The sequence below is a fragment of the Micromonospora rubida genome (assembly GCF_009908295.1).
GTDB lineage: Bacteria > Actinomycetota > Actinomycetes > Mycobacteriales > Micromonosporaceae > Micromonospora > Micromonospora rubida.
Genome location: NZ_JAAALO010000002.1, coordinates 500,588 through 557,991 on the forward strand (window position 1 = coordinate 500,588; position 57,404 = coordinate 557,991).

49 protein-coding genes (2 of these 49 running past the window's edge) are annotated in these 57,404 nt (G+C 72.5%); 25 read left to right on the plus strand and 24 right to left on the minus strand.

From position 1 onward, the window contains the following. The 3 genes in view from ychF to GVV04_RS06690 are tightly spaced (at most 39 nt apart) and all read right to left on the minus strand, a layout consistent with a single transcriptional unit that may run on beyond the window. Positions 1-296, minus strand: partial view of a redox-regulated ATPase YchF gene (gene ychF / locus GVV04_RS06680; protein ID WP_161685646.1) — the beginning only. 790 nt of this gene lie to the left of the window's left edge; the window shows 296 of its 1,086 coding nt (coding positions 1-296); it begins with the start codon at positions 294-296; its stop codon lies beyond the left edge, outside the window. Positions 297-335: 39 nt separating this feature from the next. Beyond that, positions 336-1,094, minus strand: a complete 759-nt coding sequence (locus GVV04_RS06685; protein WP_161685648.1) for a Type 1 glutamine amidotransferase-like domain-containing protein — start codon at positions 1,092-1,094, stop codon at positions 336-338. Between the two features lie 22 nt (positions 1,095-1,116). Beyond that, entirely contained in the window at positions 1,117-1,602 is a 486-nt protein-coding gene (locus GVV04_RS06690; protein WP_235965723.1) for a hypothetical protein, read from the minus strand. A gap of 222 nt (positions 1,603-1,824) precedes the next feature. Between GVV04_RS06690 and GVV04_RS06695 the strand changes: the two genes are divergently transcribed. The 6 genes from GVV04_RS06695 to valS all read left to right on the plus strand — a co-directional run bounded on the left by GVV04_RS06695 (position 1,825) and on the right by valS (position 11,914). Continuing rightward, entirely contained in the window at positions 1,825-3,303 is a 1,479-nt protein-coding gene (locus GVV04_RS06695; protein ID WP_161685650.1) for an AlkA N-terminal domain-containing protein, read from the plus strand. Then, a complete protein-coding gene (locus tag GVV04_RS06700; protein WP_161685652.1) occupies positions 3,300-3,812 on the plus strand; it encodes a methylated-DNA--[protein]-cysteine S-methyltransferase in 513 nt (170 codons plus the stop codon). Before GVV04_RS06695 ends, GVV04_RS06700 begins: the two co-directional genes overlap by 4 nt. 87 nt (positions 3,813-3,899) lie before the next feature. Then, positions 3,900-5,699: an ABC transporter ATP-binding protein gene (locus GVV04_RS06705; protein WP_161685654.1), complete on the plus strand. Its 1,800-nt coding sequence runs from the start codon at positions 3,900-3,902 to the stop codon at positions 5,697-5,699. An 86-nt stretch (positions 5,700-5,785) separates the two neighbouring features. Beyond that, the gene (locus tag GVV04_RS06710) at positions 5,786-7,657 is read left to right on the plus strand and encodes an ABC transporter ATP-binding protein (RefSeq protein WP_161686738.1); all 1,872 of its coding nucleotides are present in this window, start codon (positions 5,786-5,788) and stop codon (positions 7,655-7,657) included. 119 nt (positions 7,658-7,776) lie between these two features. Then, positions 7,777-9,201 carry a trypsin-like serine protease gene (locus tag GVV04_RS06715; RefSeq protein ID WP_161685656.1) on the plus strand — a complete coding sequence of 475 codons (1,425 nt, stop codon included), beginning with the start codon at positions 7,777-7,779 and terminating at the stop codon, positions 9,199-9,201. Positions 9,202-9,256: 55 nt separating this feature from the next. Next, positions 9,257-11,914, plus strand: coding sequence for a valine--tRNA ligase (valS, locus tag GVV04_RS06720; protein ID WP_161685659.1), 2,658 nt, complete (start codon positions 9,257-9,259; stop codon positions 11,912-11,914). Positions 11,915-11,927: 13 nt separating this feature from the next. Here the strand turns inward: valS and GVV04_RS06725 are convergent, their stop codons facing one another. From GVV04_RS06725 to GVV04_RS06740, 4 genes are all read right to left on the minus strand, one after another. Beyond that, on the minus strand, positions 11,928-12,575 hold the full coding sequence (locus GVV04_RS06725) for a hypothetical protein (protein ID WP_161685662.1): 648 nt from the start codon (positions 12,573-12,575) through the stop codon (positions 11,928-11,930). Positions 12,576-12,757: 182 nt separating this feature from the next. Further along, positions 12,758-14,437, minus strand: coding sequence for a CotH kinase family protein (locus GVV04_RS06730; protein WP_161685665.1), 1,680 nt, complete (start codon positions 14,435-14,437; stop codon positions 12,758-12,760). Then, positions 14,437-15,114, minus strand: coding sequence for a DUF4956 domain-containing protein (locus GVV04_RS06735; protein ID WP_161685668.1), 678 nt, complete (start codon positions 15,112-15,114; stop codon positions 14,437-14,439). Before GVV04_RS06735 ends, GVV04_RS06730 begins: the two co-directional genes overlap by 1 nt. A 6-nt stretch (positions 15,115-15,120) precedes the next feature. Beyond that, complete coding sequence (locus GVV04_RS06740; protein ID WP_161685671.1) at positions 15,121-16,044, minus strand: polyphosphate polymerase domain-containing protein; 924 nt, start codon at positions 16,042-16,044, stop codon at positions 15,121-15,123. 300 nt (positions 16,045-16,344) lie between these two features. On the opposite strand from GVV04_RS06740, the gene cysC reads away from it, so the two are divergent. Both cysC and galT read left to right on the plus strand, forming a co-directional pair. Beyond that, positions 16,345-17,874 (plus strand): adenylyl-sulfate kinase, encoded by a 1,530-nt coding sequence (cysC, locus tag GVV04_RS06745; RefSeq protein ID WP_161685674.1) that lies wholly within the window; start codon positions 16,345-16,347, stop codon positions 17,872-17,874. Positions 17,875-17,910: 36 nt separating this feature from the next. Next, entirely contained in the window at positions 17,911-18,987 is a 1,077-nt protein-coding gene (gene galT / locus GVV04_RS06750) for a galactose-1-phosphate uridylyltransferase (protein ID WP_161685677.1), read from the plus strand. A 189-nt stretch (positions 18,988-19,176) separates the two neighbouring features. Here galT and GVV04_RS06755 read toward each other — a convergent pair whose 3' ends face one another. Continuing rightward, complete coding sequence (locus GVV04_RS06755) at positions 19,177-20,394, minus strand: NADP-dependent isocitrate dehydrogenase (protein ID WP_161685679.1); 1,218 nt, start codon at positions 20,392-20,394, stop codon at positions 19,177-19,179. A 137-nt stretch (positions 20,395-20,531) separates the two neighbouring features. On the opposite strand from GVV04_RS06755, the gene GVV04_RS06760 reads away from it, so the two are divergent. Next, positions 20,532-21,350, plus strand: a complete 819-nt coding sequence (locus GVV04_RS06760; RefSeq protein WP_161685681.1) for an MBL fold metallo-hydrolase — start codon at positions 20,532-20,534, stop codon at positions 21,348-21,350. 30 nt (positions 21,351-21,380) lie between these two features. Here the strand turns inward: GVV04_RS06760 and mdh are convergent, their stop codons facing one another. Together mdh and GVV04_RS06770 are read right to left on the minus strand one after the other, a co-directional pair. Continuing rightward, complete coding sequence (gene mdh, locus GVV04_RS06765) at positions 21,381-22,331, minus strand: malate dehydrogenase (RefSeq protein WP_161685683.1); 951 nt, start codon at positions 22,329-22,331, stop codon at positions 21,381-21,383. 142 nt (positions 22,332-22,473) lie between these two features. Then, a complete protein-coding gene (locus tag GVV04_RS06770; RefSeq protein ID WP_161685685.1) occupies positions 22,474-23,334 on the minus strand; it encodes a bifunctional methylenetetrahydrofolate dehydrogenase/methenyltetrahydrofolate cyclohydrolase in 861 nt (286 codons plus the stop codon). A 466-nt stretch (positions 23,335-23,800) separates the two neighbouring features. On the opposite strand from GVV04_RS06770, the gene GVV04_RS06775 reads away from it, so the two are divergent. The 5 genes from GVV04_RS06775 (at position 23,801) to GVV04_RS06795 (ending at position 29,478) form a co-directional block, all read left to right on the plus strand. After that, positions 23,801-25,405 (plus strand): peptide ABC transporter substrate-binding protein, encoded by a 1,605-nt coding sequence (locus GVV04_RS06775; RefSeq protein ID WP_161685687.1) that lies wholly within the window; start codon positions 23,801-23,803, stop codon positions 25,403-25,405. An 81-nt stretch (positions 25,406-25,486) separates the two neighbouring features. Further along, positions 25,487-26,425 carry an ABC transporter permease gene (locus GVV04_RS06780; protein WP_161685689.1) on the plus strand — a complete coding sequence of 313 codons (939 nt, stop codon included), beginning with the start codon at positions 25,487-25,489 and terminating at the stop codon, positions 26,423-26,425. Between the two features lie 36 nt (positions 26,426-26,461). Further along, a complete protein-coding gene (locus GVV04_RS06785) occupies positions 26,462-27,418 on the plus strand; it encodes an ABC transporter permease (protein ID WP_161685691.1) in 957 nt (318 codons plus the stop codon). A gap of 7 nt (positions 27,419-27,425) precedes the next feature. Then, positions 27,426-28,463 carry an ABC transporter ATP-binding protein gene (locus GVV04_RS06790; RefSeq protein WP_161685693.1) on the plus strand — a complete coding sequence of 346 codons (1,038 nt, stop codon included), beginning with the start codon at positions 27,426-27,428 and terminating at the stop codon, positions 28,461-28,463. After that, positions 28,447-29,478, plus strand: a complete 1,032-nt coding sequence (locus GVV04_RS06795) for an ABC transporter ATP-binding protein (RefSeq protein ID WP_161685695.1) — start codon at positions 28,447-28,449, stop codon at positions 29,476-29,478. Before GVV04_RS06790 ends, GVV04_RS06795 begins: the two co-directional genes overlap by 17 nt. Positions 29,479-29,517: 39 nt before the next feature. Here the strand turns inward: GVV04_RS06795 and purH are convergent, their stop codons facing one another. Both purH and purN read right to left on the minus strand, forming a co-directional pair. Next, entirely contained in the window at positions 29,518-31,089 is a 1,572-nt protein-coding gene (gene purH, locus GVV04_RS06800; RefSeq protein ID WP_161685697.1) for a bifunctional phosphoribosylaminoimidazolecarboxamide formyltransferase/IMP cyclohydrolase, read from the minus strand. Continuing rightward, positions 31,086-31,706 (minus strand): phosphoribosylglycinamide formyltransferase, encoded by a 621-nt coding sequence (gene purN, locus GVV04_RS06805; RefSeq protein WP_161685699.1) that lies wholly within the window; start codon positions 31,704-31,706, stop codon positions 31,086-31,088. The genes purH and purN overlap by 4 nt, the downstream gene beginning before the upstream one ends. Before the next feature lie 273 nt (positions 31,707-31,979). On the opposite strand from purN, the gene GVV04_RS06810 reads away from it, so the two are divergent. Then, on the plus strand, positions 31,980-32,234 hold the full coding sequence (locus tag GVV04_RS06810; protein WP_235965724.1) for a CD225/dispanin family protein: 255 nt from the start codon (positions 31,980-31,982) through the stop codon (positions 32,232-32,234). Between the two features lie 29 nt (positions 32,235-32,263). Continuing rightward, positions 32,264-32,914, plus strand: coding sequence for a DUF4190 domain-containing protein (locus tag GVV04_RS06815; protein ID WP_161685703.1), 651 nt, complete (start codon positions 32,264-32,266; stop codon positions 32,912-32,914). Positions 32,915-32,975: 61 nt separating this feature from the next. On the opposite strand, the gene GVV04_RS06820 is transcribed toward GVV04_RS06815, so the two are convergent. After that, positions 32,976-34,268: a cell division protein PerM gene (locus GVV04_RS06820; protein ID WP_161685705.1), complete on the minus strand. Its 1,293-nt coding sequence runs from the start codon at positions 34,266-34,268 to the stop codon at positions 32,976-32,978. 203 nt (positions 34,269-34,471) lie between these two features. Here GVV04_RS06820 and GVV04_RS06825 point away from each other — a divergent pair, with 203 nt between their 5' ends. Next, on the plus strand, positions 34,472-34,738 hold the full coding sequence (locus GVV04_RS06825; RefSeq protein WP_161685707.1) for a DUF4190 domain-containing protein: 267 nt from the start codon (positions 34,472-34,474) through the stop codon (positions 34,736-34,738). Between the two features lie 60 nt (positions 34,739-34,798). On the opposite strand, the gene sucD is transcribed toward GVV04_RS06825, so the two are convergent. The 3 genes from sucD to GVV04_RS06840 all read right to left on the minus strand — a co-directional run bounded on the left by sucD (position 34,799) and on the right by GVV04_RS06840 (position 37,724). Then, positions 34,799-35,686 (minus strand): succinate--CoA ligase subunit alpha, encoded by an 888-nt coding sequence (gene sucD, locus GVV04_RS06830; RefSeq protein WP_161685709.1) that lies wholly within the window; start codon positions 35,684-35,686, stop codon positions 34,799-34,801. Between the two features lie 2 nt (positions 35,687-35,688). Further along, positions 35,689-36,867 carry an ADP-forming succinate--CoA ligase subunit beta gene (sucC, locus tag GVV04_RS06835; RefSeq protein ID WP_161685711.1) on the minus strand — a complete coding sequence of 393 codons (1,179 nt, stop codon included), beginning with the start codon at positions 36,865-36,867 and terminating at the stop codon, positions 35,689-35,691. A gap of 452 nt (positions 36,868-37,319) precedes the next feature. Further along, a complete protein-coding gene (locus GVV04_RS06840) occupies positions 37,320-37,724 on the minus strand; it encodes a cobalamin B12-binding domain-containing protein (RefSeq protein ID WP_161685713.1) in 405 nt (134 codons plus the stop codon). 388 nt (positions 37,725-38,112) lie between these two features. On the opposite strand from GVV04_RS06840, the gene GVV04_RS06845 reads away from it, so the two are divergent. Both GVV04_RS06845 and GVV04_RS06850 read left to right on the plus strand, forming a co-directional pair. Continuing rightward, positions 38,113-38,826, plus strand: coding sequence for a M23 family metallopeptidase (locus GVV04_RS06845; RefSeq protein WP_161685715.1), 714 nt, complete (start codon positions 38,113-38,115; stop codon positions 38,824-38,826). Positions 38,827-39,099: 273 nt separating this feature from the next. Further along, positions 39,100-39,879 carry a M23 family metallopeptidase gene (locus GVV04_RS06850; protein ID WP_161685717.1) on the plus strand — a complete coding sequence of 260 codons (780 nt, stop codon included), beginning with the start codon at positions 39,100-39,102 and terminating at the stop codon, positions 39,877-39,879. Between the two features lie 72 nt (positions 39,880-39,951). Here GVV04_RS06850 and pcrA read toward each other — a convergent pair whose 3' ends face one another. Then, positions 39,952-42,342: a DNA helicase PcrA gene (gene pcrA, locus GVV04_RS06855; RefSeq protein WP_161685719.1), complete on the minus strand. Its 2,391-nt coding sequence runs from the start codon at positions 42,340-42,342 to the stop codon at positions 39,952-39,954. Positions 42,343-42,535: 193 nt separating this feature from the next. Here pcrA and GVV04_RS06860 point away from each other — a divergent pair, with 193 nt between their 5' ends. Both GVV04_RS06860 and GVV04_RS06865 read left to right on the plus strand, forming a co-directional pair. Further along, entirely contained in the window at positions 42,536-44,386 is a 1,851-nt protein-coding gene (locus tag GVV04_RS06860; RefSeq protein ID WP_161685721.1) for a bifunctional metallophosphatase/5'-nucleotidase, read from the plus strand. Positions 44,387-44,677: 291 nt separating this feature from the next. Next, a complete protein-coding gene (locus tag GVV04_RS06865) occupies positions 44,678-45,067 on the plus strand; it encodes a chorismate mutase (RefSeq protein ID WP_407938766.1) in 390 nt (129 codons plus the stop codon). 194 nt (positions 45,068-45,261) lie between these two features. On the opposite strand, the gene GVV04_RS06870 is transcribed toward GVV04_RS06865, so the two are convergent. The 5 genes from GVV04_RS06870 to GVV04_RS06890 form a co-directional block, all read right to left on the minus strand. Next, positions 45,262-46,275: an ABC transporter ATP-binding protein gene (locus GVV04_RS06870; RefSeq protein WP_161685724.1), complete on the minus strand. Its 1,014-nt coding sequence runs from the start codon at positions 46,273-46,275 to the stop codon at positions 45,262-45,264. Beyond that, positions 46,268-47,296 (minus strand): ABC transporter ATP-binding protein, encoded by a 1,029-nt coding sequence (locus GVV04_RS06875; RefSeq protein WP_161686740.1) that lies wholly within the window; start codon positions 47,294-47,296, stop codon positions 46,268-46,270. The genes GVV04_RS06870 and GVV04_RS06875 overlap by 8 nt, the downstream gene beginning before the upstream one ends. Before the next feature lie 26 nt (positions 47,297-47,322). Beyond that, complete coding sequence (locus tag GVV04_RS06880; protein WP_161685726.1) at positions 47,323-48,294, minus strand: ABC transporter permease; 972 nt, start codon at positions 48,292-48,294, stop codon at positions 47,323-47,325. Between the two features lie 75 nt (positions 48,295-48,369). After that, positions 48,370-49,296 (minus strand): ABC transporter permease, encoded by a 927-nt coding sequence (locus GVV04_RS06885; protein ID WP_161685728.1) that lies wholly within the window; start codon positions 49,294-49,296, stop codon positions 48,370-48,372. Positions 49,297-49,445: 149 nt separating this feature from the next. Next, positions 49,446-51,086 carry a peptide ABC transporter substrate-binding protein gene (locus tag GVV04_RS06890; protein ID WP_161685730.1) on the minus strand — a complete coding sequence of 547 codons (1,641 nt, stop codon included), beginning with the start codon at positions 51,084-51,086 and terminating at the stop codon, positions 49,446-49,448. A 434-nt stretch (positions 51,087-51,520) separates the two neighbouring features. Between GVV04_RS06890 and GVV04_RS06895 the strand changes: the two genes are divergently transcribed. Continuing rightward, positions 51,521-51,844, plus strand: coding sequence for a PIG-L deacetylase family protein (locus GVV04_RS06895; RefSeq protein WP_328822243.1), 324 nt, complete (start codon positions 51,521-51,523; stop codon positions 51,842-51,844). Here the strand turns inward: GVV04_RS06895 and GVV04_RS06900 are convergent. Continuing rightward, on the minus strand, positions 51,744-52,424 hold the full coding sequence (locus tag GVV04_RS06900; RefSeq protein ID WP_161685732.1) for a response regulator: 681 nt from the start codon (positions 52,422-52,424) through the stop codon (positions 51,744-51,746). The genes GVV04_RS06895 and GVV04_RS06900 overlap by 101 nt on opposite strands. Positions 52,425-52,426: 2 nt before the next feature. Next, positions 52,427-53,665, minus strand: a complete 1,239-nt coding sequence (locus tag GVV04_RS06905) for a PspC domain-containing protein (protein ID WP_407938767.1) — start codon at positions 53,663-53,665, stop codon at positions 52,427-52,429. A gap of 193 nt (positions 53,666-53,858) precedes the next feature. On the opposite strand from GVV04_RS06905, the gene GVV04_RS06910 reads away from it, so the two are divergent. From GVV04_RS06910 to GVV04_RS06920, 3 genes are all read left to right on the plus strand, one after another. Further along, on the plus strand, positions 53,859-55,703 hold the full coding sequence (locus GVV04_RS06910) for a PspC domain-containing protein (protein ID WP_161685734.1): 1,845 nt from the start codon (positions 53,859-53,861) through the stop codon (positions 55,701-55,703). Next, positions 55,700-56,314, plus strand: coding sequence for a hypothetical protein (locus tag GVV04_RS32130; RefSeq protein ID WP_201753268.1), 615 nt, complete (start codon positions 55,700-55,702; stop codon positions 56,312-56,314). The genes GVV04_RS06910 and GVV04_RS32130 overlap by 4 nt, the downstream gene beginning before the upstream one ends. Positions 56,315-56,509: 195 nt before the next feature. After that, on the plus strand, positions 56,510-57,404 hold the 5' portion of the coding sequence (locus GVV04_RS06920) for a phosphatidylserine decarboxylase (protein WP_161685736.1). Its footprint extends 359 nt past the window's final position; only the first 895 of its 1,254 coding nucleotides appear in the window; the start codon lies at positions 56,510-56,512; the stop codon falls past the right edge of the window.

Consider the following 57,404-nt stretch of genomic DNA (forward strand, 5'->3'; position numbering starts at 1 on the left):
GCGGACGCGTCGCGGATGTTCGCCAGGAACGCGTTGCCCCGGCCCTGCCCCTTCGACGCGCCCCGGACCAGGCCGGCGATGTCGACGAACGACACCGGCGCCGGCAGCACCTTCTGCGAGGAGAAGATCTCGGCCAGCTTGTTCAGCCGCTCGTCCGGCAGCCCGACGACGCCGACGTTGGGCTCGATCGTGGCGAACGGGTAGTTCGCCGCGAGCACGTCGTTCTTGGTCAGCGCATTGAACAGGGTGCTCTTGCCGACGTTGGGCAGGCCGACGATCCCGATGGTGAGGCTCACGGGCGGCCAGTCTACGCGGCCGGCACCGGCCGTCTACGGTCAGCTCAGCAGACGCGGCTCGATCCGGGTCTCCCGCACCCCGCCGTCCCCCGACCGGGCGACCTCGTACGCCGCGACGCCCTCGCGGTCGGCGACCGCCTCGACCAGCCGGGTGCCCCGGTAGACCAGCCCGACCCCGTCGTCGGTGCAGTGGCTGGTCGGGAGCGTGCCGTCGGCGACCAGCGCGTGCATCAGCGGTCGCCGCTGGTCCTCGCTGTCGTAGTGCACCCCGTTGCCGTACGGCAGCCAGCCCAGGCCGTCGGTGAAGCCGCGCAGCCGGGGGCCGAAGCTGTCGGTGGCGCCGCCGAGGTGCCAGCAGATCGAGCCGGCCGAGACTCCGGCCAGCACCACCCCGGCCTGCCAACACTCGTGCAGGATCTCGTCGAGGCCGTGCGCCCGCCACACCGCGCACAGGTTGGCCACGCTGCCGCCGCCGACCCAGATCACGTCCTGGGCGAGCAGGTGGGCCCGGACGTCGTCGACGTTCGGCATCGGGAACAGCGCCAGGTGCGACGCCCGGAACCGGGTGAGGTGCAACGACCGGAATTGGGTGCCGGCGAACGCCGCGTAGACGGCGGCGATCGAGGCGTCCCGGTCGCCGACGGCCTGGCCGAGGTAGCACAGTCGCGGCTCGGGGCCGGCCTGGGCCAGCTCGGCGGCCAGCTCGAACACCGGCCCGGGGCGCAGATCGTTCGGGCCGCGACGGCGGCTGAAGAAGCCCATGCTGGTGGCGACGATGGTCGGCTCGCTGGCGGCCACGGCGGTCCTCTCCTCGGGGTCCTTATTCCGGCATTGTGCCCCGCCTCGCACCGGCGCGGTTCGCTCGGCTCGGCCGTGCCGGGTCGTGGGCCGTGAACTCACCGCGGGCCGGCTGCGGCAGCTCGCGGGCCGCCGCGGCCGGCAGCGTGAACCGGTACGCGGCGGACGGGCCGGCCGCCGTGGACTCGCCGAGCATCCAGCGCACCTCGTCGGCCGTCCAGCCCAGCCCGGAGCAGCCGGCGATCTCCCGGACCAGGCGCAGCCCCACCCGGGTGTCGTCGTCGTAGAAGCGCATGCACCAGTGGTGCGCCCACATGCCGAGGGCGCGCAGGCCCGCGGCGTCGAGCGACGCGGCGAGCCGGCCGCAGGCCGTGTCCCGGAACGCCCGCCCCGGGTCGCCGGCCCGGTCCCGCTCCATCGCGCCGTACGCCGCCGGGGCGACCGCCCGCATCCGGTCGTAGAAGCCCTGGACCACCGTGCGGTCGAGCCGCGCCTGCCCCGACCGCATCAGCGGACACCTCGCCCGGCCACGCTCGCCATCGCCGCACCCTTCTTGAGTTGGTGGCGGGGACCGTACCGGCACCGACCGACACTTTCGGCCCGGATATCCGTTCCCGGGCCGGGATGGGCGGCTGAGGTGAAGGGATGTCGCGAGTAGCCCTGATCACCCCCACGGCGAGGTCCGATTTCCGCGAGCCGAAGGGTCGGGCGGCGGGGCAGTATCGGTGTCGTGGACTTGGACTTCGAGCGGTGCTACCGGGCAGTCGACAGCCGTGACCAGCGATTCGACGGCTGGTTCTACACGGGCGTGACGTCGACCGGGATCTACTGCCGGCCGTCCTGCCCGGCGATGACGCCCAAGCGGCGCAACGTCCGGTTCTTCCCGTCGGCCGCCGCCGCGCAGGGAGCCGGGCTGCGGGCCTGCCGCCGCTGCCGCCCGGACGCCGCCCCGGGCTCGCCCCAGTGGGACGTCCGGGCGGACGTGGTGGGGCGGGCCATGCGGCTGATCGCCGACGGGGTGGTCGACCGGGACGGCGTGCCGGGCCTGGCCGCCCGGCTCGGCTACACCGAACGTCACCTGCACCGGATGCTGCGCGCCGAGCTGGGCGCCGGGCCCCTGGCGCTGGCCCGGGCGCAGCGCGCGCAGACCGCCCGGATCCTGATCGAGACGACCGGGCTCGGGATGGCCGAGGTCGCGTTCGCGGCCGGGTTCGGCAGCGTCCGGCAGTTCAACGACACGGTCCGCGAGGTCTATGCCGCCGCCCCGTCGGAGCTGCGCGACGCCCGGGGACGGGCACCGGTGGTCGGCGGGCCGGGCACGATCGCGCTGCGGTTGGCGTACCGGCCGCCGTTGCACGCGGCGGCGCTGCTGGACTTCCTCGCGCTGCGGGCCCTGCCCGGGGTGGAGGAGGTGCGCGACGGGACGTACCGCCGGGGGTTGCGGCTGCCGCACGGCGGCGCGGAGGTGGCGCTGACCCCGGCGGCCGGGCACGTGGCGGCCACGCTGCGGCTGGCCGACATGCGCGACCTGGCCCCGGCGGTGGCCCGCTGCCGCCGGCTGCTCGACCTCGACGCCGACCCGGCCGCCGTGGACGGCACGCTCGCCGCCGACCCGGCCCTCGCCCCGCTGGTGGCGGCGGAGCCCGGGATCCGCGTCCCGCGCGCCGTCGACGGCTTCGAGATGCTGGTCCGCGCGATCGTCGGCCAACAGGTCTCGGTCGCCTCGGCCCGAACCACCCTCACCCGCCTCCTCCCCCCACCCCCTCCCCCCGCCGCTCCTCCGGGACACGAACTTCTTGATCACCCCGGGGAGCCTGGTCGGGGGCGGTTGGGGTGGGGATTTCCTGCGGCGGAGGAGGTGTTGAGGATCGCCGACAGCGGGTTCCGGATGCCGGTGGGGCGGCGGGAGACGATCCGGGCGGCGGCGCGGGCCGTCGTCGACGGCGAGCTGGACCTCGATCCGGGCGGGGACCGGGAGGAGGCCGCGCGGCGGCTGCTCAGGGTGCCCGGGATCGGCGCGTGGACGGCCGGCTACGTGGCCATGCGCGCCCTCGGCGACCCCGACGTCCTGCTCCACACCGATGTGGCCGTGCGGCGCGGTGCCGCCGCGCTCGGCCTCCCCGACGCCCCGTTGACCCTCGACGCGTACGCGGAACGCTGGCGCCCCTGGCGCTCGTACGCGGTGATCAGACTCTGGAGAGCAGCATGAACGTCACCCTCGACGGCACGGCCATGGACACCCCCACCGGCCCGCTGAGCATCCTGACCGGCCCCGACGGCGCGGTCCGGGCCGCCGGCTTCACCCCCGAACCGGAGACGCTGCTGCCGCTGGTGCACTCCGGCCTGCGCGGGCCGCTGCGGCGGCGGGCGGAACTCGGCCCGGTCACCGCGGCGGTCACCGCGTACCTCGACGGAGACCTGACCGCGATCGACACGGTGCCGGTGGAGCAGCACACCGGCGGCGAGTTCATGGCGCACGCGTGGCGGGTGCTGCGCGAGGTCGGGCCCGGCCGGCCGGTCACCTACACCGGGTACGCCGGGCTGGCCGGTCGGCCGGCGGCGGTCCGCGCCGCGGCGGCTGCCTGCGCGCGCAACGCCGCCGCCCTGTTCGTCCCGTGTCACCGGGTGCTGCGCACCGACGGCGGCCTCGGCGGCTACCGCTGGGGGCTGGACGTGAAGCGGTGGCTGCTCGCCCACGAGGCATCCGCCGGGCGGTGAGCGGCCGGCGGACTGGCCGGGGGCCGGGGTTCGGACGTGCTGAAAGCTGACAGCGGCGACAGTCCCGTTTGACGCTACCGTCGGTTGGTGCCTGCCGAGAGCGACGGCGACCCGGCACGGGCGGCCGACCGCGCTCGCCCGCTGCGCAACCTCTGGCGGTTGCGCCCCTACCTGCGCCCGTACGCCGTCCAGTTCTGCTGGCTGCTGGCGGCGGCGCTGGCTGCCACCGGCGCGAGCCTCGCCGTGCCGCTCGTGGTGCAGCGGGTGGTCGACGGCCCGATCGCCCGGCACGACCCGGCCGGCCTGGTCCGGCTCGGTGGCCTGGCCCTGCTGCTCGGCCTGGCCGAGGCACTGCTGATCTTCATCCGCCGGTGGACGCAGTCCTCGTCGTCGGTGGGCATGGAGGCGGCGATCCGCGCCGACGTCTACGCCCACCTGCAACGGCTGCCGCCCGGCTTCCACGACCGGTGGCAGACCGGGCAGTTGCTCTCGCGGGTCACCAGCGACCTGTCGGTGATCCGCCGGTTCCTCTCCTTCGGCCTGCTGTTCCTGGTGCTCAACCTGGTGACGTACGCCGCCGTGGTGGTGCTGCTGATCCGGCTGCACCCCGCGCTGGGTGCGCTGGTCGCGGCCAGCGCCGTGCCGCTGTTCCTGATCAGCCGCCGGTTCGGGCGGTACTACCACAGCGCGTCGCGCCGGATGCAGGACCAGCAGGGCGACGTGGCCACGCTGGTCGAGGAGACCGCGCAGGGGCTGCGCACCATGAAGGCGTACGGCCGGGGGCCCGAGCTGGCCAGCCGGTTCGCGGCCGGCGCCCGGGCGCTGCACGACACCGGGGTGGCCAAGGGGCGGCTGCTGGCCCGCACCTCCGCGCTGTTCGACCTGGTGCCGAACCTGACCCTCGGCGTGGTGCTGGTCGCCGGGGCGGTCGCCGCCGCCCGGGGTGTGCTCACCATCGGCGAGCTGGTCGCCTTCGTCAGCCTGCAACTGATGCTGATCTGGCCGGTGCAGTCGCTCGGCTGGATCATCGCCAACGGGCAGGAGGCGGCGACCGCCGCCGACCGCATCCAGGAGGTGCTGGACACCCGGCCCTCCATCGTCGACGCGCCGGGCGCGGTCACGCTGGCCCGGCCGGCGGTCCACGGCCGGCTGGTCTTCGACCGGGTGTCGTTCCACTACCCGGGCACCCCCGCTCCGGTGCTGCGGGAGATCGACCTGACCGTCGAGCCGGGCGAGACCCTGGCCCTGGTCGGCGCGACCGGCACCGGCAAGAGCACCCTGCTCTCCCTGGTCCCCCGGCTGCACGAGGTGACCGGCGGGCGGATCACCCTGGACGGCCACGACCTGCGCGAGTTGCGGCTGGCCTCGCTGCGCCGGCTGGTCGGGGTGGCCTTCGAGGAGCCGACGCTGTTCTCCATGTCGGTGTGGGAGAACCTCACCCTGGGCCGCCCGGACGCCGGCGAGGACGACGTCCGGGCGGCGCTCGCGCTGGCCCAGGCCGACTTCGTGTACGAGCTGCCGTGGGGACTGGCCACCCGGGTCGGTGAGCAGGGGCTCACCCTCTCCGGCGGGCAGCGGCAGCGGCTGGCGCTGGCCCGGGCGGTGCTCGGCCGGCCCGCGCTGCTGGTGCTCGACGACCCGCTGTCCGCCCTCGACGTGCACACCGAGGCACTGGTGGAGACGGCGCTGCGGCGGGTGCTGCGGGACACCACCGCGCTGCTCGTGGTGCACCGGCCGTCGACCGTGGCGCTGGCCGACCGGGTCGCGCTGCTGGAGCGGGGCCGGATCACGGCGATCGGCACCCACTCGCGGCTGCTGGCCGAGGTGCCGGCGTACCGGGCGGTCCTCTCCGCCGCCCCGGACGAACGGGGGCTGGTGCTGTCGTGACCGCCGTCGACCCCACGGTCCGCCACCCCGAGGACGAGCCCGTCGACGGGCCGGGCAGTCCGCCGGGCGCGACCGGCCGGCGGGGGCTGGGCGCACCGGAACAGCAGGCCCGGAGCGCGCCGGACCTGGACCGGTGGCGGGGGCGGGCCACCGACCCGGAGGCGGACCGCAGCCGGGCGGAGGAGGCGACGCCCGAGGCGCTCGCCCGGCTGCGCGCCCGCAGCCGCGCCCTGCTGCGGGACCTGCTGCGCCCGCACCGGCGCCGGCTCGGGGCGGCCGTCGGGCTGCTGCTGGCGCAGAACGCCGCCGCCATGTCCGGGCCGTACCTGGTGATGCTCGGCATCGACCGGGCGATCGGTCCGCTGCGAGCCGGGGACAGCGGGCCGCTCGTCGCGATCGCCGGGGCCTTCGCCGCCGCCGCGCTGACCGAGTACGCGGCCCGGCGCGGCTTCCTCGCCCTCTCCACCCGGATCGGCCAGGCCGTCCTGCTGGAGCTGCGGCAGCGGGTGTACGGCCACTTCCTGCGGCTGTCCGTCGGCTTCCACGAGCGCTACACCTCGGGCCGGATGATCTCCCGGCTCACCAGCGACCTGGACTCCATCGCCGAACTGGTCGACGGCGGCGTGGACAGCCTCGTCCTAGCCGCCCTGTCCATCCTGTCCGTGGCCGGCATCCTGCTCTGGCTGGACGCGCCACTGGCCGCGGTGACCCTGCTGGCGTTCCCGTTCCTGTTCTGGCTGTCCCGCTGGTTCGCCCGCGCGTCGGCCGGGGCGTACCGGCGGACCCGGGAGGCGGTGGCGCTGCTGATCGTCCACTTCGTCGAGTCGCTGCGCGGCATCCGCGCGGTGCAGGCGTACCGGCGGGAGCCGCGCAACCAGCGGATCTTCGCCGCCGTCAACGACGACTACCGGCGGACCAGCCTGCACGCGTTCCGGCTGATCGCCACGTACTCGCCGGGGATCAAGGTGATCGGCAACGTGACGGTGGCGGTGGTGCTCGGCTACGGCGGGACCCGGGTGCTCGGCGGCGGGATGGAGGTGGGGGTGCTCGCCGCGTTCCTGCTGTACCTGCGCCGGTTCTTCGAGCCGATGCAGGAGCTGAGCCAGTTCTACAACTCGCTCCAGTCGGCGACGGCGGCGCTGGAGAAGCTGGCCGGGGTGCTCGACGAGCGGCCTGCGGTGGCCGAGCCGGCCCGCCCGACGCCGCTGCCCGACGGCCCGGGGCGGGGGGCGGTGGAGTTCCGGTCGGTCTCGTTCGGGTACCGGGCCGACGCGCCGATCCTGACCGGCCTGGACCTGACCGTGCCGGCCGGGCAGACCGTCGCGCTGGTCGGCCCGACGGGCGCGGGCAAGTCGACGATCGCCAAGCTGCTGGCCCGCTTCCACGACCCGGACGCCGGCACGGTCCACCTGGACCGGGTCGACCTGCGGGACCTGGCCGACGCCGAGCTGCGCCGGGCGGTCGTGCTGGTCACCCAGGAGAACCACCTGTTCAGCGGCTCCGTGGCGGAGAACATCCGGTTCGGCCGGCCGGGCGCGGACGACGCGGCGGTGCGGGCCGCCGCACGGGCGATCGGCGCGCACGACTTCATCGCCGCACTGCCCGACGGGTACGACACGCAGGTGCGGCGGCGCGGCGGCCGGCTCTCGGCCGGGCAACGTCAGCTCGTGGCGTTCGCCCGGGCGTTCCTCGCCGACCCCCGGGTGCTGGTCCTGGACGAGGCGACGTCGTCGCTCGACGTGCCCACGGAGCGGCTGGTGCAGCGGGCGCTCGCCACCGTGCTGCGGGACCGGACCGCGCTGGTGATCGCGCACCGCCTGTCCACCGTGGAGACCGCCGACCGGGTGTTGGTCCTCGACGACGGCCGGATCGTGGAGGACGGCCCACCGGACCGGCTGGCCGGCACCGACGGCCGGTACGCGGCGCTGCACCGGCAGTGGCGCGACTCCCTGGTCTGAGCGCCGGACGCGCCGCCCGGCCCGCGCGGGACAGCCCTGGCCGACGGAAGGCGCCTAGAATTACGTCCGATCGGGCACCGCCGACCACACGGGGAGGACACGGGGTGCGTACACGACGCATGATCATTTTTGGGGTCGCCGCCGCCTGCGCGGTCGGGACGACCGCCTACGGGCTGACGCCGGCCGACGGGGCGGCGGCGAGGCCGGTGGCGGCCGGGCGACCCGCCGCCGAGGTCGCCGCCGCCGCGCCCGCGTCCGTCGCCTACCTGCGCGACCGGTACGGGATTTCCGCGACCGAGGCGGCCCGGCGGCTCACCCTCCAGGAACTCGCCCAGCCGCTGGCCGCGACGCTCACCGACCGCCTTCCGGGCGAGTACGGCGGGATGTGGCTCGACCAGTCGGCCGGCGGGGTGCTCACCGTCGCCGCCACCCGGCCCGAGTCCGTACGGGCCGCCGTGGCCGCCGTGCCGGACGCGACCCACGTCCGGGTGGTGCCGGTGCGGCACTCGCTGCGGCAGCTCGACGCCTCGGCGGCCCGGGTCGCCAAGGCGCTGGGCGCGACCGTCGGCACCGACGTGGTGGTGGACCAGGCGGCCAACGAGGTCGTGGTGCTCACCGGTGGCCGGGTCGCCGCAGGCGACCGGCGACTGCCGGCGGCGCTGGCCGACGCCGGGGTGTCCACCCGGTCCCGTGCCCGGGTGGCTCGGGTCTCCGTGCCGAAGGCGTGCGACCCGCTCGACTGCGACAAGGCGCCGATGCGCGGCGGCATCCGGCTGGACGTCCCGCGCGACGACGGCACGGTCGGCGGCTGCACCAGCGGCTTCAACGTGCTGGACCGGCACGGGGCGGCCTACGTGCTGACCGCCGGGCACTGCGTGGCCGGCAGCAGACACACCCGGCGCGACGACACCTGGCACAAGTTCCTCGGGCCCAAGAGCCCGGTCACGATCGAGTCCGGCAACGCCGCGCTGACCGAGAGCACCTACCCGAACGACTACGCGGTCATGCCGTACCAGGCGGGGGCCCTGAAGCGGTGGGCGTACCCGACCACGGCGACCAGCCGGCCGAGCCTGGTCAACTACTGGTGCGTCGCCGACAACCCGCGCTGCACGACCAGCCGGGACGTGGCGATCACCGGGTACGTGTCGTGGAGCGGCATCCAGACCGGCTGGGTGGTCTGCGCGACGGGCTCCGCCTACACCCCCAAGGCCGGCGAGCCCTACGTCGACTCCGGTGCCGGGTCGGGTTACCTGCCCGGCACCCGGTGCGGGGAGATCACCGGTAAGTCCGGTGGCGGCATCGACGTGCGGATCTGCGCCCGGCCCGGGGACAGTGGCGGCCCGCTTTTCACCGAGTCCGACGGCAAGGCGCTGGGCATCCTGTCCAGCGGCGATCCCGGCCAGGGGCGGTGCGTCAACGCCGACGAGCACAACAGGTACGCCCCGGTCTCGACCATCCTCGACCGGGCCAACGCCCGCACCAACGGCCGCTTCGGATTCCGGCTGGCCACCACCGGCCCGGTCTTCGGCCCGATCAAGCGCTGACCGTCGGCCGGTTAAAGCCGTGGTTGGACGCACCGCCGCTGCCTAGGATCGACGGATGACTGATACGGCGAGGACGGCCCGTGCCGGCGTCCCCGAGCGGCCCACGTTGGACGGGCTCGAGGAGACCTGGGCCCGCCGCTGGCAGGAGGAGGGCACGTACGCGTTCGACCGTTCCAAGGCGACCGTTCCGGTGCCCGACGCGCCGAGCCGGAATGGTCGTAGGGCCGACGTGTTCTCCATCGACACCCCGCCGCCGACCGTGTCGGGCGAGCTGCACATGGGGCACGTCTTCTCGTACACGCACACCGACACGGTGGCCCGCTTCCAGCGGATGCGCGGCCGGACGGTGTTCTACCCGATGGGCTGGGACGACAACGGCCTGCCCACCGAGCGCCGGGTGCAGAACGTGTACGGGGTGCGCTGCGACCCGACGCTGCCGTACGACCCGGACTGGCAGCCGCCGGCCGCCCCGGTCGACGACGCGGCCCGCAAGGACCCGACGCCGATCTCCCGGCGCAACTTCGTCGAGCTGTGCGGGGTGCTGACCGCCGCCGACGAGCAGGTGTTCGAGGCGCTGTGGCGGCGGCTCGGGCTGTCGGTGGACTGGTCGCTGACGTACACCACGATCGGGCGGGTGGCCCGGGCAACGTCGCAGCGGGCGTTCCTGCGCAACCTGGCCCGGGGCGAGGCGTACCAGGCGGAGGCGCCGACGCTGTGGGACGTCGGGTTCGCCACCGCCGTGGCGCAGGCGGAGCTGGAGGACCGGGAGCGGCCGGGGGCGTACCACCGGCTGCGGTTCGCCGGGCCGGGCGGGCGGGAGGTGCTGATCGACACCACCCGGCCGGAGCTGCTGCCGGCCTGCGTGGCGCTGGTCTGCCACCCCGACGACGAGCGGTACGCGGACCTGGTCGGCTCGTCGGTGCGTACCCCCGTCTTCGGGGTCGAGGTGCCGGTGCGCGCGCATCCGCTGGCGGACCCGGCGAAGGGCACGGGCGCCGCGATGGTCTGCACGTTCGGCGACCTGGCCGACGTGACCTGGTGGCGGGACCTGGACCTGGACACCCGGGTGGTGATCGGCCGGGACGGGCGGCTGCTGCCGGAGCCGCCGGCCGGCGTGCCGGCGGAGCCGTACGCGGCGCTGGCCGGGCAGACCGTGAACGGCGCCCGGCGGACGCTGGTGGGGCTGCTGGCCGACGCGGGCGACCTGGTCGGCGAGCCGCGCCCGATCACGCATCCGGTGAAGTTCTACGAGCGGGGCGACCGGCCGTTGGAGATCGTGTCCACCCGGCAGTGGTACCTGCGCAACGGCGGGCGGGACACCGGCCTGCGCGCGGAGCTGCTGGCCCGGGGCGGGGAGCTGCGCTGGGTGCCGGAGCACATGAAGCACCGCTACGACCACTGGGTGGGCGGCCTGACCGGTGACTGGCTGGTCAGCCGGCAGCGCTTCTTCGGCGTGCCGGTGCCGGTGTGGTACCGGCTCGACGACACTGGCGAGCCGGACCTTTCCCACCCTCTCACACCAAACGAGTCGGCGCTGCCGGTCGACCCGTCCAGCGAGCCGCCGCCCGGCTACGACGAGTCCCGGCGCGGCCTGCCCGGTGGTTTCGTCGGCGACCCGGACGTGCTGGACACCTGGGCCACCTCGTCACTGACCCCGCAGATCGTCGGCGGTTGGGAGACCGACCCGGAGCTGTTCCGGCAGGTCTTCCCGATGGACCTGCGCCCGCAGGGGCAGGAGATCATCCGCACCTGGCTGTTCTCCACGATCGTCCGGGCGCACCTGGAGCACGGCGTGCTGCCCTGGCGGGACACGGTGCTCTCCGGCTGGATCCTCGACCCTGACCGGAAGAAGATGTCCAAGTCCAAGGGGAATGTCACCACCCCGATGGCGCTGCTGGAGCAGTACGGCTCCGACGCGGTCCGGTACTGGGCGGCCAGCGGCCGGCCCGGCATGGACCTGGCCTTCGACCCGGCGCAGATCAAGGTGGGCCGGCGGCTGGCCACCAAGCTGCTCAACGCGTCGAGGTTCGCCCTCGGGCTGGGCGCGGCCGACGCGCTGCGCGCCCCGTACGACAACTCCAGCTCGGCGCGTCTGACGCCGCGCCGCGACCTGGAGCTGTCGGCCACCGAGCCGCTGGACACCGCCATGCTCGCCGAGCTGTCCGGCGTGGTCGCCGCCGCGACGGCCGCCTTCGACGGGTACGACCACACGGCCGCCCTCCAGGCGGCGGAGGGATTCTTCTGGCGGTTCTGCGACGACTACATCGAGCTGGTGAAGGAGCGCGCCTACGGCACCGGGCCGGGGGCCGACTCGGCCCGCGCGGCGCTGGCGACCGCCCTGTCGGTGCAGTTGCGGCTGTTCGCGCCGGTGCTGCCGTTCGCCACCGAGGAGGTCTGGTCCTGGTGGCGGTACGGGTCGGTGCACCGCGCCACCTGGCCGACGACGCACGAGGTCGGGCGGGCGATCCAGGGCGACGGCGACCCGGAGCTGCTGCGGCTGGCCGGGGACGCCCTGAGCCAGGTGCGCCGGGCCAAGTCCGAGCGGAAGCTGTCGATGCGGGCGGAGGTGCCGCTGGCCGAGGCGCTCGGCCCGGCCGCCCTGCTCGACCGGCTGACGCTGATCGCCGACGACCTGCGGGCCGCCGGCCGGATCGACCGGCTCGACCTGCTGCCGGACCGCGCCCCGGAGCTGGTCGTCGCCTGCGCCTTCTGAGCCGCGCGGGGCCTCACCAGCCGCGCAGCATGCGGACGCCGAGCAGGGCGGCGACCACGGCCGGCCCGACCAGCAGGGTGACCGCCTGGAGCCGGTACGGCATCCGGTGCCGGGCCAGCTCGACCGCGTTGCCGCAGACCACCACCCCGGCGAGCAGCACGAACCCGCCCCACCAGTGGGTCTGCCCCGGGTCCACGAGCCGGGCGCGGATGAGGAACAGGGTCACCCCGACCAGGGCGCCGGCCAGGGCGAGCAGGGCGACCGTCCGGTGCAGCCCCCGGGCCAGCGGGTCGGCGGACCGCCACAGGTAGGTTCCGGCGACCGCCAGGCAGGGCAGCGTGACCAGGGCCGGCCAGCCCCGGCCGGTCGTGCCGGTCATCAGCAGCGCCCCGACCGTGAAGATCAGCACGCCGACGCAGGCCACGACGTACCCGACGAACGCCCGCCCGCCGCCGCGGGCCAGCAGCACCCCGCCGCCCGCCGCGGTCAGCGCCCCGGGGACCAGGACGAAGCCGGCCCACCAGTGGTAGTCGCCGATCGACTGGGCCACCGTGGTGGTCGCCGCCGCGGCCGTCCCGGCGATCGCCAGGCTGGTCGCCCAGTGCCGGGTGCTCCTCGGGTACGACCGCCGGGGCGTCGCCCGGCTTGTGTCCGCCACCATGGCACCCAGCCTTCCGTAGCGGGCCCGGCCCGGTCCATCCGGCCAGCCCTACCATTCTCCGACCAGTCCTACCATTCCGGCCGTCCCGGGGAATGCCGACGGGCGGGGTAGGAAGGGGCGCGGCCGGGACACGACGAGGGGCGGGGCCGGCGTGCTGCCCGCCCGGCCCCGCCCCGCCGGGTTCAGCCGCGGGTGATCACCTCGTTGCCCCGGAGGCTCTCCGTCCGCTGCTTCACGAGGGTGCGCAGCCGGTCCGCGTCGGTGTCCACGGCCGTCGCGTCGGCCCCGTCCACCGCCTTGAGGACCGCGGTGATCGCGTCGAGCGAGCCGGCGGCCCGCCCGTCGGCGTACACCTGCTGGTAGAGCGCGCGGTACGCGTCCTCGTAGACGCCCTTGAAGGCGTCGCTGGCCAGGAAGCGCTCCTTGAGCTTGTGGCCCGACATCATGCCGCCGGGCCGGCCTCGCTCGGCGGCTCCGTCCTCCCGCCCGGCGTCCGCGCCGCCCGGCGGCTGGGCGCCATCGGGGAACCCCGCCCCACCGGGCGGCCCCGCCCCCTCGGGAGCCTGCTCGCCCTCGGTGGGCCGCATCCCGCCCGGCATGCCGAGGCCGCCGCTGTCGTGCGGTCCCTGGGCGGCGTTGCCACTGAAGGTGAGGTTGTGGTCCCAGCTGATCACGCTGAACTTCTTCGTCTCCAGGTCGTACCAGAGGTAGTAGTTCTTCCCCGGTCCGGACATGTCGTCGAAGTTGAGCAGCAGGTTCTGGAGTGCGACGTAGCGGGCGAACGACTCCACGTCGACCCGGTCGGTGAGGTGTGCGTCGAACTCCTCGTCGCTCGCCGAGTTCACCCACTTGATCAGGTTGATCACGGGTTGCAGGTCCTGGCTGCCCTGCATGGTGATCTGCTTGAAGTCGTCCTGGTAGTCGGTCTGGTCGTCGCCCTGATCGGTGAAGCTGCTGCTGGCCAGGGACTTGTAGAGCACACCGGTGCCGTCCATCTGGTCGGCGAAGTGCTCGTCGGGGTGCTCGACCAGCAGCCGGGCCGTGGTCGGCCGGCCGTTCACCGTGAACGAGGAGTACGCGTACCGCTGGGCCGCCTCGCCGACGCCGGCGAGCAGGGACAGCGACAGCGCCTCGTTCAGCACGGTGGAGCCGCCGCCCATGCCGGAGACCCGGACGGCCACCTCGCTGTGCCCCTGGTACCGGCGGCCGTCGACGAACTCGTCGAAGCTGATCAGCCAGGGCAGCGTCTCCGGCTCCTCGGCCTTCAGCGAGGTCCGGGCCATCCCCCCACCGGGAAACCCGCCCCGACCCGGCTGCTGGCCCTGGCCCTGGCCCGGCTGCTGGCCCTGGCCCGGCTGCTGGCCGGCGCCGGGGGCGGGGCGCCCGCCGCCGGGGGCGGCACCCCCGCCGGGGAAACCGCCGCCGCCCTGTCGCGGCTTGCTCTCGCCCTTCCAGGTCAGCCCGCCCAGCGTCGAGTTGCCCTTGAGCCGGATGCCGACGCTGGGGACCGTGGTGCCGTCGATGGTCAGGTCCGCCTCGACGTAGTCCTTCTCCCCCTCCTTCCAGTAGGTGTCGAGCATCCGCTCGTAGTCCGCGTCCCGGAAGGTGAGCCGGATCGAGTGGGCGGTGGTCGCGTCGAAGAGGTCCGTCGTGCCGGCGATGTCCACGGTCACCGCGTCCGCCCCGGTGTCGCTGGCGCTCGTGACGTACGGGTGGATCCGCTCCGTGCCCAGCACCAGGGTGAGGACGGCGACGAACGCCACGCAGGTGGTCAGCAGCTTCCAGTTCTGCCGCACCCGCACCGGTAGGCGTCGCCGCAGTTTGCGGGGCAGCAGGGACCGGGTGCGCAGCGGCTCGGACATCACAGGTCCGTCTGGTCGTAGCCGGTCAGCACCGTCACCCGCTGGCCGGAGGTCCGCTCGCCGAGCGCCGAGATCAGCTCGCCCGGCTCGCTGCCCTTCTTGAGCCGGACCGTGTACATCAGCTCGGTGAGCGCGCCGGCCCGGATCGTCTCCAGGCTGACCAGCTCGAACTCCGTGGTGTAGCGGACCAGCACGTCCTGGATGTCGGCGGTGTGGTTGCCGCCGGCCGGGACCTGGACCTTGACCACCTGGCGCTGCACGTTCAGGGCGAACCAGTTGAACCGGTGCATCACCACGATGATCAGGCTGATCGCGACGGCGGCGGCGATGGCCAGGGTGTAGAACCGGGTGCCGCAGGCCATGCCGACGCCCATCACCAGGAAGATGAACCCGACGTCCCGGGTCTCCTTGATCGCGTTACGGAACCGCACCACCGACAGCGCCCCGACCAGGGCGAACGCCCGCGCGATGTTGGAGCCCACCACCAGCATGATCAGCGAGATCAGCATGCCGAGGATGATCAACGTCTGCACGTACGACTGGCTGTACGACACGTTGCGGTGGGTGGCCCGGTAGATCCAGCCGATCATGGCGCTCAGCAGGAAGGACAGCGACAGCACGATGGCGATGTCGCCGACGCTGAACGTGCCGGACAGATCCTGGAAGGTGATGTCCATCGGTGCTCAGGCCTCACTTCTGGTAGGGGTGGCCGCCGCCAGGCCGGCGGCGGGGTCGTCGTCCTGGACGTGGAAGACCGAACGCGGCGCCCGGCCGAACGCCTCGACGCTCTGGCAGTACTTGGAGACCCGCACCACCTGAAGCTCGGCGCGGGCGGCGAGGTCGGTGAGCCAGTACGGGACCCGCTCGTTGGCCTTGATCTCGACGACCGACAGCCCGGCCGGGACGATCAGCCGGTTCTCGGCCTCGGCCCCGAGGTGGAAGTCGCGGTCCCGGCCCCGGATCCGGTGGTCGAGGGTGACCCGCAGCCCGAGGTCGGCGTCCTGACCGACGAACGCCTCGCGCTGGTAGCCGGTCATCGCCACCGGGCGCAGGTCGAGGCCGGCGACGAGTTCGAGCACCTCATCGACGAACGCCCCCTGGGCGAGGTCGTGCTCGACCGCCACCCGCTCGTCGCAGAGCCGCCGGGCCAGCCGGTACGGCAGGGCGATCCGGCGCTTCTGGGTGACCCGGTTGACCCGCTGCTTGATCTCGACGTACACGGTGGTGTCGTCGTCGATGGTGGAGCGGTCGCCGTAGTGGCGTATCCGCAGCTTGCGGCGGAACCGCAGCCCCTCGATCTTCTCCCAGTAGAACCGCAGGTCGGTGGTGTCGTAGTAGACGCTCCACACCCCGTACCCGTCGTCGCCGCCGTGGCTGTCCGGGGCGAGCCGGCCGGCCAGCTCACGCCGGAGCGCCGGCACCTTCGTGGTCGCGACCAGGTACTTGATCTCGTACCGGTTGAACGCGTGCAGTTTGCTCGGCGCCCGCAGGGCGTGACCCGCGTGGTCCGGGCCGGCCGTCGCGGGGCCGGGATCCGGTGTCGGGTCGCCTCGATGGTCAGCAGCCGGGTCTGGGGGACGGGCTCGGCGGTGCAACCGTAGACGCATGGACACGTTTCCTCCGGTCGGGTTCCTCGGCTGACGGAACGGCTGGGGGCCAAGGAAAGCGATCGGTCATGGAAACGGCGTATGAACAAGCTGTGGATGAGCTTTGGACCGCAGGTGAACGGCGGCAGAGAAACGCCGCCCCGCCCGCCTCGCGCCGTCCGTGACCGGCGACACGTCGGCGCTTCACCGAGGGCCGCCGGCTGACCGACCCCGGCAACTCCACCCGGTAGGGGGAATGGCGCTCTCGACCGATCGCCGGTCGACTGAGAAACTGTGTGCCGGCCAGTAGTGGGGGATGCGATGAGTAACGGGTGGGTGCTGCCCGAAGAGGTGCTGCGGGACGCTCCGGCGTACACACCGCGGCCCGGGGAGCTGGCCGATCTGGAGTTGCTGCTGACCGGGGCGTACGCGCCGCTCGCCGGCTTCATGACCAGGGCGGACCTGGTCGGCGTCGCCCGGCGGGGCCGGCTCGCCGACGGCACGTCCTGGCAGGTGCCGGTGACCCTCCAGGTGCCGGCGGCGCTCGCCGACGGCCTGGACCCGGCCGACCCGCAGCGCCGGGCGCTGGTGCTGACCGACGGTGAGGGCGCCCCGGTCGCCGCGCTGGAGGTCACCGACGTCTGGCCGGCCCGGGACGGCGTCGCCGGAATCGCCGGCCCGGTACGGCGCCTCGGCGACGGCGGCCACGGCCCGTTCCAGCGGCTGCGCCGCAGCCCGGAGGAGATCCGGGCGTTGCTGCCCCCGGGCCGGGTGCTCGGCGTCCTCGCCGACCGGCCCCTGCACCGCCCGCAGCTCGCCCAGATCGCCCACGCGGCCCGCACCCTGGGGGCGCACCTGCTGGTGATGATTCCGGTCGGCGAGGGAACGACCAACGGGCTGCCCTCCGAGGCGCTGGTCCGGGCGGTCTTCGCCGGCCGGGACCGGATGCCCCCGGCGACCCTGGTCGCGGTGCCGCTGTCCCGCCGCCGCGACGAGATCAGCGACGCGCTGCTCCAGGCCCGGGTGGCCGCCGCGTACGGGGTGACCCACCTGCTCTCCACCGGCGAGATGCTCTCCGGCGCGGGCCTGCGGGTGCTGGTCCCCCGCGATCTGGCCTACGACAACCGGGACGGGCAGTGGCGCTGGCGGGAGGACATCCCGCCGCGCAACCGGCGGCTGGCGCTCAGCCAGGCGGAGATCGACGACCTGCTCGACCGGGGTTTCCCGCTGCCGGAGTGGCACACCCCGCCGGCGGTGGCCAAGGAACTCACCCGGGCCCGCCCGGCCCGGCGGCACCGGGGGCTCGTGGTGTTCCTGACCGGCTTCTCCGGCTCCGGCAAGTCGACCATCGCCCGGGGCCTGGCGGACGCGCTGCGCGAGGGTGGGGACCGGACGGTGACCCTGCTCGACGGCGACGTGGTGCGCCGGGAACTCTCCGCCGGGCTGACCTTCAGCAAGGCGGACCGGGACCTCAACGTCCGGCGGATCGGCTGGGTGGCCGCCGAGGTCGCCCGGCACCGGGGCGTCGGCATCTGCTGCCCGATCGCCCCGTACGCGGCGGCGCGGGCGACCGCCCGGGAGATGGCCCACGCCGCCGGGGCGGGCTTCGTGCTGGTGCACGTGGCGACCCCGATCGAGGTCTGCGAACAGCGCGACCGCAAGGGCCTGTACGCCCGGGCCCGGGCCGGCCTGCTCACCGGGATGACCGGCATCGACGACCCGTACGAGGTGCCGGCGGACGCCGACGTGGTGGTCGACACCACCGACCTGTCGATCGACGAGGCGGTGCACGCGGTGATGCATCACCTGACCGAGATCGGGTGGGTGGAGCCCCGTCTCCAGTCCACCTGACGCCGGCCGCGCCGACCAGGAAGAGGAAACGGCGGAGTGAAGCGTACGACGATCGAGTTGGCCGACGGCCGGGAGCTGATCTACTTCGACGAGCGGGACGACGCGGTCCGCGACCAGCCGGACCGGCGGGAGCTGCCGCCGCCCCCGCCCGCGTCCCAGCTCCGGTACGACCCGCTGACCGACGAGTGGGTGGCCGTCGCCGTGCACCGGCAGATCCGCACCTTCCTGCCCCCGGCCGACCAGTGCCCGCTCTGCCCGTCCCGGGGCGACCGGCTCAGCGAGATCCCGGCGCCGGACTACGACGTCGCCGTGTTCGAGAACCGGTTCCCGTCGCTGAGCCAGCGGATCGGCGAGGAACCCTCGGAGATCACCCCGTTCACCCCGGTCCGGCCCGGCCAGGGGCGGTGCGAGGTGGTGTGCTTCACCGACGACCACAACGCTTCGTTCGCCGGCCTCCCGCCGCGCCGGGTCCGCACCGTGCTGGACGCCCTCGCCGACCGCACGGCGGCGCTGGCCGAGCTGCCCGGGGTGGAGCAGGTGTTCTGCTTCGAGAACCGGGGCGTGGAGATCGGGGTGACCCTGCACCACCCGCACGGCCAGATCTACGCGTACCCGTTCGTCACGCCGCGCACCCGGGCGATGCTCGGCGCGGCCCGTCGGCACGCGGGGCGCACCGGCGGCGGCAACCTCTACGCCGACGTCCTCGCCGCCGAGCGCGCCGCCGGGACGCGCGTGGTCACGAGCAACGAGCACTGGACGGCGTACGTGCCGGCGGCGGCCCGATGGCCGTTCGAGGTGCACGTCGCCCCGCACCGGCCGGTGCCGGACATCCCCGCCCTGACCGACGAGGAGCGGGACGCCTTCGGCCCGCTCCACCTGGACGTGTTGCGCCGCTTCGACGGGCTGTTCGACCTGCCGATGCCCTACATCGCCGCCTGGCACCAGGCCCCGGTACGGGTCGACCGCGAGCTGGGGCACCTGCACCTTGAGCTGTTCAGCATCCGGCGTGCCGGGGACAAGCTGAAGTACCTGGCCGGCTCGGAGTCCGGCATGGGGGTGTTCATCAACGACATCGCCCCGGAACGCGCCGCCGAGCTGCTCCGCGCCGCCTGACCGGAGATCCGGGCCGGGATGTCAACGAGCGGTCTGACCCCCCGGTGACGGCAGGCGCACCGGAAGGCCCTCAGCCCGGACACGACGAGCCGGGACAGTAGGGATCCCGGACACGACGGAGCCCGCCGGCGCGGGGCCGGCGGGCTCGGTCGGTGGCGCATCCCCCGCGCAGGGGGGGTGGACGGTAGGTCAGGCGGCGAACCGACGCGCCAGGTTCTCGTCCAGCGCGTTCATGAACTCGTCGGTGGTCAGCCACGGGGCGTCCCGCGAGATGAGCAGCGAGAGGTCCTTGGTCATCTGGCCGCCCTCGACGGTGTCGACGATGACCTGCTCCAGGGTATTGGCGAACTCGGTGACCGCCGGGGTGCCGTCCAGCTTGCCCCGGTGGGCCAGGCCCCGGGTCCAGGCGTAGATGGAGGCGATCGGGTTGGTCGAGGTCTTCTCGCCCTTCTGGTACTGCCGGTAGTGCCGGGTGACGGTGCCGTGCGCGGCCTCCGCCTCGACGGTGCGGCCGTCCGGGGAGAGCAGCACGGAGGTCATCAGGCCGAGCGAGCCGAAGCCCTGCGCGACGGTGTCGGACTGCACGTCACCGTCGTAGTTCTTGCAGGCCCAGACGTAGCCGCCCTCCCACTTGAGGGCGGCGGCGACCATGTCGTCGATCAGCCGGTGCTCGTAGGTGATGCCGGCGGCCGCGAACTCCGCCTTGAACTCGTTCTCGAACACCTCGGCGAAGAGGTCCTTGAAGCGGCCGTCGTACGCCTTGAGGATGGTGTTCTTGGTCGACAGGTAGACCGGGTAGTTGCGGTCCAGGCCGTACCGGAACGAGGCGCGGGCGAAGTCCCGGATCGACTCGTCGTAGTTGTACATGCCCATGGCGATGCCGCCGCCGGGGAACTTGGCGACCTCCATCTCCACCGGCGCGGAGCCGTCCGCCGGGGTGTAGGTGATGGTCACCGTGCCCGGGCCGGGGACGACGAAGTCGGTCGCCTTGTACTGGTCACCGTGGGCGTGCCGGCCGATGATGATCGGCTTGGTCCAGCCCGGGACCAGCCGCGGCACGTTGGACATGATGATCGGCTCGCGGAAGACGACGCCGCCGAGGATGTTGCGGATGGTGCCGTTCGGCGACCGCCACATCTTCTTCAGGCCGAACTCCTCCACCCGGGCCTCGTCCGGGGTGATGGTGGCGCACTTGACGCCGACGCCGTGCTCCTTGATGGCGTTGGCGGCGTCGACGGTGACCTGGTCGTCGGTCTCGTCGCGGTGCTGGATCGAGAGGTCGTAGTAGTGCAGGTCGACGTCGAGGTAGGGCAGGATCAGCTGCTCCCGGATCTGCTTCCAGATGATCCGGGTCATCTCGTCGCCGTCGATCTCCACGACCGGGTTGTTTACCTTGATCTTCGCCATCGACCGGCGCTCCTCTCGGGGGACACATGCTCTAGCAGTACGAGCGTACTGGAAACTGGCCGGCAGTCCCCAGCCGGCCTCGGTGGGCCGGTGGAAACGGGGTGCACGGCACGGGAGATCGCTGGCATCATCACCGGATGCCGCCGCGCCGCACCCTCGGGTCTATCACGGTCACCGCTCTGGCCGACGGGGAGGGCCCCTTCTTCCAGCCCCGCGAGGAGGCGTTCCCGGGCGCCACGGCCGAGCACTGGCGCGCGGCCGACGAGCGGGACCCGGCCGCGGTCACCGACGACGGGCGGTGGTGGCTGCAGTTCCGCTGCTTCGCCCTGCGCGTCGGGGACGGCCCGGTCACCCTGGTCGACGCCGGCATCGGCCCGGCCGACTCCCCCGCCGCGAGCTGGGCCCCGGTGCCCGGGCGGCTACCGGCCGAGCTGGCGGCCGCCGACATCGACCCCGCCGACGTCCGCACGGTGGTGCTGACCCACCTGCACACCGATCACATCGGCTGGGCGATCACCGGCACGGCCGGCACACCCTGGTTCGGCAACGCCGACTACCTGGTGCAACGCGCCGAGCTGGACACCCTGGGGTCGATCAATCCGGGGTTGGGCGCCGGGCTGGTCGCGCCGTTGCGCGCCGCCGGCCAGCTCCGGGTCCTCGACGGCGACACCCCGCTGACCCCGGGGGTACGCGTGCTGAGCACGCCGGGGCACACCCCCGGTCACCAGTCGGTGCTGGTGGACGCAGGCGACGAGCGGTTACTGGTCACCGGCGACCTGCTGGTGCACGCGGTCCAGCTCGTCGACCCCGGCCTGGCGTACGCCCACGACGAGCAGCCCGCAACGGCGCGCGACACCCGCACGGCCCTGCTGCGAACCCTGCTCGCCCACCCCGCAGCCACCCTGGCCACCCCCCACCTGGGCCACCCCTTCGTGTCGCTGCCCCAGCCCTCCTGACCACCGGGGAGAAACAGGGGTGGGGTGGGGTTACATGTCACTTATGTCGGATTGTTTGGCGCGGACGGATTCGGCGGCGGCCTTCAGGCTGGCCAGTTCGTCGGGGTCCAGGCTGGTCTCGATGATTCGCCGGACGCCCTCCGCGCCGATCTCGGCCTCGACGCCGAGGTAGACGCCGGAGATGCCGTACTCGCCGTCGACCCAGGCGCAGACCGGCATCACCTCCCCGGAGTCCTCCGCGACGGCCCTGGCCATCCGGGCGGCGGCGGCCGACGGGGCGTAGTACGCCGAGCCGGTCTTCAGCAGCGCGACCACCTCGGCGCCGCCGTTGCGGGTCTTCACGACCAGTTCCTCGATCTGTTCGGCCGGCATCGCCTCGCGCAGCGGCCTGCCGTCGACGGTGCTCATCGACGGGACCGGCACCATGGTGTCGCCGTGCGAGCCGAGGGTCAGGGTCTTCACCGACCGGACCGGCACGGACAGGGCCTCGGCGACGAAGTTGGTGAACCGGGCGGAGTCGAGCATGCCGGCCTGGCCGAGCACCCGGTTCTTCGGGAACCCGGTGGCGAGCTGGGCCAGCGCGGTCATCTCGTCCAGCGGGTTGGACACGACGATGACCACGGCGTCCGGGGCGTGCCGGGCCACGCTCTCGGCGACCTGGCGGACGATCTTGGCGTTGGTCTCCAGCAGGTCCATCCGGCTCATGCCCGGCTTGCGCGGCAGGCCGGCGGTGACCACCACGACGTCCGAGCCCGCGATGGCCTCGTATCCCTCGCCGTCCGGGCCGGTGGTGACGCCGACGACGGTGGTCTCGAAGCCCTCGACGGGGCGCGACTGGTTGAGGTCCAGGGCGAGGCCGGCCGGCTTGCCCTCCACGATGTCGGTGATCACCACGGTGTCGAAGACGTCGTACTCGGCCAGGCGCTGCGCGGTGGTGGAGCCGTAGAAGCCCGCCCCGACGACAGTGACCTTCTTACCCATGGTCGTCCCACTCCCTGATACCCGACGGATTACCGGACCGTATCAGTCATCCTGGCACCGATCGGGGCATAACCGGCGGCCTTTCGGCAGGATGGGTCGAGGCTCCGCCGCGCCCGGACGGCAGCCACGGAGGGACGGTGGCTCAGTTGCCCTCGGCGCGCTCGACGACGTTGGTGAGCAGCATGGCGCGGGTCATCGGGCCGACGCCGCCGGGCATCGGGACCAGCTTCCCGGCCACCTCGGCGACCTCGGGGGCGACGTCGCCGGTGTAGCGGCCCTTGCCGTCCGCGCCGACCACCCGGGTGATGCCGACGTCGACCACCGTCGCGCCGGGGGTGACCATGTCCGCGGTGAGCAGCCCCGGCACCCCGGCCGCGACGATGACGACGTCCGCCGCCCGGGTGTGCGAGGCCAGGTCGAGGGTGCCCGTGTGGCACAGGGTCACCGTGGCGTTCTCGCTGCGCCGGGTGAGCAGCAGGCCGAGCGGGCGGCCCACGGTGTTGCCCCGGCCGACGACGGCGACATTGGCGCCGCGCAGCGCCACGTCGTGCCGGCGGAGCAGCTCGACGATGCCGCGCGGGGTGCAGGGCAGCGGGCCGGGGTAGCCGAGGACCAGCCGGCCGAGGTTGACCGGATGCAGCCCGTCGGCGTCCTTGTCCGGGTCGATCATCTCCAGCGCGCGCTGGGTGTCGAGGTGGCCCGGCAGCGGAAGCTGGACGATGTACCCGTGGCAGGCCGGGTCGGCGTTCAGCTCGGCCAGCACGTCGTCGACCTGCTGCTGGGTCGCGTCGGCGGGCAGCTCGCGACGGATCGAGGCGATGCCCACCTCGGCGCAGTCGCGGTGCTTGCCGTTGACATACGCCTGGGAACCGGGGTCCGCCCCGACCAGGACGGTGCCCAGTCCCGGGACGATGCCGCGTTCCGCCAGCGCCTTGGCCCGCGTCCGCAGCTCGTCCTTGATCTCCGCCGCGGTTACCTTGCCGTCCAGGATCGTCGCCGTCACGCCCAGATCGTCTCACGCCCCGGGCACGCCGATCCGGCGACCCGCGCGCCCGCCGCGGCGGGCTGCCGGCCCGACCGAGGAGCCGGGGCCCACCACAGCCCGTCACCATGGACCCACGTGGGCATTGTCACTGATTGTAACGATCTGTGGATCGGGTCACGGGTCGATCCGGACGACCTGCCCGCCGGGGGCGTAAACCGGACGGTCGGCCGTCGACGGGGCGGCCGTCGCTTAGTGGCATCACGTCGGCCCGAACCGCGCCTCCGAGGGCTGGTGACAGCCCATTTGTCCGACAGGACTTAGCAGACCGAGCGGCCGTCGGCAAGGCCGGAGACACCGCTCCATTACCGGTTCACAACGGCTCCGTTGCCGACCACCCCCGCGTGACCTAACGTTGCCGAACGTTGCGCAGCGTTACCCCAGCGCCGGGCCTTGACCGCGCAGCGTATGGAGACGAGGAGACCGAATGCGTGTTCGTAGGCTTGCCGCCTGGACCGCCCTCCCGCTCGCGGTGACCCTGGGCCTGGTGGCCTGCGGCTCGGGCGGCGACGGCGGATCCGGCGAGAGCGACCCCAACGCGGCCGTGCGGATCGAGATCGCCGAGCCGCAGCACCTGGTGCCGACCAACACCAACGAGACCAGCGGCTCACAGGTGCTCAGCGCCCTGTTCAGCCCGCTCGTCGACTACGACGAGGCGAACAAGCCGTACGAGGTGGCCGCCGAGTCCGTGACGTCGTCGGACAACAAGGTCTGGACGGTCAAGCTCAAGGACGGCTACACCTTCCACAACGGCGAGAAGGTCACGGCCGAGAACTACATCGACGCCTGGAACTACGGCGCGTACGCCCCCAACGGGCAGAACTCCAGCTACTTCTTCGAGAAGGTCGCCGGCTACGACGACCTTCAGGGCGAGCAGCCGAAGGCGAAGACGCTGACCGGCCTGAAGAAGGTCGACGACCTGACCTTCACCGTGACGCTGTCCCAGCCGTACAGCGAGTTCCGGACCATGCTCGGCTACACGGCGTTCTACCCGCTGCCGAAGGCGGCGTTCTCCGCCCCCGGCGTGCTCGCCGAGGGGTACGAGCAGGCCCCGATCGGCCAGGGCCCGTTCCGGATGAAGGGCTCGTGGCAGCACGACGCCAAGGTCGAGGTGGAGAAGTACGACGCCTTCCCCGGCCAGCAGCCGAAGGTGGCCGGCGTCGAGTTCCGGATCTACCAGCAGCCGACCGCCGCGTACGCGGACGTGCTGTCGGACAACCTCGACGTGATCAAGACGATCCCGACCGAGAACCTGTCGACCGCCGGCACCGACCTCGGCGACCGGTTCCTGCAGAGCTCCGCCTCGTCGCTCCAGGTGCTGGCCATCCCGACCTTCCAGAAGGAGTTCAGCAACCCCGAGGTGCGCAAGGCGATCTCCATGGCGATCGACCGGGACGAGATCACCAGGTCGATCTTCAAGGACTCGCAGCAGCCGGCCCGCTCGTTCGTCTCGCCGGTCGTCGCGGGCTACCGGGAGAACACCGTCGGCGCCGCCGGCGAGTTCGACCCGGCCAAGGCCAAGGCCATGTACGAGGCCGCGGGCGGCCCGAAGAAGATCGAGATGTCGTACAACGGCGACGGCGGCCACAAGGACTGGATCGACGCGACCTGCAACCAGCTCAAGGCCAACCTGGGCGTGGAGTGCGTGGGCACCGCCGAGCCGAAGTTCGCGGACCTGCTGACCAAGGTCAAGGCCAAGCAGCCGGTCGGGCTGTTCCGGATGGGCTGGGTCATGGACTACCCGTCCATGGAGAACTACCTGGGCCCGCTGTACAGCACCAACGGCTCGTCGAACTACTACGGCTACAGCAACCCGGAGTTCGACAAGCTGCTCGCCGAGGGCGCCAAGGCCCCGAACGAGGAGGAGGCCGTCAAGAAGTACCAGGCGGCGGAGGACCTGCTCGCCGAGGACATGCCGGTGATCCCGCTCCGGTACGGCCAGAACAACTTCGGCCACTCGACCAAGGTCAAGAACGTGGAGATGGACCTCTTCGACCGCATCGACCTGCTGAAGATCGAAGCCGTCAAGTAACTCCCCCGGAAAGCGGGTCGGGTCACCGCGAGGTGACCCGACCCGCCACCGCTTTGCCCCTTTTCAGGAAGACTGCTCAGTATGCTCCGCTTCATTCTGCGGCGACTGCTCCAGATGGTTCTCGCCTTCTTCGGGACCACGCTGATCGTCTACGCGCTGATGTTCGCCGGTCAGGGCGACCCGATCCAGGCACTCGCGGGGGAACGTCCGGTCACCGCCGCCCAGCGGGCATACCTGACGGAGAAGTACCACCTCGACGCCACGGGCGTCGGCGGCTTCTTCTACCGCTACTTCGACTACCTGAAGAACCTGCTCCAGGGCGACCTGGGGCAGTCGCTGACCGGGCGGCAGATCGGCGACATCCTCGCCGCTGCCTGGCCGGTCACCGTCAAGCTCGCCCTGATCGCCATGGCGGTGACGATCGTCATCGGGGTCACCGCCGGCGTGATCGCCGGCATCCGGCGGGGCAGCATCTTCGACAACGCGACGCTGGTGCTCACCCTGCTGGTGCTCGGCATCCCCACGATCGTGCTGGCCCCGCTCGCCCAGTACCTCCTCGGCGTCAAGTGGCAGCTCTTCCCGCCCACCGCCGGCGCCAATCCCGACCTGTACGCGCTGCTGCTGCCCGGCATCGTGCTCGGCTCGCTGTCGCTGGCCACCGCGCTGCGGCTGACCCGGACCTCGGTCGCGGAGAACCTGCGCGCCGACTACGTCCGCACCGCCCGGTCGAAGGGCCTGGTCAAGCGGCGGATCGTGGGCGTGCACGTACTACGCAACTCGCTCATCCCGGTGATCACCTTCCTCGGCGTCGAGATGGGCAACCTGATGAGCGGCGCGATCATCACCGAGGGTGTGTTCAACATCCCCGGCATCGGGTTCAACCTGTTCCGCGGCATCCGCACCGAGGACGGCCCGCTGGTGGTGGGCATCGTCAGCGTGCTCGTCGTGGTCTACCTCGTCTCCAACCTGGTGGTGGACGTCCTGTACGCCGTACTCGATCCGAGGATCCGCTATGAGTGAAGCAGCGTGCACAAGTGAGCGCAGCGAGGTGGCGGCATGAGTGACTTCGAGACCGTGGCGGCCACCGAGAACCAGGCCGCGCGACGGGGGCCGTCGGGCGAGCCCGGGGCACCCAACCAGGTCGGCGTGCCGCGGAAGCCGCGCAGCCTCGCCGGCGACGCCTGGCGCGACCTGCGCCGCAAACCGATCTTCTGGATCAGTCTGTTCCTGGTCGTCCTGGTCGCCGCGATGGCGGTCGTCCCGGCGCTGTTCACCGCCAACGACCCGCGCGACTGCGTGCTCTCCCGGCAGCACGCCGGGCCGTCCGGCGGGGCCATCTTCGGGTACGACTTCCAGGGCTGCGACACGTACTCCCGAGCGGTGTACGGCGCCCGCGCGTCGCTGCTGGTCGGCGCGCTCTCGGCGCTGTTCACCGGGCTGATCGCGGTGGTCGTCGGGATGCTCGCCGGGTACTTCGGCCGGTGGGTCGACGCGGTGCTCTCCCGGGTGATCGACATCGTGCTCGGCATCCCGCTGCTGCTCGCCGCGATCGTGCTGCTCAAGCGGGTGAGCGCCAGCAGCGACAACGTACGGCTGTTCGCGGTGATCTTCGTGCTGGCGGCGCTCGGCTGGACCACGGCGGCCCGGGTGATCCGCTCCTCGGTGATCACCGCCAAGGAGCAGGACTACGTCGCCGCCGCCCGGATGCTCGGGGCCGGCAACGGCCGGATCATGTGGCGGCACATCCTGCCGAACGCGCTCGCCCCGGCGATCGTGGTGCTCACCATCGCGCTCGGCTCGTTCATCTCCGCCGAGGCGACGCTGAGCTTCCTCGGCATCGGCCTCAAGTCGCCGACCATCTCCTGGGGCATCGACATCGATGCCGGCCGGGTGCACATGCGGGAGTCCGCCACCCCGCTGGTGGTGCCCTCGACCTTCCTCGCGCTGACCGTGCTGGCCTTCATCATGCTCGGCGACGCGATCCGTGACGCCTTCGACCCGAAGCTGCGGTGATCCCCTCATGAGCCACTCCGCCGTCAAGCCGACGCCGGCCTCTCCGACGCCCGAGGGCGGCCACCTCCTGGAGGTCCGGGACCTGCACGTCGAGTTCCGCACCGGCGAGGGGGTGGCCCGGGTGATCAACGGCGTCTCGTACCACCTGGACGCCGGCGAGACCCTGGCCGTACTCGGCGAGTCCGGGTCCGGCAAGTCCGTCACCGCGCAGGCGATCATGGGCATCCTGGACACTCCCCCGGCGAACGTCCGCTCCGGGCAGATCCTCTACCGGGGCCGGGACCTGCTGGGCCAGTCGGAGGAGCAGCGTCGCCAGGTGCGCGGCAAGGAGATCGCGATGATCTTCCAGGACGCCCTGTCCGCGCTGAATCCGGTCTTCCCGGTCGGCTGGCAGATCGGCGAGACGCTGCGCCACCGGGAGGGGATGTCCCGGGGCGACGCCAGGGCCCGGACCGTCGAGCTGATGGACCTGGTGCGGATCCCGGCGGCGGCCAGCCGGCTCGGCGACTACCCGCACCAGTTCTCCGGCGGGATGCGGCAGCGCGTCATGATCGCGATGGCGCTGGCGCTGAACCCGAAGGTGCTGATCGCCGACGAGCCGACCACCGCGCTGGACGTCACCGTGCAGGCCCAGATCATGGACCTGCTCGCCGACCTGCGCCGGGACCTGGACATGGCGATGATCCTGATCACCCACGACCTCGGCGTGGTGGCCGGCGTCGCGGACCGGATCGCCGTCATGTACGCGGGCCGGATCGTCGAGCACGCCGACGTCCACTCGCTGTACCGGGCGCCGGCCCACCCGTACACGAAGGGGTTGCTGGAGTCGATCCCGCGCCTGGACGTGCGCGGCCAGGCCCTGTCGACGATCAGAGGGCTGCCGCCGAACCTGATGCGGATCCCCTCCGGCTGCCCCTTCCACCCCCGGTGCCCGTACGTGCAGCAGGTCTGCGTCGACGTGGTGCCGCACGACCTGGTCCTCGGCGACGGCCGGACCAGCGCGTGCCACTTCGCGCAGGAGGTCTGTGATGACAGCGCCCGCTAGCCCGGCCAAGGTGCGGGGCGAAACCATCCTCGCCGTCGACAACCTGGTCAAGCACTTCCCGATCACCCAGGGGGTGCTGTTCCAGCGCCAGGTCGGCGCGGTGCGTGCCGTCGACGGGGTCAGCTTCGAGCTGCGCCGGGGCGAGACCCTCGGCGTGGTCGGCGAGTCCGGCTGCGGCAAGTCCACCCTGGCCCGGCTGCTGATGCGGCTGGAGACGCCCACCTCCGGCCGGGCCACCCTGGAGGGGAACGACCTGTTCCGGTCCTCCGGGGCGGAGCTGCGCCGGCTGCGACGCAACATGCAGATGGTGATGCAGGACCCGTACACCTCGTTGAACCCGCGGATGACGGTCGGCGCGATCATCGGGGAGCCGTTCGACATCCACCCGGACGCCGCGCCGAAGGGCAGCAAGCGCAAGCGGGTGCAGGAGCTGCTGGACGTGGTCGGGTTGAACCCGGAGCACATCAACCGGTACCCGCACCAGTTCTCCGGCGGCCAGCGCCAGCGCATCGGCATCGCCCGCGCGCTCGCCCTGCGCCCGGAGATCATCGTCTGCGACGAGCCGGTGTCGGCCCTGGACGTCTCCATCCAGGCCCAGGTCATCAACCTGCTGGAACAGCTCCAGGACGAGTTCGGCCTGTCCTACATCTTCATCGCCCACGATTTGTCCGTGGTGCGGCACATCGCCGACCGGGTCGCCGTGATGTACCTCGGCAAGATCGTGGAGATCGGCACCGAGGACGAGATCTACGAGCGGGCCACCCACCCGTACACCCAGGCGCTGCTGTCGGCGGTGCCGGTGCCCGACCCGGACGCCCGCGACGACCGGACCATGATCCGGCTCACCGGCGACGTGCCCAGCCCGGCGGATCCGCCGAGCGGCTGCCGGTTCCGCACCCGCTGCTGGAAGGCCCAGGAGGTCTGCGCCCGCGAGGAACCCCACCCGGTCCCCCGCGCCGCCGACCCCCACCCGTCGGCCTGCCACTTCGCCGAGCTCCGGCCCACCACCACCTGACCCGCCGCCGCCGACGTGGGCGGCGGCGGGTGGCGGCGATCAGTGGAAGAAGTGGCGGGTGGCCGTCAGGTACATGGTGACGCCGGCCTCCTTGCAGGCGGCGATCACCTCCTCGTCGCGGATCGAGCCGCCCGGCTGGACGATCGCCTTCACCCCGGCCTCGATCAGGATCTTCGCGCCGTCGGCGAAGGGGAAGAACGCGTCCGAGGCGGCGACCGAGCCCTCGGCCCGCTCGACGCCGGCCCGGGTGACCGCGAGCTTCGCCGAGTCGACCCGGTTGACCTGACCCATGCCGACCCCGACGGTCGCGCCGCCCTTGGCCAGCAGGATCGCGTTGCTCTTCACGGCGCGCACCGCCCGCCAGGCGAACGCCAGGTCGCGCAGCGTCGCCTCGTCGGCCGCCTCGCCGGTGGCGAGCCGCCAGTTGGCCGGGTCGTCGCCGTCGGCGTCGATCCGGTCGGCCAACTGGACCAGAATGCCGCCGGTGACCTGCCGCCACTCCGCCGGCAGCGGGGCGTACGCCGGGGCGCGCAGCAGCCGGATGTTCTTCTTGCCCTGGAGGACCTCCGCCGCGCCGGGCTCGAACTCCGGCGCGACCAGCACCTCGGTGAAGATGTCGGCGACCTGCCGGGCCAGCTCCACGGAGACGGGCCGGTTGACCGCGATCACCCCGCCGTACGCCGACACCGGGTCGCAGGCGTGCGCCCGGCGGTGCGCCTCGGCGACGTCGCCGCCGACCGCGATCCCGCACGGGTTGGCGTGCTTGATGATCGCCACGGCCGGCTGGTCGGCGAAGTCGTTCGCCGCCCGCCACGCGGCGTCCGCGTCGACGTAGTTGTTGTACGACATCTCCTTGCCGTGCAGCTGCTCGGCCTGGGCCAGACCGGCGGGGCTGCTCGGGTCGGCGTAGAGCGCGGCGGCCTGGTGCGGGTTCTCGCCGTAGCGCAGCACCGGCCCGCGGCGCAGCGCCAGCCCGGCGAACTCCGGCCACCCCCCGGCGTCCGGGGCCAGGGTGACGGCGCACCACTCGGCCACGGCCACGTCGTACTCGGCGATGGCGGCGAACGCGCGGGCGGCCAGCGCCCGGCGCTGGGCCAGGGTGAACCCGCCCTCGCCGAGGGCCGCCAGCAGGGCCGGGTACCCGGCCGGGTCGGTGACCACGGCCACCGAGGCGTGGTTCTTGGCGGCGGCGCGGACCATCGCCGGGCCGCCGATGTCGATCTGCTCCACGCACTCCTCGACGCCGGCTCCCGAGGCGACCGTGGCCTGGAACGGGTAGAGGTTGGACACCAGCAGGTCGATCCCGGCGATGCCGTGCTCGTCGAGCTGGGCGGCGTGCGAGTCCTTGCGCAGGTCGGCCAGGAGGCCGCCGTGGATCGCCGGGTGCAGGGTCTTCACCCGGCCGTCGAGGATCTCGGGGAAGCCGGTCACCGACTCGACCGGGGTCACCGGCACCCCGGCGTCGGCGATCGTCGACGCGGTGCTGCCGGTCGAGACGAGCTCCACGCCGGCCGCGTGCAGGGCCCGGGCCAGCTCGACCAGGCCGCTCTTGTCGTAGACGCTGACCAGCGCCCGCCGGATCGGGCGGCGCTCGTCCTCAGTGGCACTCACGGAAAGGTGACCTTTCTTCCGGTGATCGTCCAACCTTCGCGGACCAGCCGACCGACCTGCTCGACGAGCTGGCGCCGCTCGGCGGACTTGATGCGCTCGGTGAGCGCATCCTCGTCGTCGTCGTCGAGCACCGGCACGGCGACCTGGGCGACGATCGGGCCGGTGTCCATCCCGGCGTCGACGAAGAAGAGGGTGGCCCCGGTGATCTTCACGCCGTAGGCGAGGGCGTCCCGGGGGCCGTGGATGCCGGGGAACGCCGGCAGCAGGGTGTTGTGCGTGTTGAGGTAGCGGTCGCCGAACGCGGCGAGGAAGTCGGGGCCGACCAGCTTGAGGAAGCCGGCGGAGACCACCAGGTCGGGGCGGTGCGCGGCGACCTGCGCGGTGAGCGCGGCGTCCCAGTCCGCCCGGGTCGGGTGGTCGGAGACCCGCTCGACGAAGGTCGGCACCCCGGCCGCGGCGGCCCGGTCCAGGCCGGCGATGCCGTCCCGGTCCGCACCGACGGCGACCACCCTGCCCCCGTACGCCGGGTCGACGGCGGCGTCGAGCAGAGCCTGGAGATTACTGCCGGAGCCGGAGACGAGGACGACGATGCGGGCGACGGGCGCGGGCTCGGTCACGCCGCCACCCTATCGGGCAGGTCGGGGCCGCCCTCGTGTGGGCGGGCCGGCCGGATCGGCCATCGGCAGGGGCAATCAGGATCCCGACAACGAGAAATTGGTGACCGCCGTTGTCGCCCCCACCCTGTACGCTGCCGGTCGCTCGGTGCCGGCGCAAGCCTGGCCCCGCACCCGTCAGTGACCCGACATGCGCGTCGTGTCGATGGATTAGAGGAGTAGGCAGCGATGCAACCCGACTACAGGTCCCCCCAACCGCAACAGATCAATAACAACATGACGATGTCCATCGTGGCCATCTTCCTCTTCTGGCCGTTGGCCATCCCGGCGATCATCAACGCGTCGAAGGTCAACCCGCTCATCCAGCAGGGCGACTACGCGGGGGCCCAGGCGGCGGCCGCCGAGTCGAAGAAGTGGTCCAAGTGGGCCCTGATCGTCGGCATCGCCTGGTATGTGATCTTCATCGTGTGCTGCGCGCTGGGCGGCATTGGGGCGATCATGGGTGCGGATACCGGCACCACCAGCTACTGACAGCAGCCTCAGGCAAGGAGCACCAGCGAATGCAGCCCGGTCAGGACCCGTACGGCCAGCAGCCCCACGACCCGAACCAGCCCCAGCACAACGACCCGTACGGGCAGCCCCCGCAGGCGCCGTACGGGCAGCAGCCCACATCGGGGCAGCCGTACGGGCAGCAGCCCACATCCGGGCAGCCTTACGGGCACGACCCGTACGGCCAGCAGCCGGCCGCCGGTCAGCCGTACGGCCAGCAGCCGGCCGCCGGTCAGCCGTACGGCCAGCAGCCGGCCGCCGGTCAGCCGTACGGCCAGCCGACGTCGGGTCAGCCCTACGGCCAGCCCGCCCCGGGCCAGCCGTACGGGCAGGACCCGTACGCCCAGCAGCCCTACGGAGCCGCGCCGGGCTACCCGAACGCCGGCTACCCGCAGGCGCAGGGCCAGCAGAACACCCTCGGCCTGGTGTCGATGATCCTCGGCATCGCGTCGATCCCGCTGGTCTGCTGCCTGTTCCTGGGCGTCCCGGTCGGCATCGCGGCGATCGTCACCGGCTACCTCGGCCGGCAGAAGGCGAACCAGGGCCTGGCCAGCAACGACGGCCAGGCCAAGGCCGGTCTGATCTGCGGTGCGGTGGGCGTCGGGCTCGGCATCGTGCTGTTCATCCTCAACCTGGTGGGCCTCAGCCTGCCGACCACCTGAGTCGACGGCACCACCGAGGGGCGCTCCGGGCAGTTTCCGGGGCGCCCCTCGGCGTGGGCCGTCAGGAAGCGGCCCGGCCCTTCGACAGGGACCGGGTGGCGGCGGCGCCGAGCAGGGCGCCGGCCGCGACCACCGCCGTGGCCGCCCCGGCCACCTGCCACGGGACCGGGCCGATCTCGGCCAGCCGCCCCCCGCCGAGCGGCCCGCCGGAGGCCCCCGCGAGCACCCCGAGCAGCAGCCCGGCGACCGGGCCGGCGAGGGCCGCCGGCACCAGCAGGGCGGGCCAGGCCAGCTCCGTCCGCTGGGCGGCGGCCCGCCGCATCAGCCGGCGGGCGAGCAGGCAACCGGCGGCCATGCCGGCCAGGACCGGGATCGCGAGCAGGGCCGCCCCGAATCCGTCCACCGGCCCGCTGGGCAGGCCGGCCAACAGCGGTAGGGCCGGCAGCGCGCCGAGCGAGACCTCACTGGCGCGTACGACGGTGTCGGCGCCGACGGCGAACCCGGGGCCGAGCAGGTAGCTGGCGGACCAGACCGTGGCGTTCGGCGCGTAGGCGAGGCTGACCAGGGTGATCCCGGCCTGCCCGGCCACCCCCGTGCGGTACGCCCCGATCATGTCCGCCGCATCCCCGCCGCCGGTGGCGATCGACAGCCCGGCTACTCCCGCCCCCGCCCCCAGCAGCAGCAGCCCGGCGACCAGGCCGGTGCGCACCCCGTCCCGCGCCGGGGCGGGCACCCGCTCGACGAGCAGGCCGGCCACGCCGGTGGTGCGGGCCGCCCCGGCCAGGGCCGCGAACGCGCCGAAGATTGCGAAGGTCCCGCCGGCGCGGATCGGGGACACCGCCGGCCCGCCGACGCCGGCCAGCACCGCGGCGAGGGTGCCGAGCAACGCGTACCCGACGCCGACCGCGCCGGCGGCGGTGAGCGCCTGGCGCGGCGAGCGCCCGCCCCGGGCCCCGATTGCCCGGCTGGTGTGCACGCCGGCCCGGAAAAGCCGCCAGACCGCCAGCACCGTGAGCGCCACCGGGGCCAGGCCGACCGGGCCGGCGTCGGTGGCCAACGGGACACCGTGGCCGAGCAGCCAGCCGCCCAGGCCGGCGCGCAGCGCCCCGGCGACGGAGCCGGCGTCCTCGCTGAGCTGGGCGAGCCCGAGCACCAGCGCGACCGGCAGGTACGACGTGAGCGCGGCCCAGGTGGCGGCGACCCCGGCGGCGACCGCGAGCGGAGCCCGGCTGCGGCGGGCCTCCCCGGCCCGGGGCGCGGGCACCCGGGGACCCGGTGGGCGGCCGGCGGGCCGGTCGTCGGCGCCCACCCCGGCGGCCGGACGGCGGGGCTGATCAGGGGTGACGGAGGACATCGCGTCTACTCTGGCACGCCGCGCCGTCGGGGGCAGTCCGATACCGCGCCCGATCGGCAGCAAGTTCGTGATCCACCGACTTGTCGCCCGCTATCCGGTCTAGCCTCGGCCCAGGACCCGAACTCTTCCCGTCGCGGCCTCTTCCGGGTACCGGCCGGCGTCGGCCGGCCGGAGCAGCCGACGCAGACCGCTCGGAGGTAGCCGTGAATGCTCCGTATCCACCGCCGCCGCCGCCACCGGCCGCCGGCCGGGACCGCACCACGCTGTGGGGCGTGCTCGGCATCGTCCTGGGCCTGATCTGTTGCGGCGTCCTCGGCATCGTCTTCGGGTACCTGTCTGTCCGGGACGCCAAACGGTACGGCCAGTCGCCGGTGCTGGGCTACCTCGCCATCGCGTTCGGCGTGATCAACATCATCGGCAGCGCGATCCTGCGGGCGCGCGGCAACTACCCGTTCTGGAACAACGACTGATCTGTACGACGCGAGGGGGCCGACCGCCCGGTCGACCCCCTCTGCGCGGACTCAGGCGGCTCAGCCTGCGGACATGATCTCCCGCATCAGCTTGGCGGTCTCGGTCGGGGTCTTGCCGACCTTCACGCCGACGGCCTCCAGCGCCTCCTTCTTCGCCTCGGCGGTGCCCGCCGAGCCGGAGATGATCGCGCCGGCGTGGCCCATGGTCTTGCCGGGCGGGGCGGTGAAGCCGGCGATGTAGCCGACCACCGGCTTGGTCACGTTCGCCTTGATGAAGTCGGCGGCCCGCTCCTCGGCGTCGCCGCCGATCTCGCCGATCATCACGATCGCGTCGGTCTCCGGGTCGGCCTCGAACGCGGCCAGGGCGTCGATGTGGGTGGTCCCGATGATCGGGTCGCCGCCGATGCCGACGCAGGTCGAGAAGCCGATGTCGCGCAACTCGTACATCATCTGGTAGGTCAGCGTGCCGCTCTTGCTGACCAGGCCGATCCGGCCGGTGCCGGTGATGTCGGCCGGGATGATGCCGGCGTTGGAGGCGCCCGGCGAGGCGATGCCCGGGCAGTTCGGCCCGATGATCCGGGTCCGCTCCCCCTTGGCCACGTTGTACGCCCAGAACGTGGCGGTGTCGTGCACCGGCACGCCCTCGGTGATCACCACGGCCAGCGGGATCTCGGCATCGATCGCCTCGATCACGGCGGCCTTGGTGAACTGCGGCGGGACGAAGATCACCGTGACGTCGGCACCGGTCTGGGCCATGGCCTCGGCGACGGTCGCGAAGACCGGCAGCGCGGTGCCGTCGAAGTCCACGGTCTGGCCCGCCTTACGCGGGTTGGTGCCGCCGACGACGTCGGTGCCGGCGGCAAGCATCCGCCGGGTGTGCTTGGAACCCTCGGAACCGGTCATCCCCTGCACGATGACCTTCGAGTTCTTGGTCAGCCAGATAGCCATGATCAGACCCCCGCAGCCGCCAGCTCGGCGGCCCGCTCGGCCGCGCCATCCATGGTGTCGACCCGCTGTACCAGCGGGTTGTTCGCGCCGTCGAGGATCGCCCGACCGGCCTCGGCGTTGTTGCCGTCGAGGCGGACCACGAGCGGCTTGGTGACCTTCTCGCCGCGCTGCTCCAACAGGGCCAGCGCCTGCACGATGCCGTTGGCGACCTCGTCGCAGGCGGTGATGCCGCCGAAGACGTTGACGAACACGCTGCGCACCGACGGGTCGGACAGGACGATCTCCAGCCCGTTCGCCATCACGGCGGCGCTGGCGCCGCCGCCGATGTCGAGGAAGTTGGCCGGCTTGACGCCGCCGTGCCGCTCGCCCGCGTACGCGACCACGTCGAGGGTCGACATGACCAGGCCCGCGCCGTTGCCGATGATCCCGACCTCGCCGTCGAGCTTGACGTAGTTGAGGTCCTTCTCCTTGGCGGCCTGCTCCAGCGGGTCCACCGCGGCCTGGTCGACCAGGGCCTCGTGGTCGGGGTGCCGGAACCCGGCGTTCTCGTCCAGGGTCACCTTGGCGTCGAGCAGCAGCAGCTTGCCGTCGCTCGTCGTCGCCAGCGGGTTCACCTCGACCAGCGTGGCGTCCTCGGCGACGAACGCCTGCCACAGCCCGACGGCGACGTCGACGACCTGGTCGGCGACGTCGGCGGGGAAGTTGGCGGCGGTGACGATCTCGCGGGCCTTGGCCTCGTCGACGCCCTTGACGGCGTCGATCGGGGCCTTGACGACCTTGTCCGGGGTCTCGGCGGCGACCTGCTCGATGTCCATACCGCCGGCGACGCTGGCGATGCAGAGGAAGGTGCGGTTCGCCCGGTCGAGCAGGTACGAGAAGTAGTACTCCTCGGCCACGTCCGCGGTCACGGTGATCATGACCTTGTGGACCGTGTGACCCTTGATGTCCATGCCGAGGATGTCGGTGGCACGGGCCACCGTCTCATCCGCGCCCTCGGCCAGCTTGACGCCGCCGGCCTTTCCTCGGCCGCCGACCTTCACCTGCGCCTTGACGACCACGCGACCGCCGAGGCGTTCGGCGATCGCGCGGGCCTCCTCCGGGGTGTTGGCGACGCCGCCAGCGAGCACGGGCAAGCCGTGCCGCTCGAACAGGTCCCGCCCCTGGTACTCGTACAGGTCCACGATTGCGCGTCCCGTCCCGTCTCCGCGGCGCGCCGTCGCGCCGCCACCAGCGTGTGAAAACAGTTTGACGCCTGTCATCAGTTGAAACAGGCCATTGGGCGCAGCCTAGCGAGGTCGGCACGGGCGGCAACCGAGCGGGTGCACGGTGTGCCCTAATCCACAACCGGCCCAGTGGCCCCCGTGCGCCCCGGATCCGGGCAGCCCCGCGTGCTCGCCGGTGGGCGGCCTGACGTGGGATTCCTGTCGACGATGTTCGGCGGGCCGCGTAACCCCCTGGCCAGGGCTTCGTTGAGTCAGATGTCGGAGCGCTGCTGGTCAGCGCAACGGCGGGAGACGGCCGATGCCCTGTCGGTCGAGGGGTGGCGGCGGGGCATCGTGCATAGAGGGGCCGGACGTGTGAGGGGTGCGTCCGGCCCCTCCCCCGTGTCTGGGGGAGGGTGCCGACCGCCGGGTCAGGCGACCGGCTGGGCGACGTTGGCCCGGACCCACTCCACGATCGACCGGGTGGTCGCGCCCGGGGTGAAGACCTTCGCGACGCCGAGCCGCTCCAACTCGGGGAGGTCGGCGTCCGGGATAATGCCGCCGCCGAAGACGACGATGTCGCGCGCGTCCCGCTCACCGAGCAGCTCGATGACCCGCCGGAACAGCGTCATGTGCGCCCCGGACAGCACGGAGAGCCCGACGGCGTCGGCGTCCTCCTGGATGGCGGTTTCCACGATCTGCTCCGGGGTCTGGTGCAGGCCGGTGTAGATGACCTCCATGCCGGCGTCCCGCAGGGCACGGGCGACCACCTTGGCCCCGCGGTCGTGGCCGTCGAGGCCCGGCTTCGCGACGACGACCCGGATACGAGAGCTCATCAGCGGACACCTTTCGAGGCGCTACGACTGTCACCTGAACGAACGGTAACCCGACCGGCCGAGCCCGGGGAATCCGGGCGTCCGAACCATGGGAAGCGTAGGGGCGCGGGCCAGGTTCGGACATTCGGTGGGCGACGTCACTCTGCGCGACGAAAGGGCAGCGGCGAGGGCATACGCCCACCGTGACGAGTTCAGACAATAGCGGACACAAACGGACGGATCGACACGCCAATTACCGGGTCTGGCTTGTGACCGGCGTGGTGGTTGGCTAACGTGACCACGGTTGTCATCAGGTCCACCGACGGGTGACGACGCGGCCAGCCGACGTTCACCACCGCTTCACGGGCGCCGGCCGACCGCTTCGGAACCCCGACAACGGAGGGTGTGCGTGCGCCAGCGCCTGTCGTCTGAGCCCGATCGATATCGCGGCCGCCGCCGCGTACCCACCCCCCCGCGCAGCCGCTACGCAGCCGTCGTCACCACCGCGTTCGTCGGTGCGGGCATGGTCGCGCTCGGCGCGGCCGCGCTGCCGGACGCCAAGAGCGTCAGCCCGTCGGTGCTCGACGAGCTCAAGCAGGCGTCGATCACCAGCCAGGACGTCGCAGCCCGCGCCGGCTCCGACGACCGGGCCTCCCGGGACAGTCGGGTGGAGACGAAGGCCTCCACCGAGCAGGACGTCTGGCTCCTGCCCCTGCAGGGTTACGACTTCAACACGCCCTACGGCATGCGCTGGGGCAAGCTGCACACCGGCGTCGACCTGGCCGCCCCGGAGGGCACCCCCTACGTCGCCATCCACGACGGCACCGTCACCAAGGCCGGCTGGTTCGGCGGCTACGGCTACACGGTCATCGTCAAGCACGCCGACGGCAGCGAGGCCATCTACGGCCACTCCTCCACGGTGACCGTCAAGGAGGGCCAGCAGGTCAAGGCCGGCGACCAGCTCGGCCTGGTCGGCAACACCGGCCACTCCTACGGCGCGCACCTGCACCTGGAGATCCATGTCAACGGGGATCCACGGGACCCGGTGCCGTGGCTCCAGGACCGCGGAGTGGACATCAAGATGCAAGTCGAGGCATTTTACGACGACGTGACCACGCCCTGACGCTGAGCATCGCCCGTTGGCCGCCCGGATCAGTCGATCCGGGCGGTTTTTTCGTGGTCGCCCCCGCCGAATGTCTGCTACGCCACACCGCAAGATGTGGCCGGCCACACCCCCGCCATGATCACTTATCGGGATGAAGCAGTCCGGGACGGGACGGAACGGGCGGGAGTCGGCTGCGGACGGGCCGGCGGAACCCCGCCCCTACCCACCGGCCAACAGCGCAAACACCAAGATTTCGAGGTCCCTGCCCCTCGAAGACGTGAAGGTCCCGCCGTGCAGGAAGAGAACATCCGCAACGAGAACACCCCAGACGCGCCGACCCGCCACCGCCTGCGCCCCCGACGCGGCGGACGGGCCCTGGTGATCGGCGCGGCAGCCCTGGTCGGGCTCGGCCTCGCCGGCGTCGCCGTCGCCACCACGGGCGGCGGAGACGAGCCGACCCCGGCCGCCGTGGCGATCGACGCCCAGGCCCGCGCCGAGGCCGCCGACCGGGCCGACCGCTCCGCCCGCGAGTCGGCCGAACCGGTCACCCCGTCCGCCAGCCCCACCACCCCGTCGCCGAGCCCGTCGAGCGCCAGCGCCAGCCCGACGAAGCAGGCCGCCACGAAGCCCAAGCCGAAGACCACGCCGAAGAAGACCAGCAAGCCCGCGCCGGCCTGGGTCATCCCGATGGCGGGCGCCCAGATCACCTCCTGCTTCGGCCAACGGTGGGGCACCCTGCACGCCGGCATCGACTTCGCCCTGCCCGCGGGCACCCCGATCCACGTCGCCGCGGCGGGCACCGTGGTCAAGGCCGGTGACGTCGGCGACGGGTACGGCATCTCCGTCTTCGTCGACCACGGCAACGGCTACCTGACCCACTACGCCCACCAGAGCCGCACCGCCGTCAGCGAGGGCGCGAAGGTCAAGGCGGGACAGGTCATCGGCTACGAGGGCTCCACCGGCGACTCCACCGGCCCGCACCTGCACTTCGAGGTGCACCAGGGCCAGATGTGGAACCAGATCGACCCCGCGCCGTTCCTGCGCGCCCGGGGCATCGACGTGGCCTGCTGACAGCCGGCAGCACGCCGGCCCGGTCCGGCAGCACGCCGGCCGGGCCGGGTGGGCTGCCGGCGGGCAGGCGGGTCAGAGCTTGTCGACCGGGGCGTGCCGCAGCACCAGCCACATCGTCTGGTCGCCGAAGTCGATCTGCGCCCGCGCCCCGGGGCCGTGCCCCTCGACGGCGAGCACCCGGCCCAGGCCGTACCGCTGGTGGTTGACCCGGTCCCCGGCCGCCACCTTGGGCCCCTGGGGCAGCTCACTGGCCGTGGTCAGCCGACTGCCGTCCACGCCGAGCCGCTTGGCCAGCTGGGCCGCCTTGGGCGTCCCCCCGGCGAAGCCGCCGGGGCGGTCCGCGCGACCGCCGACGCCGCCGCCACCCCCGGCCCACGAGGTGTACGTCCCCTCGGTGCGCTCCCAGCGCACCAGCTCGGGCGGCAGCTCCTCCAGGAACCGCGACGGCGGGTTGTAGGCCGGCTGCCCCCACGCCGAGCGGGTCACCGCGCGGGACAGGTAGAGCCGCTGCCGGGCCCGGGTGATGCCCACGTACGCCAGCCGGCGCTCCTCCTCCAGCTCCCGGGTGTCGCCCAGCGAGCGCAGGTGCGGGAAGACGCCGTCCTCCAGCCCGGTGAGGAACACCACCGGGAACTCCAGGCCCTTGGCGGTGTGCAGGGTCATCAGGGTGACCACGCCCTGGTGGTCCGGGTCGTCGGAGGGGATCTGGTCGGCGTCGGCGACCAGCGCGACCTGCTCCAGGAAGCCGGCCAGGGTGGCCCGCTCCCCCTCGGCGCCCAGCGCCTCGACCCGCTCGGTGTACTCCCGGGCGACGCTGACCAGCTCCTGGAGGTTGTCCACCCGGCCGGCGTCCTGCGGGTCGAGGCTCTCCTCCAGCTCGGTGAGGTAGCCAGAGCGGGTGAGCAGCGCCTCCAGCACCTCCTCCGGGGTGCCGGTCTCGGCCAGCTCCCGCGCCCCGTCCAGCAGCGCGATGAAGTCGCCGATGCCGTTGGCCGCCCGACTGGAGATGCCCGGGGCGTCCTTGGCCCGGCGCAGCGCCGCGCCGAAGGAGACCCGGTCCCGGCCGGAGAGCGCCTCGACGCACGCCTCCGCGCGGTCGCCGATGCCCCGGCGGGGGGTGTTCAGGATGCGGCGCAGGCTGACCGTGTCGTCGTCGTTGACCACCGCGCGCAGGTAGGCCAGCGCGTCGCGGACCTCCTTGCGCTCGTAGAAGCGCACCCCGCCGACCACCTTGTAGGGCAGGCCGATCCGGATGAACACCTCCTCGAAGACCCGGGACTGGGCGTTGGTGCGATAGAAGACCGCCACGTCGCCGGGGCGGGCGGCACCGTCGTCGACCAGCCGGTCGACCTCCCGGCTCACCCAGTCCGCCTCGGCGTGCTCGGTGTCGGCGACGTACCCGACGATCTGCTCGCCCGCCCCCGCGTCGCTCCACAGCCGCTTGGGCTTGCGGGAGGTGTTCCGGCCGATCACCGCGTTGGCGGCGTTCAGGATGGTCTGGGTGGAGCGGTAGTTCTGCTCCAGCAGGATCGTCCGGGCGTCGGTGAAGTCCCGCTCGAACTCCAGGATGTTGCGGATCGTCGCGCCCCGGAACGCGTAGATCGACTGGTCGGCGTCGCCGACCACGCACAGCTCCGCCGGCTCGATCCCCTCGGTGCCGGAGACCAGCTCCTTGATCAGCGTGTACTGGGCGTGGTTGGTGTCCTGGTACTCGTCGACCAGGACGTGCCGGAACCGGCGGCGGTAGCTCTCCGCGACGTGCGGGTGCGACTGGAACAGGTGCACCGTCGTCATGATCAGGTCGTCGAAGTCCAGCGCGTGCGCCTCGCGAAGCCGCCGCTGGTAGAGCGTGTACGCCTCGGCGAGCGCCCGCTCGTTGGGGCCCTTGGCCCGGCCGGCGAACTCCTCCGGGTCGACCAGCTCGTTCTTCAGGTTGGAGACCTGGGCGGCCAGGCCGCGCGCCGGGTAGCGCTTCGGGTCGAGGTCCAGCTCGCGGGCGACCATCTGCATCAGCCGGCGGGAGTCGTCGGCGTCGTAGATCGAGAAGGTCGACTTCAGGCCGGCGTGCTCGTGCTCGGCCCGCAGGATCCGCACGCAGGCCGAGTGGAACGTCGACACCCACATCAGCCGGGCGCGCGGGCCGACCAGGTGGGTCACCCGCTCCTTCATCTCACCGGCGGCCTTGTTGGTGAAGGTGATCGCGATGATCTCGCCGGGGTGCACGTCCCGGGCGGCGAGCAGATATGCGATCCGGTGGGTGAGCACCCGGGTCTTGCCCGAGCCGGCGCCGGCCACGATCAGCAACGGCGAGCCGGCGTGGGTGACGGCGTCACGCTGGGGCCCGTTCAGGCCCTCCACCAGCTGCTGCGGGTCGAGCCGGACCGGCGGGCCGGACCGGCGCGGCGGGGCCGACGCGGGCTCGGACACGGACGGGGACGCGGGGATGTCGAAGAGAGGCTGCATCGCAGGGCGAGTCTATGCCGCCCGCCGGACACTTCCCGACTCACCGCCCCGCCCGCCGTGGCCCCCGTGGCCCGACGCGCAGCCCGAAGAGACCAACCCGTCACCCGACCGGCTCTGGCGCGGCCGTCCCCGATAAACGACGATGGCCGGGAAACCCCGGATCCTCCCCCGTACACGATTTGGGAGAAAAACCATGAGTCAACCGCGCTCGCGCGGTCGGGCGGCGCTGCGTCACCTCGCCGCGCCGGCCCTCGCACTGGCCGTCGTCGCCACCCTGCCGGCCGCCACGCGGCCCGCGCCGGCCCCGGCCGCCGACCCCTGGGCGGCCCTCGCCCCGGTCTCGGTCTCCTACGCCAAGCCGCTCGGCGGCGAGGTCAAGGGCAACTTCCTCAGCTACAACGACTTCCACGGCGCCATCGACCCGCCCGGCGGCAGCGGCGCCACCGTCAACGGCACCCCGGCCGGCGGCGTCGAGTACCTCGCCACCTGGCTGAAGAAGCTCCGCGCCGAGGCGAAGGCCGAGGGGCGGACCAGCACCACCGTCGGCGCCGGCGACCTGATCGGCGCCTCTCCCCTGGTCAGCGCCGCGTTCCACGACGAGCCGACGATCGAGCTGATGGACGAGATCGGCCTCCAGGTCAGCTCGGTCGGCAACCACGAGTTCGACGAGGGCGTCAACGAGCTGATCCGGCTCAACAAGGGCGGCTGCCACCCGGTCGACGGCTGCCAGGACGGCGACGGCTTCGCCGGCGCGAAGTTCACCTACCTCGCGGCCAACACGGTCAGCAAGAAGACCGGCCTGCCGATCCTGCCCCCGGTCGACATCAAGTTCGTCGGCGGCGTGCCGGTCGGCTTCGTCGGGGTCACCCTGGAGGGCACCCCGGGCATCGTCAACCCCGCCGGCATCACCTCGGTCACGTTCAAGGACGAGGTGGAGACCGCCAACAAGTGGGGCGGCCTGCTCAAGCTCTTCGGCGTCAAGGCGATGGTGCTGCTGGTGCACGAGGGCGGCGCGCAGTCCCCGCCGCCGAGCACCCCGGGCGTCTCCGACTGCGCCAACTTCTCCGGCCCGATCGTGGACATCGTGCGCGGCCTGCGGCCGGAGTTCGGCCTGGTCGTCTCCGGCCACACCCACCGCTTCTACTCCTGCTCGCTGCCGAACTCGGCCGGCCAGCAGAGCGTGGTCACCAGCGCCGGCACCAACGGCCAGCTCGTCACCGACGTGGACTACTCGCTGGACCGCCGCTCCGGCCGGTTCACCGGGATCTCCGCCCGCAACGTGGTCGTCGAGAACGGCGTCCGCAACGCCGACGGCACCTGGCAGCAGAGCTCCCCCGGCGTGTTCGCCCGCAACCCCGAGCTGGTCGACGCGCGCGCGAAGGCGCTGGCCGACAAGTACCGCACGGCGGTCGCCCCGATCGCCAACCGGGTGGTCGGGAAGATCAGCGCGGACATCGTCCGGGACGTCCGGCCCAACGGCGAGAGCCCGCTCGGCGACGTGATCGCCGACGCGCAACTCGCGTACACGGCCGGCGACGGGGCGCAGATCGCCCTGATGAACCCGGGCGGCGTCCGGGCCTCCCTGTCGTACGGGGCGTCGGTCGGCGGCGAGGCGCCGGGTGAGGTGACCTACGGCGAGGCGTTCAGCGTCCAGCCGTTCAACAACCTGGTGGTCACCCAGACGTTCACCGGGGCCCAGCTCAAGAACGTGCTGGAGCAGCAGTTCCCCGGCTTCAACGGGCAGACCGCCCAGCGGATCCTCCAGGTCTCGGCCGGGCTGACCTACTCGTACGACAGCACCGCCCCGGCGGGCTCCCGGGTGAGCGCCCTGGCGCTGAACGGGACCCCGATCGACCCGGCGGCCAGCTACCGGGTCACCACGAACGACTTCCTGGCCAACGGCGGCGACGGCTTCACCGAGCTGGCTGGCGGCGCCGGCCGCACCACCGCCCCCGGCTTCGACGTCGACGCCCTGGTGTCGTACGTGGGCGCGGGCGCCCCGGTGGCGCCGGGCCCCGCCGATCGGATCACCCGCCTCGGCTGAGGTGTGAGCGGGGCCCCTTCTCCCCGCCTGACGCCGGTCGGAGAAGGGGCCCCGCGCCACGAACCCCCGTGGACCCGGCGCGAATCCTTGCGGACCGGGCCGGCGGGTGGGCATACTCGACGACGTGTTCGGTCAGCGCTTCTACTTTTACTACGGCACCGGGAGTCCGGCAGCCGTGGGTCGCGCCTGATCAGATCAGACCTACGAAAAGCCCCGGGCTCTGGAGAGCCCGGGGCTTTTCCGTCCCGGGATCCGGGCACCGGGCCCGACCGTCCGAGGGGTACGGCGATGATGACAGACGTGGTGGAGCAGAGCGGCAGCGTGGCACAGTCCCGGCCGGGCAACGAGCACGAGGCCGGCGGGCCGGCCGATGACGGCCGGACGGAGCCGGCGTCGACGGCCGGCGGGACGCCCCGGACCGGGACCGACGACTCGGCGGCCGCGGCGCGGATCGTCGCCATCCGAAAGCGGATCGACGAGATCGACCGCACCGTGATCGAGCTGTGGCAGGAGCGGGCCGCCCTGTCCCAGGAGGTCGGGGTGACCCGGATGGCCTCCGGCGGCACCCGGCTGGTGCTCAGCCGGGAACGGGAGATCCTGGAGCGGTTCCGCCAGGCCCTCGGCGCCGACGGCACGCAGTTCGCCCTGCTGCTGCTCCGCGCCGGCCGCGGCCCGCTGTAACCCCCGCCCCGCCCCGGCCCCGCCGGTCACGTGCGCGCAAATACCCGGAAAGGGTGGCCTCCGCGCGACCCCGAGGCCCCTCTTTCCGGGTATTTGCGCGACCGCCCGAGCGGGTATCGCGCGGGCGGTCACGGATGGATCGACCCCCGACCGCCGGGGGCGGTCGGGGGTCGGGGTCGGTCAGCCCGGGAGGCTCACGCCTCGTGGGTCGCGACGATCTCGCGCTTCTCCGCGAAGTGGCAGGCGCTCGCGTGGTCCGAGCCGGAACGGATCTCCAGCAGCGGAACCTGCTCGGCGCAGACATCCTGCGCCTTCCAGCACCGGGTGCGGAACCGGCAGCCCGAGGGCGGGCTGACCGGCGAGGGGACGTCACCGGTGAGCCGGATGATCGCCTTCTGGTCCCGCAGGGTCGGGTCCGGCACCGGCACCGCCGACAGCAGCGCCTGGGTGTACGGGTGGGTCGGCCGCTCGTAGATCTCGTCCTCGGTGCCGATCTCCACGATCTTGCCGAGGTACATCACCGCGACCCGGTCCGACAGGTGCCGGACCACCGACAGGTCGTGGGCGATGAAGACGTAGGACAGGCCGAACTCGTTCTGGAGCTTCTCCAGCAGGTTCATCACCTGGGCCTGGATGGAGACGTCCAGGGCCGACACCGGCTCGTCGCAGACAATGATCTCCGGGCGCAGGGCGAGCGCGCGGGCGATGCCGATGCGCTGGCGCTGGCCGCCGGAGAACTGGTGCGGGTACCGGTGGATGTGCTCCGGGTTCAACCCGACCAGGTCGAGCAGCTCCTTGACCTTCTGCCGCCGGCTGCCCTTCGGGGCCACCTCGGGGTGGATCTCGAACGGCTCACCGATCAGGTCGCCGACCGTCATGCGCGGGTTCAGCGAGGTGTACGGGTCCTGCATGACCAGCTGGATCTGTCGGCGCAGCCGGCGCAGCGCCCCGCCGGACAGCTTGGAGATGTCCTGCCCCTTGTAGAGCACGCTGCCGGCGGTCGGCCGCTCCAGGTTCATCAGGACCCGGGCCAGCGTCGACTTGCCGCAGCCGGACTCGCCGACCACGCCGAGCGTCTCGCCGGACCTCAGCTCGAACGAGACCCCGTCGACGGCCTTGACCTGACCGATGGTCTTCTTGAAGACGATGCCCTGGGTGACGGGGTAGTGCTTGACCAGGTCACGGACCTCGAGGATGTTCTCAGTCACGGTTAACCAGCTCCTCGGCGAAGTGGCAGGCGCTGGCCCGGTTGCTGCCGATCTGCAGCAGCGGCGGCACCTTCTCCCGGCAGACCGGCTGCGCCATGGGGCAGCGCGGGTTGAACGGGCAGCCCGGCGGGATGTTCATCAGGTTCGGCGGCAGGCCCTTGATGGTGCGGAGCTGCTGCCCCCGCTCGTCCATCCGCGGGATCGAGTCGATCAGGCCGAGGGTGTACGGATGCGCCGGCTTGGCGTACAGCTCGAAGACATCGGCTTCCTCGACGATCCGCCCGGCGTACATGACGGCGATCCGGTCCGCGACGTCGGCGACCACGCCGAGGTCGTGGGTGATCAGGATCAGGCCCATCTGCCGCTCGCGCTGAAGCTCGGCGAGCAGGTCCATGATCTGGGCCTGCACGGTCACGTCGAGCGCAGTGGTCGGCTCGTCCGCGATCAGCACCTCCGGGTCGAGCGCCAGCGACATCGCGATCATCGCGCGCTGCCGCATGCCGCCGGAGAACTGGTGCGGATAGTTGCTGAACCGGCCCTTGGCGTTCGGGATCTTGACCTGGTCGAGCATCTCGATGGCACGCTTCTTGGCCTCGGCGCGGCCGAGGCCCCGCCGGATCCGGAACTGCTCAGCGATCTGGAACCCGATGGTGAAGACCGGGTTCAGCGCGGAGAGCGCGTCCTGGAAGATCATCGCGATGCCCTCGCCGCGGATGCGGCGGCGCTCCTCGGCGGACATGGTGAGCATGTCCTTGCCGTGGAAGCGCACCTCGCCCCCGGTGACGAACCCGGGCGGCGTGTCGAGAATGCCCATGACGGCCTGCGCGGTGACGCTCTTGCCGGAGCCGGACTCGCCGAGCACGGCGAGGGTCTCCCCCGCGTCGACGTGGTAGGTGACCCCGTTGATGACCTTGGCGACGCCGTCCCGGGTGCGGAACTCCACCCGCAGGTCCTCGACCTCCAGGAGGCGGCCGGAGGGGCGGCCGGATCCGTCGGCGCCCGGCTGGGACTGCTCGGTCACGAGAATGTCGGACAACTCAATCTCCCCTAGCGCAGTTTCGGATCGAGGGCCTCGCGGACCGCCTCACCGAGCATCACAAAGCTGAGGACGGCGGTGACGAGGAACGCGGAGGGGAAAAAGAGCAGGAAGGGCGAGACCCGGATGTAGTTCTGCGCTTCGCTGATCATGATGCCCCACGAGACCACCGGGCTCTTCAGGCCGATGCCCAGGAAGGACAGCGTCGCCTCCGCGCCGATGAACGACCCGACCAGAATGGTGCCGTAGACCAGCAGCGGGGCCAGGCAGTTCGGCAGCAGGTGCTTGATGATGATCCGGCCGGTGCCGGCTCCCAGCGCCCGGGCCGCCATGATGTAGTCGGCCTCCTTGGTGGCCAGCACCGAGGAGCGCATCAGGCGCATCACGACCGGCCAGCTCAGCACGACCAGGGACATGATGACCAGGGCCATGATGTACCACTCGTTGTTGCTCGACCCCGCCCCGTTGAAGGTGGTCAGGATGACGATCGCACCGAGCACGAAGGGCAGGCCGAAGAAGATGTCGCCGAAGCGGGAGAGCAGGGCGTCCGCCCAGCCGCCGAGGTAGCCGGCGAGCATGCCGATCGCGCCGCCGATCAGCAGCGTGCCGACGGTGGAGACCAGGGCCACGATAATCGAGGCGCGGGCGCCGTAGATGACCCGGGCATAGACGTCCCGGCCCTGCACGTCGTACCCGAACCAGGCGTCGCCCGACGGCTCGACCCGACTGCGGGACAGCGCGCCGTTGACCGCGTCGCCGGAGGTGAACAGCGACGGGAAGGCCGCCATCAGTACGAAGATCAGGATGAACGTCGCCGAGATCCAGAACAGCGGCTTGCGGCGCAGGTCGCTCCAGGCGTCGCCGAGCAGTCCGCGGGGCTTCTCCCGGCGGGCGTTCTCCGGCAGGCCGGCGTCGACGGGAGCGCCGGACCCGGCCTCGGTGGGCGGGGTCGAGACGATCGATGCGGTGCTGGGGTCACTCATGCCGCCACCTCGCTGCGCTGGGTGCCGGGACGGTGGTCACGGCACGCTGCGTTCAAAATTCGTTCGACACGCCGCTCACTCATAGCGGATCCTCGGGTCCAGGGCGGCGTAGAGCAGGTCCACCAGCAGGTTCATCAGGAGGTAGACCAGCACGAGGACCACCACGATGGAGACAACGGTAGCGCTCTCCTTGGTGACGATCGCCCGGAGGACGGCGCGGCCGATGCCGTTGATGCTGAAGATGCCCTCGGTGACGATGGCACCGCCCATCAGCGCGCCGAGGTCGGTGCCGAGGAGGGTGACAACCGGAATCAGCGAGTTGCGCAGCAGGTGCACGCCGACGACGCGGCGCATCGGCAGGCCCTTGGCGATGGCGGTGCGGACGTAGTCGGCACGGCGGTTCTCCGCGATGCTGGTGCGTGCCACCCGGGCGACGTACGCCATGGACGCGCTGCCTAGGACGAAGCCCGGTAGGAGCAGCTCCGAAAACCGCATCTCGCTGGAGACGGTCGGGTCGACGATGCCCCACTTCACGCCGAGCAGCCACTGCAGGATGAAGCCGATGACGAACACCGGCAGCGCGATCAGGAAGAGGGTGGAGACGAGGACCAGGTTGTCGAGGAAGCCGTTGCGCCGCAGGCCGGTCAGGACACCGGCGGAAAGGCCGATGATCGCCTCGATCGCCAGGGCCACCACGGCGAGCTTCAGCGTGTTCGGGTACGCGGTGGCGATGATGTCCCCGACGGCGCGGTTGTTGTACGTGACGCCGAAGTCCCCCTGGAACAGGTTCTTCATGTAGGTGGCGTACTGCACCCAGATCGACTGGTCGAGCTGGTACTTCTCGGTCATGAAGTTGATGTACGTGTCCGGACACCGGCGGTCGCCGCACTTGCCGGCGAACGGGTCGCCCGGCACCGACCAGACGAGCCAGTAGATCAGGAAAGTCGTACCAATGAAGACCGGGACGAGTTGCAGTAGCCGTCTCAACAGATAACGGCCCATGGGGTGGTCCTCCTGACAGGGGGCGCGTCGGGCGAGGGGGCCGACACGGTTGGCGTCAACGTGGCGAGGGATGTTGTACACCCCTCGCGGAACGGCTCCGGGCCGGGCCCACCGGTAGGTGAGCCCGACCCGGGGTCAGACCGAACGGATCAGAGCTCGACCGTGGTGATGTCGAGTTCGCCGACGTTGGTCAGTTCCATCTTCTTGATCTTCTCCGAGTGACCGGACTGCTGGCCCGAGAAGTAGACCGGGATCGACGGGGCGTCAGCGTCGATCAGCTTGACGGCCTCGGCGAACTTGGCGTGCGACGCGTCCAGGCTCGGAGCCGCACCGGCCTCCTTGGCGAGAGCGTCGACCTGCTTGTTGGTGTACAGGCCGTCGTTCGAGGAGCCGCCGGTCACGTAGAGCGGGTTGACCCAGTTCTCGACGTCCGGGTAGTCCTGCTGCCAGCCGGCGCGGTACGGGCCCTTCATCTTGTGGGCGTTGATGTTCTGGCGGAACACCGCGAAGGTCGGCACGCCCTCGGCGCGGGCGTTGATGCCGAGGTTGGTCTTGACCTGCTGCGCGACGGCCTCCATCCACTCCTTGTGGCTGGCGTCCGCGTTGTAGTAGAAGACCATTTCGCCGCTGAAGCCACCGGCCTCGGCGAGCAGCTTCTTGGCCTCGTCGACCTGGAACTGGCAGGCGGTGCAGTTGCCCGGCGCCGCACCGGGGGCCAGCGGGTTGGCCCAGCTGTCGGCCGGCTTGCGGTTACCGAAGAAGATCTTGTCGGTGATCTCCTGCCGGTTGATCGACAGGGAGACGGCGCGACGCAGCTTCGGGTCGGTGAAGCGCTTGTCGTAGATCGGGAAGGCGATGATGCCGGTGACCGGGGCAACCGACGAGACGGCCCGCTCGCCCAGGTCCTGCTTCCACTTGTCACCCGCGAGGGCGGAGACCGGAACCTGCTGCTGGAAGTCGATGTTGTTGGAGACCAGCTCGCTGTAGACCGCCGTGTCGTCCTGGGAGATCTTGACGTTGACGTCCTTGATCTTCATCTTGTCGCGCAGCTGGTAGTCGTCGAAACGAGTCAGCTTGATGGAGACGTTGTTCTCCCACGACACGAACTTGACCGGGCCGTTGCCGATCGGCTTCTTGCCGAAGTCCTCCGCCTTGCCCGCGAAGAACGCGTCCGGCAGCGGCATGAAGGTGCTGTAGCCGAGCTTGGTCGGGAACACGGCGGTCGGCGCGGTGAGCGTGACCTCGAAGTTCCAGTCGTCGACGACCTTCAGGCCGGACATCTCCTTGGCCTTCGGCTCCGGGGCCTTCTGCGGGCCGTCCGCGCCGTCCGGGTCGGAGGTGTTGACGTCCTCGAAGCCCTGGATGTCGGCGAAGAAGCTGGAGTTCTGCGCGCCGTTCGGCGAGTGGGCACCCCAGTTCCAGGCGTCCACGAAGTTCTTGGCCTTGACGACGGTGCCGTCGTGGAACTTCGTGTCCTGCTTGATCTTGATCTTGTAGACCTTGGAGTCGGCCGTCTCGATCGACTCGGCCAGGGCGTTCCGCGGGGCGCCACCGTCGTTGGGGTACTCGACCAGGCCGGTCCACATCCAGTCGATGATCTTGCCGCCACCGGTCTCGGTGGTGTTCGCCGGGACCAGCGGGTTCTCCGGCTCGGTGCCGTCGACCGTGATGGCACCGTCCGCGCTGTTACCGGCGTCGCCGCCGTCGTCGCTGCTGGAGCAGCCGGACGCGACGAGCGCGAAAGCCGCGCCCAACGCGATCGCGCCACTCGCCCGCTTCGAGACTCTCATTCCGAGGGGCCTCCTCTTTCTAGCCTGGTTCCGTCGTGAGTTTCACGCACGTATGGGGGTGACACCGCCGGCAACCGCAACCATTGACCACCGGTTAACCGCAGAAAAATCGGGACACCCCTGATGTACCGATCGCCGGACCACCACACCACACCGGGGCTCGGCTCCGCGCAGGGCTCGACGGCCACGAACCGTGACTGCTCAACGGCTTCCGTGGTCGCAGAACCGTGCATGGGCGCCTTACACCGGGGGTGAGGTGCTGCAACTGTGACACCTACCGGCCCGTTACGTGAAGGTGCCGTTATCAAGCCGTTAGTTGGTCGCAGCGTTGCCGATACTTGAGAAAAGATCATGATTCGGCCCGACAGCATCGCTCTGACCAGGCAAAACGCTGTCGACCCCCCTCGCTCGGGTCGCCGCGTAGGCCCAACTCTGTGAGCTTCCCCGCCTCCCCACCGGCGCTCGCCGGCATCCTCCGTGCGCTGGCCGTATTTGCCCATCCGGACGATGTCGACTTCGGCTGTGCGGGCACCATAGCCGGCTGGGTGGACGAGGGGACAGAGGCGGCCTACCTCATTGTCACTCGGGGTGACGCCGGCGGGTTCGACGAAATGCCCCGCGCGGAGGTGCGCGGACGGAGTGGCCGGGCGGCCGACGTCAGACCAGGCGGCGGTCCGCCGCCCAGCGGGACAGCTCGTACCGGTTGGACATCTGGAGCTTGCGCAGCACGTTCGACACGTGCGTCTCGACCGTCTTGATCGAGATGTAGAGCTCCTTGGCGATCTCCTTGTACGCGTACCCCCGGGCGAGCAGCCGGAGCACCTCGCGTTCCCGGTTGGTGAGCTGGTCCAGCTCCGGGTCGGCCACCGGGGCGTCCGGCCGGGCGGCGAAGGCGTCCAGCACGAACCCGGCCAGCCGGGGGCTGAACACGGCGTCGCCGTCGGCCACCCGGCGCACCGCCGCGGCCAGCTCGTCCGGGGAGATGGTCTTGGTGACGTAGCCCCGGGCGCCGGCCCGGATGAGGCCGATCACGTCCTCCGCCGCGTCGGAGACGCTCAGCGCCAGGAAGCGCACCTGCGGGTGGGTCCGGCGCATCGCCTCCAGCACCGCCCGGCCGCCGCCATCGGGCATGTGCACGTCCAGCAGCACCACGTCGGGAGCGGTGGCGGCGATCCGGGCGACCGCCTCGGCCACCGTGCTGGCCTCGCCCACCACCTCGACGTGGGCGCCCAGCTCGGCGCGGACCCCCGCGCGGAACATGGCATGGTCGTCGACGAGGAAGACGCGCAGCCGCTCGGGGCTGCCCTGCGTCCCCTCGACCGGCCCGTGCTCAGCCATGATCATTTGTCCCTCTCCGTCGTGGACTGGTCGCGGGGGATCGGCAGGATCAACCGGACCTCGGTTCCCTCACCCGGCTCGGAGCGGATCTCCGCCCGGCCGCCGTGCCGCCTCATCCGTCCGATGATCGACCCCCGGACCCCGTGCCGGTGGTCCCCCACGGTATCCGGGTCGAAGCCCTTGCCCCGATCCCGGACGAAGGCGCTCACCTGGTCCGGCTCCACCTCCGCGTACAGCGAGACGGTCCGCACCCCGGCGTGCCGGGCCGCGTTCACCAGCGCCTCCCGGGCCGCCGCGACCAGCGCGCCGATCCGCTCGTCGGTGTCCCGGTCGCCCACCACCACCGTTTCCACGGTGATCGCGAAGGTGTCCTCGACCTCGGCCGCAGCCTGCTCCAGGGCCGCCGCGAACCGTTCCGTGGGCGAGGTGGCCGGCTTGTAGAGCCAGTTGCGCAGCGAACGCTCCTGGCCGCGCGCCAGCCGCTGCACGGCCGTCACGTCGGCGGCGTTGCGCTGGATCAGCGCGAGGGTGTGCAGCACCTGGTCGTGCACCATGGCGGCCAGCTCCGCCCGTTCCTGCTCCCGGATGCGCCCCTCGCGCTCCGAGCGGAGCTGGTTGTACGTCCGCCAGAGCACCGGGGCCGCCACCACCCCCACGCCGGCCAGCCCGACCAGCGCGAAGATGATGCCGTTGAGCACCGCTGCGAAGTTCTGCACCGGCGAGTAGACCGCCACGACGCCGATGATGCCCACCGCGACCAGCACCCCGCCGCCGATGAACCGCAGCACGAAGGCCCGCCGGTCGCTCTCCTCCACCACCGCGCCCAGCCAGGGCACCGGCATCGACTCGCCCCACTGCCGGCGGCGCTCCGGCGCGGCCTGGTGCCAGATCACCCCGGCGCCCACCGCGATGATCGCGACCAGCCAACCGGCGGTGCCCGCCGCGCCGACCGAGTCGAAGACCATCACCTGCACCAGCAGCACCCCGAGCCCGATCGCCACGAACGGCAGCAACTGCCCGATGTCCCGCCGGGGCGGGGCGGCGGTGTCCCCCGGCCGCAGCGGGACGACCGCCCAGAAGGCGGCGTAGAGCAGCATCCCGAGCCCGCTGAGGCCGAGCAGCACCGTGAAGGCGATCCGCACCCGCACCACCGGGATGCCGAGGTGGTCGGCGATGCCTGCGGCGACACCGGCGGCCATCCGGTGCTCGGGCGCCCGGTAGAGCCGGGGCGGCTGGATCACGGTGCTGATCGGATACTCCCTGCTCAGGATGCGACGCGGCGGCGCCGGACCGGCGTGCCGGTCTCGATCGTCACACGCGGGGACCCCAGCGGGCCACGGGGACGCCCCCGACATCCCGGCCGCTCGGATCTCAGGGTGGGGTCAGGGTCAGGTCCTGAGGCCACCCGGCCGGTCGGGGCAGCAGGATCGAAGCATGACCGAGGAAGCTGCCCCGCCACCCCGTCCCGGGGCGGCACGGCCGGACGGGCCGCCACCGGCGGATCCGGCTCCCACCACGCCCGCCAGCTGGACCGAACCGACCGTCTTCGGGCCGGCGGCGCCCGCCGGGCCGGGGGAGCGGGCTGCTACCGGCTCCCCCGCGACACCGGGGGTCGCCGCGACCGGAACCCCGACGGGACCGGGCACTCCCGGCGCCGCCGACCCGAGGGCGTCCGCGTCGGGCGGCCGGCCGCCGCCGACCGCCGGCGGCAACCCGGCCTGGTCGCCGCCGGCCGGGGAGACCTTCGGGCCCCACGGCCAGGGGCCGGGCACCCCGCCACCACCACCATCCGGGGGGTACGCGACCCCGCCCCCGCCGCCCGAGGGCGCCGGCTTCACCTCCCGGTACGGGCTGGTCCGGCCCCGCGAGGGCCGCTACCTGGCCGGCGTCTGCGCGGCGATCGGCCGGGCCACCAACACCGACCCGGTGTTGTGGCGGGTGCTGCTGGCCGTGCTCGGCTTCTTCGGCGGCATCGGCATCCTGGTGTACGTCACGGCCTGGCTGATCATCCCGGGCGAGGGCGACACCGCCTCCCCGGTCGAGTCCATGCTGGGCCGGGGCCGGTCGAGCATGTCCCCGCTCACCGTGATCGTGCTGGGCATCCTGGTGGCGGTGAGCTTCGGGTACATCGTCACCGACGGGTTCCGGGCGGTGCTGCTGGGCGCGGCCATCCTGGTCGGCGGCGCGCTGCTGCTCAACCGCGAGCGCGGGACGTTCGGCCGGGGCGCACCCGCCGACCGGGGTCCGGTGCCCGGCGCGCCGGCCGCCACCGCGCCGGGCCCGGTGCCGCCGGTCGCGTGGCCCGCGCCCGGCCTCTTCGCCCCGCCCGCGGGCGGGCTGCCGCCGGTCGGGCCTTCGGCTCCCGGCCAGCCCGCCGGGTGGCCGTTCGCAGGGCAGCGGTCCGGGACGACAGCGCCCGGGCAGCCCGCCGCCGCTTGGGCGGCCGCCCCGGCCGGGTCGACCGCCGGGCTCCCCGCCTGGCCGTCGGCGGCCACGTCGACCGGCTCCCTCCCCCCGGTCGGCGTGCCCGCGACGGGCTACCCGCCGGTCGCCGCGCCCCAGCCGCCGGCCGGCTACCGGCCGCCGTTCGCCCCACACGGCCCGTACGCCAAGGGCCCGCAGCAGGCTCCCCCGCCGCCCCGCCCGGTCAAGCCCCCGAAGCAGCCCCGGGAACGCTCCCCGCTGGGTGCCGTGACCTTCTCGCTGGTCTTCCTGGCGCTCGGGGTGGTCGCCATGCTAGACCTGCTGGACGTGATCCACGTGGGGGCGGCGGCGTACTTCGCGGCGGCCCTGGCGACGGTCGGGCTCGGCCTGCTCGTCGGCGCCTGGTTCGGCCGGGCCCGCTGGCTCATCGCGCTCGGGCTGGTCACCGCTGCGGCGCTCGGCGTCGCGACCGTAACCGAGTCCTACGACCGGATCCGGGGATTCGACGGGGACGTCACCTGGGCGCCCACGGACCGCCGTGACCTGGCCGACCGGTACGAGAACAGGTTCGGCGACGCCGTGCTCGACCTGCGCGGGATCGACTTCGACAAGCAGGACAGCCAGGTCACCGTCGCGGTCCAGTTCGGGAAGGCGACCGTGGTGGTGCCGGCGAACGTCGACGTCACCACGATCGCCGAGGTCAACGCCGGGGACGCCACGATCTTCGGCAAACGCTCCGGAGGGCTGAACGGCCGGCTCCGGGAGAGCACCGACCTCGGCGCGGACGGCGCCGGGGGCGGGAAGCTGCGCCTGTACGTCCGCATCAACGCCGGCAACCTGGAGGTGACCCGGTGAAGGCCCACCGCACCGATGTCGTGTCGCTGGGCTTCGGCCTGGTCTTTGTCGCCCTGGCCGGGTGGTGGCTGCTCGCCCAGCTGCTCGGCCTGGACCTCCCGCCGGTCGGCTGGTTCCTGGCCGGCGGGCTGATCCTGATCGGCGTGCTGGGCCTGGTCGGCGCGCTGCGTTCCGGCCGGGGCGACCGGCGCGACGCCGAACGGCCGGCACCGGCGGACGCGGGCTCCGGCGACCGGCGCGACGCCGAACGGCCGGCACCGGTGGACACCGTGGACGCCGGCTTCGGCGATCGGCCGGGCCCCGAACGGCCGCTCACCGAGACCGGGCCGGCCCTGGCCGACGAGTGGCCCACCGCGGCGGTCACCGACGAGCGGCCGGGGGCGGTCGAGGATCGGCCGGTCAGCGGCGGCGGGACGCCCCGCTGGTCGCCGGCGGACCCGCTCGACGCCGACCCCACGGGCGGGCCACCGCCCGGCCCGGCCGCTGAACGGGTCACCGAGCCGCTGCCCCGGTTGACGGCCGACCCGACCGTCGCGGGGCCGACGTCCGACCCGACCGACCCGACAAACCCGGACGCGCCGCGCCGCGGGCCGCAGCGGGCGGACGGCTGACCACGGCGGTGCGGTCGCCCGCGCCGGGCGCATATGCTGGCCGGTGGAGAGCTCGCCTCCGCCGGCCGGCACTGGCCGCGGCCCCGTCCGCAGCCGCTCCGGCAGGTCGCTGGCCCGTTCTGCGGCCGACCCGACCGGGTCGCCGTGGCGGTCCCGCCGCGATTCCGTCTCTACCCCGTCAGGAGCCAGTCCGACATGACCCAGTCCCCCGCCGTGCGAACCTCCGGCCGGCCCGGTCCGGTCCGCATCGGCGAGCGCGCCGCCCGTACCCTCGTCACCGAGCTCGCCCGGCGCAACGACCCGAAGGCCGCCCTGCTGGTCGGCGCGGCCCCGGAGTCCGCGGTGCTGGCCGCGGCAATCGACGCCCTGCTGCCCGGCGACTCCCTCACCGTGGTGCCGTCCGCGACGGCCACGCCCGCCGCGCTGCGTGAACACGTGACCGCCCAGGGCCGCTGGGTCGCCGACCGGGTTCGGGTGGTGGACTCCCTCGCCGAGGCCGACGCCGCCGAGGTGGTGATCGCCGCCGAGCCGCTCACCGGCACCGCAGAGGATGCCCGCACGACCATCGACGGCCTGGCCAAGTACCTCGCCGACGGCGCGGTGCTCAGCCTCGCCGCGCCCGCCGCCCCGGGGCGCACCGCCGGCGCCGCCGCCGAGTTGGAGCGGCAGGGCGTGCTGCACGCCGCCGGGACGGACCTGGTGCTGCGCAACTCCCCGCCGGTACGGGTGTACCGGCTCCGCTTCACCCCGGCCGTCGTGGCCGTCGCGGCCCGGCTCGCCCCGGCCCACCGGCCGTCCAGCGTCCCGCTGACCCGGGGCATGCACATCGACTCCAACGGCGTGGCCGCGGCCGGGATCGTCCTCGGGCTCGCCGCGCTGACCCGGGCCGTCCGGCCGAAGTCGAAGCTGTGGCTGCTGCCGGCGCTGGCCGCAGCCCCGGTGGCCGCGTTCTTCCGGGACCCGGAGCGGGACGTCCCCGAGGACCCGTCGGCCGTCGTGGCGGCCGCCGACGGGCAGGTGCTCTCGGTGCAGCGGCTGCACGACGAGCGCTTCGGCGACGGCGAGTGGCTGCGGGTCGCGGTCTTCCTCT

Bases quoted from the DNA above. Each gene is read 5' to 3' on its own strand.
- GVV04_RS06730 (WP_161685665.1), bottom strand. From the start codon at position 14,437: ATGTCCGAGCCGCTGCGCACCCGGTCCCTGCTGCCCCGCAAACTGCGG.
- GVV04_RS06865 (WP_407938766.1), top strand. From the start codon at position 44,678: ATGACAGACGTGGTGGAGCAGAGCGGCAGCGTGGCACAGTCCCGGCCG.
- GVV04_RS06890 (WP_161685730.1), bottom strand. From the start codon at position 51,086: ATGAGAGTCTCGAAGCGGGCGAGTGGCGCGATCGCGTTGGGCGCGGCT.
- GVV04_RS06715 (WP_161685656.1), top strand. From the start codon at position 7,777: ATGATCATTTTTGGGGTCGCCGCCGCCTGCGCGGTCGGGACGACCGCC.
- GVV04_RS06880 (WP_161685726.1), bottom strand. From the start codon at position 48,294: ATGAGTGACCCCAGCACCGCATCGATCGTCTCGACCCCGCCCACCGAG.
- pcrA (WP_161685719.1), bottom strand. From the start codon at position 42,342: ATGCAGCCTCTCTTCGACATCCCCGCGTCCCCGTCCGTGTCCGAGCCC.
- GVV04_RS06810 (WP_235965724.1), top strand. From the start codon at position 31,980: ATGACGATGTCCATCGTGGCCATCTTCCTCTTCTGGCCGTTGGCCATC.
- GVV04_RS06860 (WP_161685721.1), top strand. From the start codon at position 42,536: ATGAGTCAACCGCGCTCGCGCGGTCGGGCGGCGCTGCGTCACCTCGCC.
- GVV04_RS06775 (WP_161685687.1), top strand. From the start codon at position 23,801: ATGCGTGTTCGTAGGCTTGCCGCCTGGACCGCCCTCCCGCTCGCGGTG.
- cysC (WP_161685674.1), top strand. From the start codon at position 16,345: ATGAGTAACGGGTGGGTGCTGCCCGAAGAGGTGCTGCGGGACGCTCCG.
- GVV04_RS06885 (WP_161685728.1), bottom strand. From the start codon at position 49,296: ATGGGCCGTTATCTGTTGAGACGGCTACTGCAACTCGTCCCGGTCTTC.
- GVV04_RS06690 (WP_235965723.1), bottom strand. From the start codon at position 1,602: ATGCGGTCGGGGCAGGCGCGGCTCGACCGCACGGTGGTCCAGGGCTTC.
- GVV04_RS06910 (WP_161685734.1), top strand. From the start codon at position 53,859: ATGACCGAGGAAGCTGCCCCGCCACCCCGTCCCGGGGCGGCACGGCCG.
- mdh (WP_161685683.1), bottom strand. From the start codon at position 22,331: ATGGGTAAGAAGGTCACTGTCGTCGGGGCGGGCTTCTACGGCTCCACC.
- GVV04_RS06900 (WP_161685732.1), bottom strand. From the start codon at position 52,424: ATGGCTGAGCACGGGCCGGTCGAGGGGACGCAGGGCAGCCCCGAGCGG.
- GVV04_RS06795 (WP_161685695.1), top strand. From the start codon at position 28,447: ATGACAGCGCCCGCTAGCCCGGCCAAGGTGCGGGGCGAAACCATCCTC.
- GVV04_RS06815 (WP_161685703.1), top strand. From the start codon at position 32,264: ATGCAGCCCGGTCAGGACCCGTACGGCCAGCAGCCCCACGACCCGAAC.
- GVV04_RS06760 (WP_161685681.1), top strand. From the start codon at position 20,532: ATGCCGCCGCGCCGCACCCTCGGGTCTATCACGGTCACCGCTCTGGCC.
- valS (WP_161685659.1), top strand. From the start codon at position 9,257: ATGACTGATACGGCGAGGACGGCCCGTGCCGGCGTCCCCGAGCGGCCC.
- GVV04_RS06755 (WP_161685679.1), bottom strand. From the start codon at position 20,394: ATGGCGAAGATCAAGGTAAACAACCCGGTCGTGGAGATCGACGGCGAC.
- GVV04_RS06740 (WP_161685671.1), bottom strand. From the start codon at position 16,044: ATGCGTCTACGGTTGCACCGCCGAGCCCGTCCCCCAGACCCGGCTGCT.
- GVV04_RS06790 (WP_161685693.1), top strand. From the start codon at position 27,426: ATGAGCCACTCCGCCGTCAAGCCGACGCCGGCCTCTCCGACGCCCGAG.
- GVV04_RS06725 (WP_161685662.1), bottom strand. From the start codon at position 12,575: ATGGTGGCGGACACAAGCCGGGCGACGCCCCGGCGGTCGTACCCGAGG.
- sucD (WP_161685709.1), bottom strand. From the start codon at position 35,686: ATGGCTATCTGGCTGACCAAGAACTCGAAGGTCATCGTGCAGGGGATG.
- GVV04_RS06785 (WP_161685691.1), top strand. From the start codon at position 26,462: ATGAGTGACTTCGAGACCGTGGCGGCCACCGAGAACCAGGCCGCGCGA.
- GVV04_RS06700 (WP_161685652.1), top strand. From the start codon at position 3,300: ATGAACGTCACCCTCGACGGCACGGCCATGGACACCCCCACCGGCCCG.
- GVV04_RS06820 (WP_161685705.1), bottom strand. From the start codon at position 34,268: ATGTCCTCCGTCACCCCTGATCAGCCCCGCCGTCCGGCCGCCGGGGTG.
- GVV04_RS06735 (WP_161685668.1), bottom strand. From the start codon at position 15,114: ATGGACATCACCTTCCAGGATCTGTCCGGCACGTTCAGCGTCGGCGAC.
- GVV04_RS06780 (WP_161685689.1), top strand. From the start codon at position 25,487: ATGCTCCGCTTCATTCTGCGGCGACTGCTCCAGATGGTTCTCGCCTTC.
- GVV04_RS06840 (WP_161685713.1), bottom strand. From the start codon at position 37,724: ATGAGCTCTCGTATCCGGGTCGTCGTCGCGAAGCCGGGCCTCGACGGC.